Consider the following 57,671-nt stretch of genomic DNA (forward strand, 5'->3'; position numbering starts at 1 on the left):
CGCTTTACGTACCCAGTGTTTTCCGATGTTTTCATTACACTAATGTTTTAGTGTATCGCTATTTCAGGACGGGACAATTTTTAAAGTAAAAAAACCGGAGTTAATTAACTCCGGTTTTTTTGTTTCAAAAGAATCAACACATATATTTGCCGAAAATTTATTTTTTGCACAAGCTTACATCTTTATTTTTTGTTTTTTTATACATACTTGCTATGTTAAGACCTATTCAACCTTACGTTGAATATGTGCTTAATCAAGATTATATTGCTGATTTTTTATGTATTAACAAAGATAAACCTGAGCTTCAATGTAATGGAAAATGTCATTTAGTAAAAGAAATTAAAAAGCAACAAGAGAATGACTCTAATGCGTTAGCCATTTCGTTAGAGAATTACCCCATTGGTTTTGTAAACATTTATAAAGTTGAAGCTATAAACTGTTTTACATCTCTAAAAAAATATACAAGCATCCCTTACCAGATACTATATTATTATAACTACAATTATAGTGCGTTTCAGCCACCCGATTTAGTATAATTTTATTATTGCTTTTGATTTTATTACGCCTTTGCGTTAGCGATAGTAGCGGCATCCTTTTTTGTTTTTCTCAAAAAAGATATAGCGAATAGCGCGACCCTTGTGGTAACGCCCAAACAATTTACTTATAATTAATTTAAAATAAACGATGAAAAATATATTCATTGCAATATTTTGTGTTGTAACAACACTAACTTTTGCACAACACAAACATCATAACAAACACGAATCAAACCCAGAGTGGTCATCAAATAGACCAGATGGACATGCGCCAATTTCTGTAATGGGAGACCATACTCATCATAAAGGTGGAGTTATGTTCTCATACCGATACATGACTATGGATATGCGCCAATTAAGACAAAATACTGATGACGCCACTACAGCAAACGCTCATTCTGGATACATGGTAGCGCCTTTAGATATGATTATGAACATGCACATGTTAGGTGCTATGTATTCGCCTTCAGACAGAATAACCTTGATGATTATGGCTAATTATCTTGAAAACGACATGAATTTACAAATGCGAAATGGTAACCAATTTGTCACTAATACATCTGGCTTAGGCGATATTTCTCTTAATGTTTTATACAGTATTTTTAACAAAAACAGAAAGGCAATGCATGCTCAAATTGGTGTAAACATTCCAACGGGAAGTATTAAAGAGAAGAATGTACTACCTGTTTCAATGGGAAATGCTGTTCAATTACCTTACCCAATGCAACTAGGAACTGGTTCTTTTGGTACTAATTTAGCATTAACATATTTAGGGCAATGTGATACATTTTCTTGGGGACATCAATTATCTGGAATGATAAATATTAACGATAACGACCAAGATTACAAATTCGGAAATCGTTATAAATTCAATAACTGGATTGCTGGGAAAGCTGGAGATAATTTAAGTGTTTCTGTGCGTTTAGAAGGCGTATTAGTTAATGGAATTGATGGTGATAGCACATTATTAAACCCTATGATGGTTACTACTGCGGATACAGAAAACTCTGGAGGAACTTATATTAATTCAGGGTTTGGATTGAATTATTTAGTAACAAAAGGAGGGTTAAAAGGGCTGAGATTTGCTACAGAAATCGCAATGCCTCTTTACCAAGATTTAAATGGTATTCAATTAAAACAGAATTACAGTTTAACTTTTGGGTTACAGTACGCCATTCATTAACACCTTTTTGTTCCAAGACTTAAAAAGCGTTTCAAATTGAAACGCTTTTTTTGATTACATTTACTTTATGTTTTCATCCAAGAAAAGATTAGATAATGCCTATAAAACAGCTAAAATCATTGATTTTGATGATTATAGCAAGTTCATTCTATTTAGTGACTGTCATAGAGGTGACAATAGTTTTGCTGACGATTTTGCCAATAACCGAAACATATACTTTCACGCCTTAAAACATTATTATGCTGAAGGATTTCAATATTGCGAATTGGGTGATGGTGATGAACTTTGGGAAAACCTATCGTTTGAATCTATTTTGAATGCCCATAAGAACGTCTTTATGCTTATGAAATTATTTCATAAAGATGACAGATTGCATATGATATGGGGAAATCATGATATGGTTTACAGAGACGCAAACTATGTAAAGAAACATTTATCAACTTATTTTGACCCTAAAGTTGGTGAAGATGTTGAACTTTTTGGTGACATTAAATACCATGAAGGGCTTATTTTAAAACATTGTTCAACAGGACAAGAATTATTTTTAACCCACGGACATCAAGCAGATTGGTGGAATTACCTCTTTTGGAAATGGAGTAGACTTATGGTACGTTTACTTTGGAAACCACTAAATGTTATGGGAATTGCAGACCCTACAAGTCCTGCGAAAAACTACAAAGAGCTTATAAAAGTAGAACGTAGAACTAAGAAGTGGATTACCCAAAACAATAATTTAATGACTATTGTTGGGCACACTCACAGACCTCGTTTTCCTGAACCTGGAGATATTGCGTTTTTTAATGATGGTAGTTGTGTACACCCTAGAAGCATTACAGGAATGGAGATTGAAAATGGCGCTATTTCTTTAATTAAATGGCAAATTGCTACTAGAGATGATGGAACACTTCAAATTGTTAGAGTTTTACTTGAAGGCCCCGTGAAATTAGTTGACTATAAAACAAACACTTAGTATTTTAACGCAACCAAACTTAAATTCGAGCATCTTATTAAGAAATAATACTTATGAAAAAATATATTTTTCTTTTTGCTTTATCAATAGTTTTATACAGTTGTAGTTCTAATGATGGAAAACCAACAAATGAAAATGACTTTTTAATTTTTGGACATTTTTATGGTTTTTGTGCTGGTGAAGAATGCATAGAAATTTTTAAACTTACAGACACCAAACTTTATGAGGATACTGAAGATAATTACGCACTTGACACATTCAATTTTGAAGAAAAAGACAACGAAAAATTTAATCTTGTTAAAGATTTAATTGACTCTTTACCAGAAAAATTACTCACTGAAAAAGATGAAATTATAGGTTGCCCTGACTGTTCTGATGGAGGGGGTATTTTTATTGAGTATTCTAAAAATGGAGTAATCAATAGCTGGAGAATTGACCAGTTCAAAAGGAATATTCCAGAATACTTACATGACTTTACGGATAGGGTTAATGAAAAAATAAGCCTTATTAATAAGTAAATGTTCCAAAAAAGATATGAAGGTTTTTTAAAGATACCTTGTTTATGGAGAAATAATTCTGTTTTCAATATTAAGCAATTTGAAGTTTTTTCTACATCTGATAAAATAGATATTGATTTAGATGAAAATCTACGCCTTGGGAAATATGTTGAGCGATTAGTTTCTTTTGAATTAGAACAGCAAGATGATATTTCTGTTTTAGCTGAAAATATTCAAGTTCAAGATGGTAAAATTACTTTAGGTGAATTGGATTGTTTACTGCTTAGAAATGACAAACCCATACATCTTGAAATTATTTATAAGTTTTACTTGTATGATGCTTCAGTAGGTAATTCTGAAATTGACCATTTTATTGGCCCTAATAGGAAAGATTCTTTAGTTGAAAAACTAAACAAATTAAAAAACAAACAATTACCTCTGCTCTATTCTGATGTTTGTAAACCGTATTTAGATGCTCTTGATTTAAGCACTAAAAATATTGAGCAACAGGTTTACTTTAAAGCACAATTGTTTTTACCTTTTTCTAGTCAAGATATTGAACTTGAAACTTTAAATACAGATTGTATTGCTGGGTTTTATATTAATCTAAATGCATTACAACAATTTGAGGATTGTAAGTTTTACATGCCAACTAAAAAAGATTGGTTGGTGATTCCGCATGCTAATGTGAACTGGTTAAACTTTGATGCCTTTGAGTTGAAAACTAAAGATTTTCTTGAGCAAAAATTTTCTGCTTTATGCTGGATTAAGTTTAAGAACGGGGAATTAAAAAAGCTGTTTTTGGTTTGGTGGTGATTCTCTAGTTTTATTTAAAAATATGACTTTAGCAAGTATGCTTGCGTTAGGGATTGAAGTGGATAGCCCACAGCCCGACATAGGAGGTGCGAGGACTTGTAACGGAAAGCCCGACCCTTTTCGGGTAACGCCCAAATAATCAATATTATTAATTAGAATTTATGAGATTCCTTTCTTCAAAGGAATATGTTAGCTTTCTGGAGCTAGTTCTACCTCTAGTCCTTCCATTTCTGGGGTGATTTGAATCTGGCAGCCTAAACGGCTGTTATCTTGAACATCGAAAGCTTCGGATAGCATAGCTTCTTCATCGTCACTCATTTCTGGCAATTCAGTTTCGCTTTTAACATAACATTGGCACGAAGCACACATAGCCATACCGCCACAAACACCTATAGTGCCTTCTGGGGCAAGCTCGTAAGATCTCACAACTTCCATAAGATTCATAGCCATATCAGTTGGGGCAACAATATCGTGTGTTACACCGTCTCGGTCTGTGATTTTTATATTTACGTCTTCCATGTTTTAATTTTTGATTCTGCTAAATGCATGTCATAATTCGTGCCACAAATTTAATATATGCGCTTTTATTTTGACACTTTTTATTTATGAATTTAAAATGCTTTATGAAAAAATAAGGAATCCTTAAAATTATAGAATTTTAAGGATTCCTTTTGCATTGGATTGTTATTTTGATTGAAACTTTAGCAGAACCTTTTTAAATTTTCTGACTAAGCATCAATATTTACGACTTGCTCTATTTGAGGTGCGTGCTTTTTAATGGTCATTTCTACCCCAGATTTAAGTGTCATTTGATTAACACTACAACCTACGCATGCGCCTTTTAATTGCACTTTTACTAGCTTATCATCTTCAATAGATAGTAATGAAATATCTCCACCATCACTTTGCAAAAATGGACGGATTTCGTCTAGTGCTATTTCAACTTTTTCTTTTAATTCTTCTGAAGTCATACTTTATTTTTTAACTGCTGCACAGCCTGCCATAGTTGTAATTTTAATGGCTTCGGTTGGCGGTAAATCGTCGTTTCGTCTTACTACTTCTTGTACCACATTTTGAGTTAACTTCTCGAAAGCTTGCTCTAATGCTGTTGCTGTTTGTAATGCTGCTGGACGACCAACATCTCCTGCTTCTCTTATACTTTGTACCAATGGTAATTCTCCTAAAAATGGCACATCTAAATCTTCTGCTAAATGTTTTGCTCCTTCTTGTCCGAAGATGAAATATTTGTTATCTGGCAATTCAGCAGGTGTAAAATATGCCATATTTTCAATAATTCCTAATACAGGTACATTAATACTTTCTTGTTGAAACATAGCGACTCCTTTTTTAGCATCTGCTAAAGCCACATTTTGAGGTGTACTAACAATAACCGCACCTGTTATTGGTAAGGATTGCATGATGCTTAAATGAATATCTCCTGTTCCTGGCGGTAAGTCTAATAATAAGAAATCTAACTCGCCCCAATGTGCATCAAAAATCATTTGATTTAATGCTTTTGCAGCCATTGGTCCTCTCCAAACTACGGCTTGATTAGGTTGTGTGAAAAATCCAATTGATAATACTTTTACACCATAGTTTTCTATGGGTTTCATTTTTGATTTTCCGTCGATGTTTACTGCTAATGGTTTTTCATTTGCTACATCAAACATAATAGGAATAGATGGTCCGTAAATATCAGCATCTAAAACACCAACTTTAAAGCCCATTTTTGCTAAAGTAACCGCAAGATTTGCAGTGACTGTAGATTTACCTACACCGCCTTTACCTGATGCTATAGCAATTATATTTCGAAGACCAGGAACTGGCTTTCCTTTTATAACGTTTGCTTTTGGTTGTTCTGGCGCTTCCACTTTTACGTTTACTGTGATTTTTGCCTTTTCATAAACCTCTTCATGAATGGTTTTAAGGATATCCACCTCAGTACGCTTTTTGGCCTGTAAACTTGGGTTTTTTATAGTAATATCCACTATAACCTCATCACCAAATGTAATTATGTTTTTTACAGCTCCACTCTCTACCATATTTTGTCCTTCTCCAGGAACGGTAATATTTTCAAGTGCTTTTAATATGTCTTTTTTATCTAGCTTCATTTCTTTTATTAAGAATCATTCTAAAGGCAAATATAAGTAATAATGACGGAAGACAGAAGCTTGATGCTAGAAGTTTTATTGATTTGATTATTGGGTTTTGTTATGGCTGATGGATTTGTAATTATTTGTAAATTTTTGAAAAATTAGGACATAACTACAACTCCATAGAAGGATCCCAATATACTTTTTCTAAATCTTGTATTTGATTTTCAATAACTTTAACACCTTCACTTTCTAGTAGCTGTTGCATGAGATTTGTACCATCAAAATGATGCTTTCCTGTTAGTAAACCTTTTCGGTTTACAACACGATGCGCAGGAACGTCTTTTCCACTAGAACCATTCATGGCATAACCAACCATTCGTGCGCTTCTTACTGCCCCCAAATATTTAGCTATGGCACCATAACTTGTTACCCGCCCGTAAGGGATTAGTTTTGCAACTTCATAAACCTTATCAAAAAAATTAAGGGTTTCTGGCTTCATTTTAAAAGTCTCTAATAATATTAATTAAAGTTACTATTGAAATAACCCCCGTAACACCACCTATAATCCGATTCATATTTTTTTGCGACGTAAAAGACTTGCTTTTTATTTTATCAAAGAAGAAAATATACATGTAAAGAGTTACAAATGTACCTGTACCAGCCCCAATAACATAAGCCATTATACTTGTTTTTTCGAAAGTCATCCAACCGAAAGCAGACAAAGTAATAGTCATATAAGCTTGATATGGTATAGGGAACACGTTAATTGAAGATAAAAGCATACCTTGAAAAAAACGACTATGTTTACTTCTAATTTTTGGTTCTATTTGTTGTTTGCCTCCAGATTTAGCTACAAACAAAAAGTAAATGGTTACCAAAATAAAAATCACCAAAGCTACACCTCTTAAAACTCCAATAACTTCTGGGTGTTTACTTAAATAACGTGCAAAAATACTTGCTAAATAGGTTTGTATTAAAACTATAACACAAACACCCGCAGAAAATACTATACCTCGAACGTAACCTTCTTTTAAACTTATTTTAGCCGCTGTCATATTTAACAACCCTGGTGGAACAACACCAATCATTGCAAAAAACAAACCTAGAAAAAAGATAAACGTAATGTTCACTATTACTTAATTTTAAACCTAATATACGTAATTGGTTTGTTTTGTTCTAAATATTGCGATTCATAAAAGGTTTGGATGCTTGTAACTTCTTCTGGGCTACCTTCTTGTTTATAAACATTATGATTAGCATATAGAACCTCGTGTCCTGCACCATGTAAAAGACCCAACGTATAGCCATGCATAAATTCGCTATCGGTTTTTAAATTCATCACACCCTCTGGTTTTAAAATTTGTTTGTACCGCTCTAAAAACACAGCATTGGTCATTCGGTGTTTTGTCCGTTTGTATTTTATTTGTGGGTCTGGAAAGGTAATCCAAATTTCATCAACCTCGTTTTCTGCAAAAGCGTGGTCTATTAATTCAATTTGGGTGCGAAGAAAAGCAACATTAGGAATATTATCTTCTAAGGCTGTTTTGGCGCCTCTCCAAAAACGTGCGCCTTTAATATCGATGCCTATAAAGTTTTTGTTTGGATACTTTTTTGCTAAAGCGACTGAATACTCACCTTTACCACAACCTAATTCTAAAACTAACGGGTTATTATTTTCAAAAACTTTTGCTTTCCAATTACCTTTTAGTTTAAAGTTTGAGTTTACCAATTCTTCTCTTGAAGGTTGAACGACATTGGAAAATGTTTCGTTTTCTCTGAATCTTTTTAGTTTGTTTTTACTTCCCAAAATTTATTAACTATTTGTTATTATTATTTTGAATTGGTAAAATTAAGCAAATACACAAGAACCTTAATAGCTTATCTTTGAAATTAGCAAATTAGCGCTAGGGAGTGCAGAGAAAAGCTCGCCCCTTGTGGTAACGTTCAAATTATTAAGATGAAAAAACGGATTTTAGTTGCGCCTTTAAATTGGGGACTTGGACATGCTACGCGTTGTATCCCTATTATAAATGCTTTGATTGACGAAGGATTTGTACCCGTTATTGCTAGTGATGGCAATGCATTAACACTATTACGAAAAGAATTTCCTAACCTATCTTCCATTGAGTTGCCTACTTATAATATTAAGTACACAAAAAACGGAAGGCTTTTTAAACTAAAACTTTTAAAGAATTCACCTAAGCTTTTAAAGGCTATTAAGGCTGAAAAAAGAGCCGTTTCTAGCATTTTAGAAAACAATGATATTGCTGGAATAATTTCTGATAACAGATTAGGGGTGAGGAGTAAAAAAGTGCCTTCTATTTTTATAACACATCAACTAAATGTTTTGAGTGGTAATACCACTTGGCTGAGTACTAAAGCGCATCAAAAAATTATTAAAAAATTTGATGAATGTTGGGTTCCTGATTCTGATAATGCTATTAATTTAAGTGGAAAACTTGGACACATTACAGATTTTGATACACCTATAAAATATATGGGGCCGTTGAGCAGATTTACTAAAACAAACTCTAAAATTAAAAACGATTTAATGGTTTTGCTTTCGGGACCCGAACCACAACGCACATTGCTTGAAAAAAAGTTACTTATTAAATTAAAAAACTATTCTGGAAACGTGATTTTTGTAAAAGGCATTGTGGAGAAAGAGCAAACTATACAAGTTTATGGAACTATTACAATTTATAATTTTATGACTTCTGCTTTACTAGAAAAAACTATAAATGAAAGTGCTTTAATACTCTCGCGTTCTGGTTATACTACAGTTATGGATTTGGCTAAACTTAGTAAAAAAGCCTTTTTCATTCCTACACCTGGGCAATTTGAACAAGAATATTTAGCTAAACGACTTACAGAAATGAGTTTAGTACCAAGTTGCAAACAAAAAGATTTTACCCTGGAAAAATTAAACAACACCAATGCTTACAAAGGTTTAAAAGCGCTTGATTTTGAGACTGACTTTAAAGATTTATTTAGCCTTTTCTAGAGTAAAAGAAAACTCGCTACCCACACCATACTCACTCTCTACGTATATTTTTTCTTGGTGTGCTTCTATAATATGTTTTACAATAGCAAGTCCAAGACCAGAACCACCTTCTGTTCTAGACCCGCTTTTATCTACACGATAAAAACGCTCAAAAAGCCTCGGTATATGTACTCTATTAATCCCTTCTCCGTTATCAGTAACTCTTACTATAACTTTATTTTTAATGAGGTTTTCTATACTAACCTCGGTAGTTCCTTTTTCGCTTCCGTACTTAATGGAGTTTACTATTAAATTTGATATAACTTGTTGAATACGGTCTTTATCTGCTTTAACCATTATTGGGTTTGGGTAAGGTCTATCAAAAGTTAATGTTACTTGTTTTTTACTAGCCTTCATCTCAAACATTTCAAAAACATTTTCAACTAGCTCAACAATATTAAAAACTTCCATATTTAAACTTAAATCACCAACTTCTAGTTTGGTAATCATGTCTAAATCTTTAACAATATAGCCTAATCTTTCAATCCCTTTACTGGCTCTTTTTAGATATTTTTCTCTGATGTTTTCATCATCCATAGCACCATCAAGCAAGGTTAAGATATAACCTTGAACGGTAAACAAAGGCGTTTTTAACTCATGAGACACGTTACCTAAAAAATCTTTTCTATATTCTTCTCTTACTTTTAGGGTTTCAATTTCGATTTTCTTATCTCTAGCAAACTTATCTATTTCTTCTGTTAAGCTTTGCATATTTGTAGTAATAGCACCTTTTGTAAGATTAACAGATTCAAGCAAGGTTAAATCGTCATAGATTTTTTTAACGCGTTTATATATAAAACGCTCTACATTAAATTGAATAATAATAAACGAAAAGGAAAAAATGCAAATTGAAAACATTAACGGATAATACCACTTCAAAATATCATAGTAATACAAAAAAACACTCATTAAGAGTGTCGTAAATAACGTAATGTACAATGCCGTACGAAACGCAAACCGATATGATTTTTTAAATTTTGCCTGCATTAATCTACAAACTTATAGCCTACTCCTTTTATGGTTTTAAAACTCTTATCTCCTAGTTTTTCTCGAAGTTTCCTGATGTGAACATCAATAGTTCTACCACCAACAATAACCTCGTTACCCCAAACAGCATCAAGAATTTCATCTCTTTTAAAAACTTTTCCTGGTTTGGACGCTAGTAAAGATAATAATTCAAATTCTTTTCTAGGTAAAATAAGTTCTTTTCCTTTTGATACAATTTTATACTCATCTCTATTAATAACCAAGCTACCAACTTTAACGGTATCAGCGACTTCTTCTTCTTTAAAACGTCTTAAAAGTGCCTTTACTTTACTAACTAAAACCTTTGGTTTAATTGGTTTTGTAATATAATCATCAGCACCCGCATCAAAACCTGCAACTTGCGAATAATCCTCGCCTCTAGCTGTTAAAAAAGTAATTATTGTGTTTTTTAAATCTGGGTTTTTTCTAATAATTTCACAGGCCTCAATACCATCCATTTCGGGCATCATAACATCTAAAATTATCAAATGCGGCAACTCTTTTTTAGCTTTTTCAACACCTTCCTGTCCATTTTCGGCAGTAATAACTTGATAGCCTTCATTAGACAAATTATAACCTACAATCTCTAAGATATCTGGCTCATCATCAACCAATAGTATTTTAATATCTTTCTGTTTCATGCTTATATACTTGTTTCTTGAAGTAAAGATAAAACTAAAAACATAATTCCATCAACATAACAAATTTAATAACATTAAGGTAACAAACGCTTTACATCAAATTAAGATTTCGACCAATTACTGTAATCTTTAACAGTGTTTTGGCATCACTTTTGCTGTAATACATTACCTTTGTATAACCAAATCGTAGTGTATGAAAAATATTTACTTATTATTTTTATTCGCAGCTTTAGCATGTTTTACGTCACAAAATTTAGACGCTCAAAACCATGCTAAAAATCCCTCTACGCAGCCTAACATTGAAGGATTAGCCATTTACCCTAACCCTGTCAATAGTCAAAGCCCTATAATAAACATTGCCTCTAAGCAAAGTTTAGTTAAGCATATAGAAATATTTGATGTTCTAGGTAAACAAGTATTCACAACCGTGTTAACTGGTAAAGAATTAAATGTTTCTAATTTAAAAAGAGGCGTTTATATTTTAAAAATCAGCGAAAATAACATAAGCGCATCACGAAAGCTTGTAATCAGATAACATAAAAATTTAATATTACAGTAAGCGTTGTTTTTTTAGCAACGCTTTTTTTTGGCGTTACCACAAGGGTCGGGCTTTCTGTTACAAGTCCTCGCACCTCCTACGTCGGGCTGTGGGCTATCCACTTCAATCCCTAACGTACATCCTAACTCATTATCAACAGTCTAACTTATTTTGAGGTTGATTAGGTATTGTATACTTTTGTTTCTTTGCTAAAATATGATAGATACGAAATCAATATTTAATATAAAAAATCAAGCTGAATTTGAAACTTTAGCCCTAAAAGTTTTTAAATTTCAATTTGAAAACAATCGTGTCTACAGGTCTTTTTGCGATTTGCTTTATAAACACCCAAGCGAGGTTAAAACCATAAAAGACATTCCTTTTTTACCTATTCAGTTTTTTAAAACACGAGATGTTCTAAGTTCTAAAAACCTTATAAAAACAACCTTCACAAGCTCAGGCACTACAGGAAGTGAAACCAGTAAACATCATATTACAGATTTAAATATCTACACACAAAGTTTCACAAAAGGTTTTGAACAGTTTTATGGTAATATTAAAGATTATGTGGTTTTAGGGCTTCTACCATCATATTTAGAGCGAGAAGGTTCATCACTAATTTACATGGTAGATTCCATAATAAAAACCTCAAAACATCCAGAAAGCGGTTTTTATTTAAATAACTTTTCTGAATTAAAAAACACTTTAATCAAAGCTGATACTGAAGGTAAAAAGATATTACTTATAGGTGTTTCTTTTGCATTGTTAGATTTAATTGAAACCTATCAATTCAATTTAAAAAATACCATTATTATGGAAACTGGAGGAATGAAAGGTAGGCGAAAAGAACTTATCCGAACCGAACTTCATAACACCCTAAAAAAAGGTTTTGGAGTGGACTATATTCATAGTGAATATGGCATGACAGAACTCTTAAGTCAAGCTTACTCCAAAGGAAATGGTATATTTAATTGCCCACCTTGGATGCAAATTTTAACTCGCGATACCGAGGATGCTTTAACTATACAAACATCAGGAAAAGCAGGTGGTTTAAACATTATAGATTTAGCCAATGTAAACTCATGCTCTTTTATAGCAACCCAAGATTTAGGACGCGTAAATAGCAATGGTTCCTTTGAAGTTATAGGGAGGTTTGATAATTCAGACATCCGTGGATGTAATCTTATGGTGCTTTAAACTGGAGAAATATATAAAATTCAAAAAATAATATTAAACTGGTGTAAGCTTTCAAAAAATACGACGTCTAAAGTATCAGCTAAGAAAAAGAAAAATTAGTTTTTAGTAGTTGGTAATGATAAGCCTGAGCTCTCTCTCAGGCTTTTCTATTTTTTATACTATTTGCAATACAAAATAATTTTTCTTTCCACGTTGCAATAACACAAACTTATTATTTATTAAATCTTTTGAAGTAATACTGTAATCGTCTTTTACTTTCTCCTTATTAACTGAAATTGAGTTTTCTTTAAGAGCCCTTCTGGCTTCACCATTCGATTTTAAAAACCCGCCTTTTTCAGCTAAGGCAGCAATAATATCTAACCCATTATCAATTTCAGATTGTTCAATTTGAGTTTGAGGAACACCATCAAAAATATCCAAAAACGTTTTTTCATCTAAGGTTTTTAAGTCATCACTTGTAGATTTTCCGAATAGAATATTACTTGCTTTAATGGCATTATCTAAATCTTCTTGAGAGTGAACCATTACTGTAATTTCTTCAGCCAAACGTTTTTGCAAAACTCTTAAATGTGGTGCTTCTTTATGCTCAGATATCAAATTATTAATGTCATCTTCATTTAAAAAAGTAAAAATCTTAATATATTTTTCAGCATCTTCATCACTAGAGTTTAACCAATATTGGTAAAATTTATAAGGCGATGTTCTATTAGCATCTAACCAAACATTTCCACCTTCAGATTTCCCAAATTTGGATCCATCAGATTTTGTTATTAACGGACATGTAATGGCAAAACCTTTTCCGCCAGCAATTCTTCTAATAAGTTCTGTACCTGTTGTAATGTTTCCCCATTGGTCACTTCCACCCATTTGAATGGAACAATCTTTTTCTTTATAAAGATGAAGAAAATCGTAACCCTGCACCATTTGATAGGTGAATTCTGTAAAGCTCATTCCTTCTGATGATTCAGATGAAATTCTATTTTTAACAGAATCCTTAGCCATCATATAATTTACAGTGATATGCTTACCAACATCACGAATAAATTCAAGAAATGAAAAATCTTTCATCCAATCATAGTTATTCACTAATTCAGCAGCATTTGCTTCATTACTTTCAAAATCTAAAAAATGTGATAACTGTCCTTTTATAGCGTCTTGATTATGCCTCAGCGTTTTTTCATCTAACAAATTACGCTCGTTTGATTTTCCTGAAGGATCACCAATCATACCAGTTGCGCCACCAACTAAAGCTACAGGTTTATGCCCACAACGCTGATAATGTGCTAAAAGCATAATTGGAACTAAATTACCAATGTGTAAAGAATCTGCCGTTGGATCAAAACCAACATAAGCACTGCGCATGCTTTCCATTAAATGTTCTTCAGCCCCTGGCATAACAGTATGTATCATGCCTCTCCAAGTTAATTCTTCAACAAAATTCTTTATCATTTTTACAGATTTAAGTTTAAAATTGTTAAATGCCCATAATGGGCTTTTTACAAAACTATGCAAAGATAAAAATACAGGTATAATTCCTTATGAATTCTGAATAATTCTTTAATTTAGTTGCATGATTTTAGTAACAGGAGGAACGGGATTGGTTGGAGCACATTTATTGTATAGGCTTGTTTCTGAAAATAAAAAAGTAAAAGCAATTTATAGAACAGAGCATAAACTTGAAAACACTAAAAATGTATTTTCTTGTTATACAAATGATGTTGATTCTTTATTCAATAATATTGAATGGATAAAAGCTGACCTTTTAGATGTCTCTGCTCTTTCTGAAGCTTTCAAAGGTGTAACCTATGTATACCACTCTGCCGCTTTTGTCTCGTTTGAACCAGATAAATATCAAATATTAAGAAAAATAAATATTGAAGGCACGGCTAATATTGTAAACCTTTGTATTTCAAATACTATTGAAAAACTTTGTTATGTAAGCTCTATTGCTACACTTGGTAACACTCTAAATAATAAATCCATTACTGAAGAAACCAATTGGAATCCGGAAGACGACAATAGTGTTTATGCCATTACAAAATACGGTGCCGAAATGGAAGTTTGGAGGGGTACTCAAGAAGGTGTTAATGCTGTGGTTGTAAACCCTGGTGTTATTCTAGGCCCTGGTATTTGGCGCTACGGCAGTGGGAATTTATTTAAAAAAGCCAGTAAAGGTTTAAAACATTATTCTTCTGGAACGGTAGGGTTGGTTTCTATTGATGATGTTGTTTCTATTATGATTACGCTAATGCATAGTGAAATAATAAACGAACGTTTTGTATTAGTTGCAGAAAATTGGACATACAAAAATTTTCTTCAAGCCTTAGCCAAATCTGTAAACTCTAAACTCCCAAAAAAGCAAGCAAGTAAAAGTCTTTTAAACATCGCTTGGAGATTAGATTGGTTAAAACATAAATTAACGGGAAAACGGAGGCAGTTAACCAAACATATTGCTAAATCTTTAATAACCGAAACACATTACAATAGCGATAAAATAAAAACAGTGTTAAATTATAAATTTAAAACTATTGATATAACTATTAAATCTATTGGGGAACACTATCAGAAATAGGTTGAACTAAACCTTCTAATTCTTTTTTTTCTTTAAATAGCATAGTATCCTTTTGAATAGAATTATTTAGTGTCTCTTTTAACTTTAAAGAATCTTTCTTTTGTTCTTCATAAACCTTTGCTAATGAATCTGCTTCTCTTTTGGTTTTTTCTTTCCATTCCTTTCCTTCAATAACTTTGAGTTCTTTTTTTAGTTTATCTATGCTATCGGCTAATCTTGTATAAATATCTTCATAGTCTTCAACATGAAATGCATAATAATTATTACTTAAAGCAAACTGTAAACTATCTATGTTATACTTTTCATAAATATATGTATTCATATCAAGACCACTATCTCTCATGATAATCTTGTTTTTTGAACTTGCAGAAGTAATCAGCCTAGCGTCAATTAAAATATCAACCATTTTACCTTTAGAAATTAGATTCTTTGGTTTTTCTGGGCCTTCTAATTTATTACAAGCTATAGTTGTAAATATTACTATTAAAATTATTATTAATCGCTTTAATATCATCTATTAAAAGTTAATCGTTTAGCAGCCTTAACGTTACTAAATTTAGCATTGTGATATACTAAAGTACCATTTAAGAATGTATGTGTAATTCTTGATTTAAAAGTAGCACCCTCAAATGGTGACCATCCGCATTTATATAAAATATTATCTTTTGTTACTGTCCACGGGTTATTTAAATCAACAATCACTAAATCAGCAAAATACCCTTCTTTTATATATCCGCGCCTTTCTACTTGAAATAAAATTGCAGGATTATGACACATTTTTTCAACAATTTTCTCTAAAGATATTTTTTCTTTATGATACATTTCTAAAAGTGCTGGTAAGGCATGTTGTACTAACGGCCCTCCAGATGGTGCACTTGTATAAACGTTATTCTTTTCCTCCTTAGTATGTGGCGCATGGTCTGTGGCAATTACGTCTATTCTATCATCTAGTAAAGCTTCCCATAATTGATCTCTATCTTTTTTAGTTTTTACTGCAGGATTCCATTTAATATGTGTCCCCTTTTCATCATAATTTTCATCTGAAAACCAAAGGTGATGTACACAAACTTCTGCAGTAATTTTCTTTTCAACTAAAGGTATTTTATTAGTAAATAAATTGGTCTCTTTTCCTGTTGAAAGATGAAAAACATGTAATCTCGCCCCAGTCTTTTTTGCTAATTCTATAGCTTGAGAGGAAGATAAATAACATGCCTCTTCACTTCTAATGATGGGGTGATATTTAATAGGAATATCATCACCAAATTCATCTATATGCTCCTTTAAATTTTTCTTTATAGTTCCTTCATCCTCACAATGGACAGAGATAACCATATTGGTGCTTTTAAATATTTTCTCTAAAACTTTTGGATCATCCACCAACATATTACCAGTTGAAGAGCCTAAAAATAGTTTTAGTCCTGCAACCTGATTGACATCCAGTTTTAAAATTTCGTCTAAATTATCGTTTGTACCACCAAACATAAACGAATAATTTGCCGATGATGTTTTTGCTGCTATTTCAAATTTTTCTTCTAACTTCTCAATAGTCGTGGTCTGTGGATTTGTATTTGGCATTTCAATAAAAGACGTAATACCTCCAGCAATAGCTGCTTTAGACTCTGTTTCTATATTAGCCTTATGTGTTAATCCTGGTTCTCTAAAATGTACTTGATCGTCTATAGCACCGGGCAAAAGGTATTTCCCTTCGGCATCATAAACTAATACATCAGCAGATTTTGGGCTAATTGAATCTGCTATTTGTTTTATATAGTTGTCTTCAATCAATACATCGCCACTAAAAATAGCTCCTTCGTTAACAATTTTAGCATTTTTTATTAGTGTAATTTTCTTTTGCATATTTTTCATTTCATCTGTATTAATTTTATAAATATATCAGATGTAATTCGTTAATATTTATTTCGATTGGTTTTAAAACTAATTGGTATAACTCATTTCTTAAATAAACTTTTCAACTTCATTGAGATAACTCCAAAAATAGCTTCAGAAATAATTCCTGAACTTAATTTCGATTCTCCTCGCGTTCTATCAGTAAATATAACTGGGACTTCAACAATATTAAATTTCTTTAAGTAGGCTTTAAACTTCATTTCAATTTGAAACGCATAACCTATAAACTTAACAGCATCTAAATCTATAGCTTCAAGAACTTGTTTTTTATAGCATACAAATCCGGCAGTAGTGTCATGAATTTTCATACCTGTTATTAATCGCACATACTTTGATGCTAAATAAGACATCAATACCCTTGCCATTGGCCAGTTAACTACATTAACACCTGTTTTATATCTTGACCCAATTGACATATCTGCACTTTCTAAATAGCACGCATTGTAAAGCTTCAAAATATCTTTTGGATTATGTGAAAAGTCGGCATCCATTTCAAAAATATAGTCGTAACCTTTTTGCAAACTCCATTTAAAACCATGAATGTAGGCCGTACCCAATCCAGATTTCTCTTTTCGCATCTCTAAAAACAACTTATCATGAAATTCTTTTTGCAATTCCTTAACTTTTAAGGCTGTTAAATCTGGGGAATTATCATCAACAATTAGAATATGTATCGTATCCGATTGAGAAAATACAGCACGAATAATAGCCTCTATATTTTCAATCTCATTATATGTTGGAATAATTACAACAGTATTAAGCATACTTCCTATTTATTGAAATCCTTTTTAGTTTTAGCAAATGTACATTAATCAGCGTTTAATTATTTTAAATATTTCCTAATAATATACCCTAATCTTAAAAATTATAATAATTTTAGGGCATGCTTCGTCATATCATTTCAAACGAAATATTTACCATACTATTAGTTATAGGCTTAATTATTGTTGCTGCTGCAAAATTAGCAGCACCTAAACGGTTTGATGACTTTATTTTAGTTTTAGGAAACGACAAATACCTAAAAATTTATTCAAGAGATCAGAAATTTTTCGACACGTTTGATGCCTTATTATTCATTAACTTAATTTTATCAGTTTCTGTTTTCTGTTTTATTACTTATAGACAGCTTACTGAAACACAAAATATATCAGGTAACACTATGTTTAAATTAACTTTTAGCATTGGTATTTTTATCCTTATAAAAGTTCTTATTGAGCGTTTAATTGGCAGCCTTTTTGAAATCGATAAACTGATTGATCAATATATATTTCAAAAAATAAGCTTTAAGAATTATTTAGGTCTTCTATTATTGCCCGTTAACGCATTATTACTTTATAGTTTTAAACCTACATTGACTATAATTTATAGTATAGTTTCCTTATTATTGATAGTAAATATTATTGGATTAATTAGTTCATTTAAAACACATCAAACTTTAATAAAAAACAACTTATTTTATTTTATTTTGTATCTTTGCGCTCTTGAAATCACACCCTATGTTATTTTATATAAGGTGTTTATTTCAAATTAAAAGAATAAACGACTCGCGCTTATGAAAGTGAAAACCATTTTAGTATCTCAACCAGAACCTAAAATAGAGAACTCGCCCTACTTCGATTTACAAGAAAAGCAACGTGTAAAAATAGATTTCAGACCATTTATTCATGTGGAAGGTGTGTCAGCTAAAGAAATTAGGCATCAAAAAATTGATTTAAGTGATTATACTGCTATTATTTTAACAAGTAGAAATGCTGTAGATCACTTTTTTAGAATTGCTGAAGAAATGCGATTTAAAGTTCCAGATTCCATGAAATATTTCTGTCAGTCTGAAGCTGTAGCTTACTATCTTCAAAAATATGTGGTATATAGAAAACGCAAAATTTATGTTGGTAAACGTACGTTTGCAGAATTATCTCCTTTGATTAAAAAATACAAAGACGAAAAATTCTTATTGCCTAATACCGATAAAGTAAAACCTGCTGTTCCTGAAACACTTGATGCTTTAGGTGTAAACTGGAAACAAGCTACGTTTTACAAAACTGTTGTTAGCGATTTATCTGATTTAGCAAATGTATCTTATGATGTATTAGTGTTTTTCAGTCCTTCAGGAATTGAATCTTTATTTCAAAACTTTCCAGATTTTAAACAAAACGAAACTAGAATAGCCGTTTTTGGAAACACGACTATTAAAGCTGTTGAAGAAAAAGGATTGCGTGTAGATATTGCTGCACCAACTCCTGAAACACCTTCAATGACAATGGCATTACAAAAATATATTGAAAAGGCTAATAAAGGGAAATAAAACTTTATTTAGTTATAGAATAAAAAAAGGGGATGATTTTAAAATCATCCCCTTTTTCATTTTATACTTAAAACGCATAACGTTGCGGGCCACCCCGCCTTATTTCTTCAGTACAATGCGCTTCAAATTTTTTAAAATTCTCTCTAAAGGCATTGGTTAATTTAAAAGCCATTTTGTAATAAGCTTCATCGTCATTCCAGGTTTGCCTTGGACTCAAAACACTTGTTGGCACTCTAGGGCAAGTTCTAGGTTGCGCCACTCCAAACACAGAATGAATATGATAATCATCATAATTATAAAGCCCTAAATGCCCATCCAAAACCGCATTAATCATGGCTCGTGTGTATTTTAATTTCATTCTAGTACCAATACCATATGGCCCTCCTGTCCAACCTGTATTAACCAGCCAAACATTTACTCCAGCATCAATCATTTTTTTACTTAACATTTCTGCATATTTAGACGGGTGCAACGGCATAAAAGGCGCACCAAAACATGCTGAAAACGATGGCACAGGCTCTTTAATACCTGCTTCGGTACCAGCTACTTTTGCCGTATAACCAGAAATAAAATGATAAGCTGCTTGACTAGGTGTTAACTTTGATATTGGAGGAATAACCCCAAAAGCATCAGCTGTTAAAAAGAATATATTTTTTGGGTTTTTACCCATTGATGGCTTCTGAATGTTTTCAATATGATGGATAGGGTAACTTACCCGTGTGTTTTGAGTAATTGAAGTGTCTCCAAAATCAACATCACCTTTATCATTTAAAATAACATTTTCAAGAATAGCTCCTTTTTTAATGGCATCATAAATTTCAGGCTCATTATCTCTAGACAAGTTAATCACTTTAGCGTAACAACCACCTTCAAAATTAAACACTGTATTTTCATTGGTCCAACCATGCTCATCATCACCAATTAAACTTCTATTTGGGTCGGTAGACAATGTTGTTTTTCCTGTACCAGACAAACCAAAAAAGATTGCCGTATCTCCAGCAGCACCAACATTAGCACTGCAATGCATAGGCATTGTATTTTTAAATACTGGAAGAATAAAATTTAATGCAGAAAAAATACCTTTTTTAATTTCCCCAGTATAACCAGTACCTCCAATTAATGCTATTTTTTTAGTAAAATTCAAAACAGCAAAATTGTGTTGACGCGTACCATCTTCATTTGCAACAGCCATAAAACCAGGTGCATTAACAATAGTCCACTCTGGGGTAAAGTTTTCTAATTCTGCCTCAATAGGCCGTAAAAACATATTATATGAAAACTGATTACTCCAAGGGTATTCATTAATAACTCGAATATTCAGTTTATAATTTTCGTCTGCGCAAGCATAACAGTCTCTAACAAAAAGCTCTTTTTCAGATAAATAATCTACAACCTTATTATATAATTTATCGAAATCATCAGGTGCAAAAGGAATATTAATATCACCCCACCAAATACGGTCTTTAGTTACGCCATCTTTTACAATAAATCTGTCTTTTGGTGATCGTCCAGTAAACTCACCAGTATTTATAGCCAAAGCACCAGATGATGACTCAACACCTAAACCTTTTGACACTGAAATATCATGAAGTTCATCAGGAGATAATTGATAATTTACTTTTGCATTTTTAATGCCATATATTTCCAGCGAAATCGTTTTTTTAACTTGGTTATAGTCTTCCATGATTTGGTTCAAAATTATATATTATACAAAATAAAGACAATTATTTAAAGTATCCATAATTTAATTATCTTTTTTAGATGAAATATTTAAAAAACAGACAAGCATAAAAACCCAAGCCATTATCAACAACAAACCACCTAATGGCGTTATAAAACCAATTGATTTAAAGTTAAAACCAGACAACTCATTGGTTGCCAATCCATAAATAGAACCAGAAAAAAATAAAAGCCCAAAAACCACCAAAAAGTAAATTATTTTCTTAGTTTTTTGTTGAATTAATGAAGTACTTCCAACAAATAGTAACAAAAGAGCGTGGTACATTTGATACCGAACACCAGTTTCAAAAGTTTGTTGTGATTCATAGGGAATCAAATCCTTTAGCGCATGTGCACCAAAAGCTCCTAAAATAATACTTAAAACCCCTAATAGTGATGCCGTAATTAAAATTGTTTTATTCATTTTCTATAAATTATTCGCAATAAATACATTTAATATTTATTAATTTCGTAAAATTGAATGCATTTTAAGCAATTCAACAATAAAAACAAAATTACTCAACTAAACTCAATATGCGAAAGATTTTAATCATTGGTTCTGGAAAATCAACATCGTATTTATTAAAATATCTTTTAGATAAATCTATAACTGAAAATTTATTTATAACAGTAGGCGATTTAAATATTGAACACGCCAAAATATTAGTTGATAATCATCAAAATGCTAAAGCTATAACTTTAGATGTTTTTGATGAATCATCAAGAACCAAAGGTATCAAAAATGCAGACATTGTAGTATCTATGCTACCTGCACGTTTTCATATTGAAGTAGCCAAAGATTGTATTACCTATAAAAAACACATGGTTACAGCTTCTTATGTAAGTGCAGATATGCAAGATTTAGATAATGCTGCCAAAGAAAACGGACTCATTTTAATGAATGAAATTGGCGTAGACCCCGGAATAGACCACATGAGCGCTATGCAAGTTCTAAACAAAATAAGAGCTAAAGGCGGCAAAATAATTTTATTCGAGTCCTTTACAGGAGGCTTAGTAGCGCCAGAAAGCGACAATAATCTTTGGAATTACAAATTCACTTGGAACCCACGAAATGTTGTTGTTGCAGGACAAGGTGGTACTGCAAAATTTTTACAAGAAGGCGCCTATAAATACATTCCTTATAGCCGTTTATTTAGGCGTACAGAGTTTTTAGAAATCGATAATTTTGGCCGTTTTGAAGTTTATGCCAATAGAGATTCTTTAAAATACCAAAATGCTTATGGCCTAAAAAACATTAAAACACTTTATCGTGGCACTATGCGTCGAGTAGGCTTTAGTCGCGCTTGGAATATTTTTGTAAGACTTGGAATGACTGATGACAGTTACACCATGGATGATAGCGAGAACATGAGTTACCGCGATTTTATAAATGCATTTTTGCCTTATAGCCCAACCGATTCGGTAGAACTAAAACTAAGACACGAACTTAAAATTGATCAAGACAATATAGTTTGGGATAAACTTATTGAACTTGACATTTTTAACCCAAACAAACCCGTAGAACTAAAAAAAGCCACTCCAGCCCAAATTCTTCAAAAAATATTAATGGATAGTTGGACACTCTCCAAAACCGATAAAGACATGATAGTTATGTACCATAAATTTGGTTATGAATTGCATGGAAAGCAATATCAAATCGATGCCAACATGGTGGTTCTTGGGGAAGACCAAACGTACACCGCCATGGCAAAAACTGTTGGTTTACCGGTTGCTATGGCAACACTTGCCATTCTAAATGGCAAAATAAAAACACCTGGAGTTCAAATTCCTATTACCAAAGAAGTATACCAACCCATTTTAGACGAATTACAACATTACGGCATCACTTTCCAAGAAAAAGAAGTGCCCTATTTAGGTTACAATCCATTAAATAATTAGAATTTGGGCGTTACCACTCCCGATAACTATCGGGAGGTCGGGCTTTCGGCAGTCGCTCCTTCCTACGTCAGGGAGCTTCAACAAATGCCTCAATCCCTAACGCAATTTATAGTTTCAATTTAAAATCAAATACTTATTTTTATGTTTTAGATTAAAACTAGATGAAACAAAAAAATAAAATAATAACAATAGACGGTATAGATAAAAAAATACTTCGTGCCTTAACCACAGATGCCAGAACCCCAATTCTAGAAATTGCCAGAAACGTTGGCATATCAGGAGCAGCCATACACCAACGCTTACGTAAACTAGAAAAATCAAAACTTATTTCTGGCTCAAAATTTATTATAAATCCTGAGATTTTAGGTTTTACAACCTTAGCTTTTGTTGGTATTTATCTTGACAAAGCTGCCAATACAGATGATGTAGTTAGAGCATTAAAACGTATTCCTGAAGTTTTAGAGTGCCACTACACCACAGGTAATTACAGCCTATTTATTAAACTACTAAGTAAAGATAATGCCCATTTAATGCGCCTACTTCATGAAAAAATTCAAACAATTACAGGCGTTCAACGTACAGAATCGCTTATTTCTTTAGACCAACAAATAGATAGGCAAGTGCATATTTAGAACACAAAAACCCAAGCGTTGCTTGGGTTTTTGTGTTTTATTATGAGCTACTGAAACATAATTCGACTGTGCTCATCACAAGAGTTCAGCATGACAAAATTCTTTTGTTACATCTTCATCAACCAAGAACGCACATCAACTTCTTGTTTAATAATTTTACGTAAGTCTTCAATTTTTACACGTTCCTGATCCATAGAATCTCTATGACGAATGGTAACCGTGTTATTTTCTTTAGTATCATGATCTACAGTAATACAAAAAGGAGTTCCGTTAGCGTCTTGTCTTCTATAACGTCTTCCAACCGCATCCTTTTCATCGTATATTACATTAAAGTCCCATTTTAAATCCTCAACAATTTGTTTTGCAATTTCTGGCAAACCATCTTTTTTAACCAAAGGCAAAATAGCTGCTTTTGTAGGTGCTAAAACACTTGGTAATTTTAAAACAGTACGTGATTTTCCATCTCCTAAATCTTCTTCTTGTAAAGAATTCGAGAAAACAGCTAAAAACATACGGTCTAAACCTATTGATGTTTCTAAAACATACGGTGTATAACTTGCATTATCTTCATGGTCAAAATATTGTAATTTCTTTCCAGAATGTTCTTCGTGCGCCTTTAAATCAAAATCGGTACGCGAATGAATGCCTTCTAATTCTTTAAAACCAAATGGGAATTTAAATTCAATATCGGCAGCAGCATCAGCATAATGTGCTAGTTTTTCATGGTCATGAAAACGGTAATTATCAGCTCCCATCCCTAAAGATAAGTGCCATTTCATTCTATGTTCTTTCCAGTGCTCGTACCATTCTTTTTGAGTCCCTGGTTTTATAAAAAATTGCATTTCCATTTGTTCAAACTCACGCATTCTAAAAATAAATTGTCTTGCAACAATTTCATTTCTAAACGCTTTACCAGTTTGCGCAATTCCAAAAGGAATTTTTTGTCTGCTTGTTTTCTGTACGTTCAAAAAGTTAACAAAAATACCTTGCGCCGTTTCTGGTCGTAAGTATAAATCCATAGCACTTTCAGCCGAAGCACCAAGCTTAGTACCAAACATTAAATTAAACTGCTTAACATCGGTCCAGTTTTTACTTCCTGTTAATGGGTCTGCAATTTCTAATTCTTCAATAAGGGCTTTTACATCAGCTAAATCTTCATTTTCTAAAGATTTTGCCATCCGCGAAAGCGTTGCATTTATTTTCTCTTGGTAACCAACTACACGCCCGTTAGTAGCCACAAATTCTTCTTTATTAAACGCATCTCCAAAGCGTTTTGCAGCTTTTTTAACTTCCTTATCAATTTTAGCTTCAATTTTAGCACAATAATCTTCTACTAAAACATCTGCTCTATAGCGCTTTTTAGAATCTTTATTATCTATTAAAGGATCATTAAAGGCATCAACATGCCCTGAAGCTTTCCAAGTTGTTGGATGCATAAATATTGCAGCATCAATACCAACTATATTTTCATTCATTTGCACCATGGCTTTCCACCAGTAGTCGCGTATATTTTTCTTTAATTCTGCTCCGTTTTGCGCATAGTCATATACTGCACTTAAACCGTCATAAATTTCACTGCTTTGAAACACATATCCGTATTCTTTTGCATGCGAAATTACCTTCTTAAATTTATCATCTTGATTTGCCATAGGTGCAAAAATAAAAAACCGCTTAAAACAAACGTCTTTTTGTGAAAAATAATTAAGTTTACAAGACAACATTTCTACACAATGCTTAAATCTATCGTTAATTTGTTCTTTCCGAAGGTATGTTATGCTTGTAATAACTTATTAAATGACAGCACTGATACTATTTGCTTGGACTGTAGACATGACTTACCTGTTACAAATTTTCATTTTGACAATAACGATAGTTTAAAAAAAGTGCTTTATGGACGTGCCAAAATTGAACATGGAACCGCACTTTTTAGGTTTGAAAAAAAAGGCAATGTGCAACGGCTTATTCATAATCTTAAATATAAAGACCATGAACACATTGGTTTTCTTTTAGGAAATTGGTTGGGAGGTGAGTTAAAAAAACTTGATGCTTATAAAAGTATTGATGTTGTAATTCCTGTGCCACTTCATAAAAATAAGCTTAAAAAAAGAGGCTTTAATCAAGTAACAAAATTTGGTCAACAAATAGCTATTGCTTTAAAAACTGATTATTTAGATGATGTGCTTTTAAAAGTAACCAACACAAAATCGCAAGTGAATAAAAAACGTTTAGCGCGTTGGAATAATAATGAAGAATTATTCACCCTTGAAAATCAAATCAAAATTGAAAATAAGCATATTTTAATTGTTGACGACATTATTACTACTGGCGCAACACTTGAAGCTTGTATTTCGGTTTTAAACCAAGCGAATAAAATAAAAATAAGTATTGCCACTATGGCAATAGCATAAGTGTAATAACCGTTATATTTTTTAACTGAATTTATGTAGGTTTGTAGAAATTTAAAATTGTTGATGAACAAAACCCTTTCAAATTTTATTTTTGCCTTTATTATTGGTTTAGTTTTTATAAGCTGTGCTAATCGTGGAACACCAGGTGGTGGCCCAAAGGATGAAATCCCGCCAAGTATTATAAAATCGGATCCAGAAAATTATTCCACTAACTTTAATGGCAATGAAATTAGAGTCTACTTTGATGAGTATATTAAAATAAAAGACATAAGCAAACAGCTTATCATTTCGCCTCCAATGAAAACGCAACCAGATGTCAAGCCAATTAGCGGAGCTAGTAAATATATTACCATTAAAATTTACGACACGTTGCAACCAAATACCACTTATGCATTTAATTTTGGAAATAGTATAACTGACAATAACGAAGGAAACCCATATCCATACTACAGATACGTGTTTTCTACCGGAAATTATATTGATTCGCTTTCAGTAAAAGGGAACATTGTAGATGCCTTAAAAAAAGAGCCAGAAACTTTTGTAAATGTGGCACTTTACGAGGTTGATTCTACTTTTACAGATTCAATTATTTATAAAGAAAATCCTAAATACATAACGAATACGCTGGATAGTTTAACAACGTTCTCTATTGAAAATCTGAGACCTGGAAAGTATCTGTTGATGGCATTAAAAGATGGTAATGGAGATAATAAATTTCAACAAAAAACAGATCAAATAGCGTATCATAAAAGTTTTATTGAAGTACCCAACGACTCCTCATACACCTTAAGGCTTTTTAAGGAAGAGTTAGATTACAACGCTACTAGACCTAGATTAATTTCTGGCGAAAAAATAGCCTTTGGTTATGAAGGCGATAACGAAGGCATGGATATAAATATTATATCTGAGACACCTCCTGAATTTGAATACCGCATTACTAAAGACCCTAAAACAGACACCTTAAATTATTGGTATAAACCAAGATTAGAAGTAGACTCTTTACTTTTTAAGGTTACTAGAAATGATTTTGAAAAAGAGTTTACTGCTAGAATAAGTGAACAAAAAAGAGACACTTTAGTTATTGGAGCATCGCCTTCTGGTAATATTGGTTATGAAGAAGATTTTAAAATTTCTGGTACTACTCCGCTATTAAATTTTGATACATCCAAAGTTACCATGATGGATAAAGATTCAACAGCCGTAGAATTCATAACAGATTTTGATACTATAAGAAATATGTATGTATTTCAATTTGATAAAACTGAGAACAACAAATACAGCATAGAAGTCCTTCCAGAAGCTTTTGAAGATTTTTTTGGTGATAAAAACAAAGACACCTTATCATATACTTTGAGAACTCAAAAAACTTCAACTTTTGGGTATGCAAGATTAACCTTATTAAATGCAACTTATCCACTTATTGTTCAATTAACAGATAGAAATGGAGCGTTAAAATATGAACGTTATGCCAAGAAATCAAAAACCATTGATTTTTTTAACCTTACCCCGAGTATCTATTCTATAAGGATTATTCATGATTCCAATGGAAATAAAAAGTTTGATACGGGAAACTATTTAAAAAAGATTCAACCTGAAAAAGTAAGTCACTTCCAAGAAATTGAAATTAGGGCAGATTGGGGGATTGAAGAAACACTCTCTTTTAGGTAATATTAAAAGTATCTCTATCATCTAAAAACTTGAGCTTTTTTCTATAGACTTGAATATGTCGTTTCTCTAAAGTTACAATTTCCACATCTTCTTCATTGGGCTTGAAATTAGTTATAATGTCCCCTAAAACATTGTAGACTGCTGAATGACCCGAGTATTCACTTTTAACACCATCAATCCCTACTCTATTTACGCCAATACAGTAACACATATTTTCAATAGCACGAGCTTTTAATAAGGCATCCCAAGCAGAAACCCTTGGTTTTGGCCAATTAGCAATATAAAGTAAAACATCATAATCCTCGGTATTTCTTGCCCAAACAGGGAAGCGTAAATCATAACAAATAAGCGGGCAAATTTTCCATCCTTTATAATTTATAATTACTTTTTCTTTACCAGGAGTATAGATTTTATCTTCTCCTACTAAGGTAAATGCATGCCGCTTATCATAAACAATTACTTGCCCAGATGGGGCAACAAAAAGTAGTCTGTTATAAAAATTATTATTTTCTGAAATAACAATGCTCCCAACTATTGCGGTATCGGTTTTTTTAGCAGATTCTATCATCCAAGAGACAGTTGCTCCACCCATAGTTTCTGCCACTGAGGATGCATTCATGGTAAAACCTGTGTTAAACATCTCAGGAAGTACTATAATATCAACTCCCTTAGAAATAGTATCGATTTTCTTGGTGAAATTTACACGATTTAGGGTTGGGTTTTCCCAAACTAAATCAGACTGGATTAACGCTATTTTAAGTTCTTCTTGCATTTAAAACTATTTTATGCTAGACCTTAAAATAACACTTTTTGATTTTATTACAAAACAGAAAAATAATAATTCTACTTTTATATTCAAACCATATAGTCTACTAAAATAAGTTACGCTAATTTTTTCTTTGCTTTAGCAGAAGTTTGTTTATATCGCTCAATTTTTTCTAACCATTTTTCTTCATCTTCAGGAGACAATTTACCTTGCCCCTTAAGCTTCTCATATTTCTTAATGGCCTTTTTGTGCTTTTTTGTGGATTTATCAAATTTAGATTGCGCTTTCTGACGTTTCTTTAATGCTTTTTCAGCCTTTTTTTGTCTCTTTTCTGCTTTTAACTGGTCTTTTTTAGCCTTTTCTATACGCTTTTGAGCATCTTCGGCTGCTTTAATTTGAGTTGCTTTTTTATTGAAAGATGTTCGAATTCCTTGTTTATCTTCAACTGATAAATTATCTGTTATATCAACACTATCCTTAAATATTCTATCTTTTTTTATTTCATAACTCACCCCATTAAAACTTATGTTTTGGGCGTTAACTAAAAAACCAAATCCTAAAAACAATACTAGTATCAAAAATCTCATAATTCTTTTTTTAAATTTTATATCCAATATTTAGACACAAAACTTTTCAAAAAGTAACTTAAATATGGTTTAAAATTTCAGCAGCTCTTTTTAAGGTGTCATCCTTTTTGGCAAAACAAAAGCGCAACAACTTGTTATCTAGATTGTTTTCATTGAAAACAGATAACGGAATAGAGGCTAAACCAAATTCTCTAGTGAGCTTTTTTGCAAAATCAACATCGTGCTCCTGAGTAATTTTAGAATAATCTAGCACTTGAAAATAGGTGCCTTTAGAAGGCGTAAACGTGAATCTAGAATCTTTAATTAAACTTAAAAACAAATCACGTTTCTTTTGATAAAACGCAGGTAATTCCAAATAATTCTTTGGCTCTTGCATATAATCTGCAATCCCTTTTTGAGTAGGATGATGCACACAAAACACACTAAATTGATGCACTTGCATAAACAATTCCATAAGCTCTTTTGGGGCACAACAATAGCCAACGCGCCAACCTGTATTATGGAAGGTTTTACAAAATGATGCTACAACAAAACTTCTAGATTTTAAATCTGGAAACAAACTGGCACTTTGGTGTTTTTCTCCATCGTAAACCATATGCTCATAAACCTCATCGCTTAAAACAATAATATTTGTGTTTTTAGTGATGCGTTCTAAAGCCAACATATCTTCTTTTGAAAACACAGTTCCAGAAGGGTTATGCGGCGTATTTATAATAATCATTTTAGTTTTACTATTAATCTTAGAATTTACATCATCCCAATCTACACTAAAACTTGGAGCTAAAAGCTGAATTGGAATCACTTTACCTCCATTTAATTTTATTCCAGGTTCGTAACTATCATAAGCAGGTTTGAAAATAATCACCTCATCATCCTGCCTTATAAAAGCCGATAAGATGGTTGAAATAGCTTGTGTTGCACCAGCGGTAATAGTAATTTCATTTTCTATCTGATATGATACATTATATAATGAATTAATTTTTTTAGCAATGGCTTCGCGCAACTCAAGATTCCCAGTTATTGGGGCATATTGATTATAGCACGAATTCATAGCCTTACTAACCAAATCGATTAACTTTTGGTCACTGCCAAAATCTGGAAATCCTTGAGACAAGTTTATGGCATTGTGCTTTTTTGCCAAATTACTCATTATTGAAAAAATCGTAGTTCCTACTTCAGGAAGTTTAGAATCATGCTGCATGAAAGTAAAGATACTAATACCAAACAAATTTTACACTCCTAATTTACTCAGCAACTCTTGTTTGAAAGTTCTACCAATTGGAATTTTATTCTCTTTTATGTAAATAGTATTTCCAGAAATTTTATTGACAAAGGAACTATTAATAATGAAAGACTTATGTACTTGAATAAACTGATTCTTTGGAAGTTTTATATTCCAATTTTTTAAAGAGTCTATATAAGATAGTCGTTGGTTTTCAGTTACGACTGTAATATAATTTCGTTCGGATTCGATGTATAAAATTTTATTTAGAACAATTTTATGAAGTGTTTTATCTACGTTTAAAAAAATAGTTTCTTCATTGTTTTCAGAAAAAGTTTCAATAGCTCCTACTCTTTCTTTTGCTTTATTAATCGCCTTTAAAAATCTATCAAACGAAAATGGTTTTACCAAATAATCAACAATAGTGTCTAACTCAAAACTATTAACAGCATATTCAGAATATGCCGTAGTCATAATAATTGCAGGCGGGTTTTTAATTGTTTTTATAAAATCTAGCCCAGATATATCTGGTAAATTAATATCTAAAAAAACCACATCTATAGATTCTGAATTTAAAAATGAATTAGCTTCAATAGCAGCTTTAAACGTATCCATCAATTCTAAATTAGGGATTTTTGCAATAAAATTTTTTAAAATTTTTTGCGCAGGAATTTCGTCTTCTATTATAACACACTTCATTTTAAATCAAGTTTTAAAACCACTTTAAAAGTATCAGTCTTGTTAATATTAAACTTATAATCATCTTTATAAATAAGGTCTAAACGCTTTTCAAGGTTTTGCAAACCAATTTTCAAATCGGTAGTTGTTACTTTCTCAGTATCAAAAGCATTCTCACATATAAAATTTAATACACCTTGCTCAACATTAATATTCAAATTAATTTCACTATTCAAAACACTATGCTTAAATGCATTTTCAATAATAGTAATTAAAAGCAATGGTGCTATTTGGCGCTTAAAAGAATCAACCGATTTGTTATAGCTTATGCGTTTAACGCCTTCTGTTCTTATAGTCTGAAATTTAATATAGTTATCAATAAAATGAATTTCTTTTTCTAATGAAATAGTCTTCTCATTACTTTCATATAGTACATGCTTTAAATTATCAGAAAGCATCAATATTAGCTCTGGTGTTTCATTTGGTTTTTCAATTGAATACGAATAAATAGTATTCAAATTATTAAACAATACATGCGGATTTATTTGCGATTTTAGAAATTTCAACTCCATTTCAGCATGTTCATTCTTCACCTTAATCACTTCTTCTTGCTCATCAATAAATCGGTATAAAACCCATATAAATGAAAAGAATATAAGCGGTACAAGTGTTTGCCATAAATAGTCGCTTAAACATTTAGGAATACTACATCCACATTGAGCAAACGCATAACAGTACAACTGTGTGGCAAAAAATGAAATGGCAGCAAACACAAAAACATACAAAACATACAGCTTCTTTTTGACGAAAAAAGGCAGCAAAAAAAAATTATTCATATAAACAATAGCCACTAGAAGTGCTACATATTGTAAAAATGGATTTTCTTTCCAATAAAAATCTGAAAACAAAAACAAGGATACAAATACAAATAGCATCCAAAAGAGGATATGTACCAAAACTTGCGATGTGTATTTATTTATGAAAGTCATTTTTTAAAAGTAACCAGAAAAGCCAAAACCATCAAACATTATGTACAAAAGTCGGTTTTGCAGTTACCAATGTATAATAATATGCCGTTTGTAAATACAAGCTAGGCATTAGTATTATTCATATTGCTATGCATACACATTTTTAGATTTTTAAGAATTAGGATTCTATTTTTGATGAAAACAATCAAAATCATCACATGAAACGAACACTCTTATTAATCATTTTACTCAGTTTACAATTTAGTTTTTCTCAAAGCTTAAATCACATTGAATTTGATAAAAAAGGAAACGAAGTTTTGCTAGGTGTAATAAACAAAAATGGTTTAACCTCTAATACTTTTAATACTTGGTTTTCAAAAAATCATAAAAACTACTTGGTTAATAAAGGCATTACTAAACAACTTAAAGATTCTTTAAAACACTATGAAATCAAAGTATTTTTAGGCACCTGGTGTGGCGATAGCAAAAAAGAAGTTCCAAGGTTTTACAAAGTTATTGAAGCTGCAAAATTTCCTGAAAGTCAATTACAGGTTATTGCGGTTAATAGAACTAAAGAAGCCTACAAACAAAGTCCGAATCATGAAGAAAAAGGTCTAAATATTCATCGTGTACCAACATTTATTTTATACAAAAACGGGAAAGAAGTAAATAGAATTGTTGAACATCCGAAAGAAACTTTAGAACGTGATATGCTGAATATAGTTACTAACAATAAATACAGACCCAATTATTCAGTTGCAAATTATATGAATCATTTACTTGAAACAAAACCTTTAGATAGCCTTAAAATGGACGAATCTAATTTAATTTCTAGGTTTTCTGAATTCACAAAAGGAAGTCGTGAGTTAAACACATATGGTTATTCATTATTACGCTCAAACCAAATAGAAAAAGCGCTGTATGTTTTTGATTTTAATTCGAAAATATACCCATACAAAAGCAACGTTTATGATAGCTTGGGAGAAGCACAATTAGAAGCAGAAAACACCAATGAAGCATTGAAAAACTATTATAAAGTACTAAGTTTAAAACCTGATAACGAAAATGCTTTGAAGATGATTGAGAAGATTCTAGAAGTTAGAAGACTGAAGACTGAAGACTGATAATACTAAACAATCTCCATCTTTTTCAATAAAAATGACGCGTTCATATTTTGGCAAATACCAGTTTTCAATTTATAATCAAAATGGAGTTCATCATTAATTATTTCAGCATCAAAATAGTAGTTTTTTACATCATCTAATTCTTGCTCAATTTCACATAAACTTAAATCGTGGGTAGCAATAATACCTGTAGCGTTAGATGCCACTAATTTTTCAACAAATTTTCTGGAACCAATCGCTTTATCTGTACTATTGGTTCCTTTTAAAATTTCATCTAAAACAATAAAATAAGGTTCTTTTTGAATGGCATCAACAATAAACTTCAAGCGTGTTAATTCTGAAAAGAAATACGAACTATCATCTGTTAACGAATCTGTGGTACGCATACTAGTAATTAATTTTACTGGTGAATATTGCGTAGATTTTGCACAAACAGGCAAACCAACATTTGCCATAACAATATGAAGAGATACGGTTCTTAAAAACGTGCTTTTTCCAGCCATATTTGCACCAGTAACAATAAAAAACTGCTCGTTTTCAATAGTTAAATCACTATCAACACGTTTTTCCTTATTTAACAATGGATGTCCCAAATTTTCTGCTTTTATAACCGTACCATCTTTTACAATTTCTGGAAACATGAACTCGGGATGGTTGTATGCATAATTTCCAAGTGAATTATAAGCATCAAAAAAGGACACAACTTCAAACCAATCAGAAACTTTATCTGCATATTGGCTAATCCATTGTTCTATTCGGTAACTATTCTGCACATCTGTTAGAAAATAACCATTACCAAAAATAGCCCCAATAATGTTGTTTCGATTATCTAAGGCATCTAAAGACTTCGAAAAAGTCTTGAAAATATCAGATGCTTTTTTATCACCAAACTTAATTTGTTTCTGCTTTTGCTTTAAAAATTCCGAAGTAAACGATTCGTTTTCAATCAAATCTAGCAAAGTTGCATATTGGCGAAAGGTATCACGAATTTTATCAGTATTTGAAGCTAATGCGTTTATTTTTTTAAGATAACGCCCCGTTAAAGCCAAACCTAAAAACAACCAATAACCTATTAAAGCTTGATAGTTTATAACACCAAAAACGATAAGCACAAATAGAACTATTGACGCTAAACTGAATGCAGTAGGCATCCAAGACATGGCTTTTGGTAAAAATGTTTTATGATTTTTCAACCAACCAATAATCTGTTTTGCAGGCGTTTCAACATCCACCAAATTTGATGTTGCCGAATAATATTGACGCCATTTAGGTTTATAACTTAGCTCTTTAATAGCCTCTTGCCTAAATTCAATATCATCAACTTGATTTGCCATTAAAGCATTTGCTAATTGATGAGTACCTTCATTTATAGTGGTTCTATTAATGAATTGAAAAAATGAACCACGACCAAATAAATCAATATCCAAACTATAAAAATGTGTTGAATCTAGAAATACCAAGCCATCATTTCTATTATAAAAATCGCCTGATGCTATTTTAATTTCATCTTCATTAATAGTAACTAAAGCCTTATTAAAATCTCTTTGACGCTTAACATCAGTATGTTTTGAAAGTAAATAAATAAATAAAACAACACCTAGAATACCAATAGAAAGAGCAATTTGCCATTGCCCAAAAAAGAAATAAATACCAAAGCCAGTAACTAAAAACACTAACAAACGTAACGAACTAAGTCCCGTCATTTGTTTATACAAGTTTTTAACCTCGTTCTGGTAGGTTTTTAAATGTGTTTTATAATATTTTAAAGGGTTTTCCATTTTTAAATTAATGTACCGTAAAGAAACAAAAAAGCCCCGAAACATATCGAGGCTTTGCTTTTATTTTTATTCTATAATTAATCTCTTCCGCCAAAAATTTGAAGCGCCCAATACAATAGATTTGCTAAAGCACCAATAGCAGCAACTAAATATGTTCTAGCAGCCCATTTTAAAGCATCTTCAGAACCTTTATACTCTTCTGGCGTTACCATATTTTTATTCTTTAACCATGCTAATGCTCTATTACTAGCATCGTATTCAACAGGCAACGTAATAAAGCTAAACAACGTAGCAGCTCCCATAAACACAACTCCTAAAACAGCTACCCACCAGCCTAAACCTAAGCCAGCAGCACCACCTAAAACCAAACCACCTATAACTAACCATTGAGACATACCAGAAGTTACACTAACCACAGGCACCAATGTAGAACGCATTTGCAACCAACTATAAGCTTGCGCATGTTGTACAGCATGACCACATTCGTGGGCTGCCACCGCCGCTGCTGCTGCATTACGTTGGTTGTAAACAGACTCACTTAAATTAACCGTTTTGTTTTTTGGGTTGTAATGGTCTGTTAAACTTCCTGGTGTAGAAATAACCTCAACATCACTTATGCCGTGGTCTGCTAACATTTTTTGAGCAATCTCAGCACCACTCATACCATTTCTAAGCTGTACTTTAGAGTATTTTGCAAACTTTCGCTTTAAAGTATTACTAACCAACCAACTTACTAAAGCAACCGCTCCAATTAATATATAATATCCAAACATTGTTTTTTTAATTTTTAAATTCTAAATAAAGATAGCAAAAATAACGCCAAGTTTTCAAACTGAATAATTGTCAGTTACCTATTTTATTGAATAAAGAAACGTCCAATCCTTAAAAAAGGATTAGACGTTTCAAATTGAAACTAATAAAATGAAATTTTAGGCCATTGCTATATCAAAAGCCTCGGCAATTTCTTTGTATACAACATCTCCTTTTACAATATTTAAGCCTTTAGCGAAAGTTGCACTACTATTGCATGCTTTTTCCCATCCTTCGTTTGCCAATTTAATAACATAAGGCAAAGTAACATTAGTCAATGCCACAGTAGAAGTATAAGGTACTGCTCCTGGCATATTTGCAACACAATAATGTACTACATCATCTATAATATATGTAGGGTCTTCATGCGTAGTTGCTTTAGTAGTTTCAAAGCAACCGCCTTGGTCTACCGCAACATCTACAATTACGGTTCCCGGCGTCATGTCTTTAAGCATATCTTTAGTAATTAATTTAGGTGCTTTAGCGCCTTTTATTAACACACCACCAATAATTAAATCCGCCTCTTTAATACGTTTTCGTATATTGTATTCGCTAGAAAATTCGGTAACCACATGATTTGGCATTACATCATTTACATAACGTAACTGCTTCATGCTTATATCCATTACCGTAACATGTGCGCCCAATCCAGCCGCCATTTTAGCCGCTTGAACTCCAACAATACCTGCGCCTAAAACTAAAACCTTCCCTGGAGGTACTCCTGGAACTCCGCCTAACAATACACCGCGTCCTTTAATAGGTTTTTCTAAATATTTGGCACCTTGCTGAATGGACATTCTACCAGCAACTTCAGACATAGGAATTAACAATGGTAAAGAACCATTTTCATCCTCAACCGTTTCATAAGCAATACAAATGGCATTACTTTTAATCATGGCTCTGGTTAAAGTTTCACTCGATGCAAAATGAAAATATGTAAAAACAACCTGATTCGGCTTAATTAATTCGTATTCCTCTTCTATAGGTTCTTTCACTTTTACAATCATATCACTAGACCCATAAACCTCTTCTATAGAATCTAAAATAACAGCCCCTACTTCCTGATAATCCTTATCAAAAAAGCCACTACCAAAACCAGCACTGGATTGTATATAAACGATATGATTTCTTTTAGTAAGCTCAAAAACTCCAGCAGGCGTCATACCTACCCTATTTTCGTTGTTTTTAATTTCTTTCGGAACACCAATTTTCATAATCTGTTTTTTAGGGTTTTCTTTGTACAAATTACAACGAAAACCCTAAAAAACAGACTATAAAACTCAGACTGAAAGATTTTTATGAATTTTAAAAAAATGAAAAAGAAATTTTATTGATTTGGAAATTTCGACTAAAAAGCACCCCTCTAAATTATCAATTTAGCTTATTTCTTGCCGTACTTAATTTTAAAAAACAGCAATAAAAACGATGATACCACCGTAATACTATTAGCAAAAATCATGGATGGGCTGTTTTTCAGAAATCCATAAGTCAACCAAGCTATAATACCCACAAAAAATATCAATAGCATAGGCAAGGACAAACTCGACACATCTTTTGTTTTCCAAGTTTTATAAACTTGTGGTAAAAATGCCGCGGTTGTTAAAATTGCTGCCAAAAAACCAATGAGTTCTATATAATCCATTTGCTAATTTTAAATATTTGGGCGTTACCCGAAAAGGGTCGGGCTATCCGTTACAAGTCCTCGCACCTCCTGCGTCGGGCTGTGGGCTTTCCACTTCTATCTCTAACGCAGAACAGACCGAAATCATTCAACTTTTGTCATTTCGACGATAAGAGAAATCTCATAATCAAATGCGGTATAAATTATGAGATGTCTCAATCGTGCCCCACCCCGATAGCTATCGGGACGACATGACTAAAAAACAATCCTCTGTCATTCCTGCAAAGGCAGGAATCTATTTTATGTTTTCCTAATGGATTCCTGCCTTCGCAGGAATGACAAAACACGTTACCCAACAATATTAACAATCTTCCCAGGCACAACAATCACCTTTTTAGGTGTACGTCCTGCTAATTGCTCCTGTGTTTTTTCGTTTGCTAAAACGGCTTTTTCAATAGCATCTTTACTCATATCTAATGGTAATTCCATAGTAAAACGCATTTTACCATTAAATGAAATCGGGTAATTTTTGCTACTTTCCACTAAATGACTTGCATCAAACTCTGGAAAAGATGCCTTTGAAATACCTTCATAATTTTGAGGTAAATCATCAACATCTATAATTTTACCAAATTGAATACTCGCAAAAAGTTGTTCAGCAATATGAGGAGCATAAGGTGAAATTAAAACCAATAACGGTTCAAGTATTTCTTTACTTGTACACTTTTGAGCCGTTAACTCATTTGCAGCAATCATAAACGTAGACACCGATGTATTAAACGAAAAGTTCTCAATATCTTCTTGAACTTTTTTAATGGTTTTGTGTAACGTTTTTAAAGCATCTTTTGTTGGCGTTGCATCTGTAACTTTCAATCCGTTATCATCTGCATATAATTTCCAAAGTTTTTTAAGAAAACTATGTACACCTGTAATACCGGCAGTATTCCAAGGTTTGTATTGTTCTAAAGGACCTAAAAACATTTCGTATAAACGTAAACTGTCTGCACCGTAATCTTCAACAATATCATCTGGATTAACAACGTTATATTTGGATTTCGACATTTTTTCGACGTCTCTATAGGTAGTGTAATTACCATTTTCATCTGTAATAAAAATTGCGTCTTTAATAAAGGAGAATAAGGAATCTTGTTTCAAACTTTCAATATCTAGGAAATCTGACGTTCCTTTAAGATGATTTAAACTAACTCTAAAAGGCGTGAATGTTCCGCTAAATTCATCTCCAACATACTTAACATTGAAACCCTTGGATTTATATTCAGCAATTATTTCATCGATTATTTTTCGGGTAATATTATCCAATTCTCCCTTTAAACCTTTATCATAAGATTCTTTAGGAATGACATATTTTTTATTTTTTATTCCTGCTTTTGCTGCCTCAACCACATCTGTAGGTTTCTCATAAGATAAACCTGGACCAAAACCATAACAAAAAGCACTAGTCCCCAAAATCATTCCTTGGTTAATCAACTTTTTAGCATATTCATCTTTTGGCACAACACCTTTATCAAATAAGAATTTTTGCCAAAAACGCGAGTACAATAAATGTCCTGTGGCATGCTCGCTTCCGCCTATGTATAAATCAACGTCTTGCCAATAATCAAGTGCTTCTTTACTTGCAAATTCGTTTTCATTGTGAGCATCCATATAGCGGTTAAAATACCATGAACTTCCTGCCCAACCGGGCATGGTATTCAACTCTAATGGATGAATCGTTTCGTTATCAATCAAGTCATTCGAAACCACTTCATTTTTATTGGTATCCCAAGCCCAAACGGTTGCATTTCCTAATGGTGGCTCGCCGGTTTCGGTTGGTAAATATTTTTCTACTTCTGGTAACTTAATTGGCAAATGTGAAGCATCAATCATTTGCGGCATGCCTTTTACGTAATACACAGGAAATGGCTCGCCCCAATAACGTTGGCGACTAAAAACGGCATCGCGCAAACGGTAATTGGTTTTCCCTTCACCTTGACCAATTTGCTCCAACTCGTAAATAGCACGTTTGGTTGCTTTTTTATAATTGAGTCCGTTAAGGAAATCACTATTACCAATAACGGTTTTATCCTTATCTGAAAATGCAGATTCCGAAATATCTACACCTTCAAAAATATTTATAATTGGAATATTAAAATGATTAGCAAATGCATAATCTCTTTCATCACCGCAAGGCACAGACATTACTGCTCCTGTTCCGTAACCTGCTAAAACATAATCGCCAATCCAAACAGGAATAGGTTCTTTTGTAAACGGATGTTCGGCATACGCTCCTGTAAACGCTCCCGAAATGGTTTTTACATCGGCCATTCTATCGCGCTCACTACGTTTTGCTGTCGCTAAAATATAAGCATCAACAGCAGCTTTTTGCTCTGGAGTTGTTATTTGTTGTACTAATTCGTGTTCTGGTGCTAACGTCATGAAACTAACACCGAAAATGGTATCGGGTCTGGTTGTGAAAACAGAAATAGTTGTTGGTTGTTGGTTATTAGTTATTGGCAAAACGTTAAATGTCACAGACGCACCAACCGATTTTCCAATCCAGTTACGCTGACTTTCCTTTAAACTATCTGTCCAATCAATTTTATCTAAACCTTGAAGCAAACGTTCTGCATAAGCAGAAATTCGCATACTCCATTGGGTCATCTTCTTTCTAATTACAGGATGTCCGCCACGTTCTGAAACACCATTAATTATTTCATCGTTTGCCAAAACTGTTCCTAGTGCAGGACACCAGTTTACTTCAGTTTCCGCTAAATACGTTAATCTGTATTGTAATAATATTTGTTGCTGTTTTTCAGATGAAAAAGACTTCCAATCTTCAGCAGAAAATGGTTGGATATTTTCATCACAAACAGCATTTACTTTGTCATTGCCGCCCGAAGAAAAAATAGTTTCTAAAGTAGAAATATCTTCCGCTTTATCAGAATCATTATTATACCAAGAATTAAACAGTTGAATAAAAATCCACTGTGTCCATTTGTAATAATTCGGGTCTGATGTTCTCACTTCTCGAGACCAATCGAATGAAAACCCAATTTGATCTAATTGACGACGATAGGTTGCAATATTATCTTTAGTAGTAATCGCTGGATGTTGTCCTGTTTGAATAGCGTATTGTTCCGCAGGTAAACCAAAAGAATCATAGCCTTGCGGATGCAATACATTAAACCCTTGATGGCGTTTGTAACGTGCATAAATATCTGAAGCAATATACCCTAACGGATGCCCTACGTGTAAACCTGCCCCACTAGGATAGGGAAACATATCTAAAACGTAGTATTTAGGTTTATTACTATTATTTTCAGCTTTAAATGTTTGGTTTTCTGCCCAATACTTTTGCCATTTGGCCTCTATGTCGTTGAAATTGTATTTCATTTTGGTGTATTCTCTTCCGCTTTATAAGGCGCAAATTTACGTTTTATAAATAAACTTAAAAACCTTTTATTTTAATAGTTTAATAAGTAAAATAGCATGCTGTTTTAATAATATACATTTACTTTTGATGCCTTAATAACAACCTATTGAATTCAAATATTTATAAAGCGCATTTTGCGCTTCTGGGAGCCAATTTAATTTATGGTGCTAATTATATTATTGCCAAAGGTATTATGCCTGAAAAAATAAATCCAAATGCGTTTGTATTTATTCGATTAGCTTGCTGCGTAGTTTTATTCTGGACTATTAAATTTTTCTTTGTTAAAGAAAAAGTTGAACGTAAAGACTTTTTAAGATTGGTGCTTTGTGGTTTACTTGGCGCTGCAGCTAATATGCTATTTTTCTTTCATGGTATTAATTTAACATCGCCCGTAGATGCGTCAATAATCATGACGGCAACACCCGTTATTGTTTTGATTTTTAGCTTTTTGATTTTAAAAGAGCCCATTACAAAGAATAAATTAATTGGTATTTTAATTGCTGGTGTTGGCGCTATTTTTCTGATTTTGTATGGAAACAAAGCAGCTGGAACTAGCTCTTTTCTCGGGAATCTTTTTGTGTTTTTAAACGCTTCTTGTTATGGACTATACTTAGTTATTGCTAAAACATTAATGCGAAAGTATAATGCCTTAACAATAGTGAGTTGGATGTTTTTATTTGGGTTGATTTTCGTTTTACCATTTACTTTAAACGATTTCAACACTACAAATTTTGAAGCTTTTACCACCAGCACCTACTTAGTCATTGGGTTTGTAGTTTTATTTACAACATTTTTTGCTTACTTATTTAATGTATATGCACTTAACTACGTAACACCTTCTGTAACGAGTAGTTACATCTATCTACAACCCGTAATTAGTTTTATCATGGTGGGTTTATATGCTTATATTTTAATGAAAGATGAATATGCTCGAGACATTAGTTTCGTGAAAATTCTGAGTTGTTTAATGGTTATTATTGGTGTATACGTTATAAGTAAACAACCAAAGAAATTAGTCTAAATACAACAATGTTGATATGTTTTAGTTAATATAAATGCAGATTACATTTACTTTATTATTTTTACGTTTTAATCCAACTTATACATGAGTTCATCCTTTGAAAAGCATCAAAAACGAAAGCTTATTTCCTCCTACTTTTCAGTAGTACTAAGTATTGCTTTAGTATTGTTTTTATTAGGACTTTTAGGAATGCTCATATTAAACGCTAAAAAAGTTTCAGACCACTTTAAAGAGCAAGTAGTTGTTACTATTTACTTAAAAGATTCCGCCAAAGAAGTTGAAACCAAACAACTAGAAAAGAGTTTAGCGATGGCAGATTACGTAAAATCTACCGAATATGTTTCTAAAGAACAAGCTGCAGAATTTATGAAAGCTGAAAATGGTGAAGACTTTATGGACTTTGTAGGTTATAACCCGCTTCAAAACTCCATTGATGTGCATTTAAAAGCTGATTATGTTACCTCTGAACATCTTGAAAAAATTTCCGCGGAAGCGACAAGCAAAAACTTTGTTGAAGAAGTAACTTATGATAACGACCTAGTGAACTTAATGAACGACAACGTTAAAAAAATCAGTTTCTGGGTGCTAATCATCAGTGGTATTTTCACTTTAATAGCCGTTTTATTAATTAATAGCTCCATAAGACTTGCCGTATATTCTAAACGATTTACGATAAAAACCATGCAAATGGTAGGTGCCACAAAACGTTTTATAAGACGCCCTTTTGTTTGGAAAAGTGTAAGATTGGGAATGATTGGTGCCATTTTAGCACTAATAGGTATGGCAATTGTTTTGTATTATCTAAACAAAACATTCAGTGAATTAGAGTTACTAGGCAGTCCTATTTTAGTGGGATTATTATTTGTGTTTGTATTTGCTTTAGGGATTATTATCACTTGGATAAGCACACATTTTGCAACACAACGTTTCTTGAATTTAAAAACTGATGAATTGTATTATTAGTTTTTGACTATAATTTAGAAAACCATTAACACCTTAGTTTTAAATAATTCACTTAATTTGCAATAAATTATTTCTACGGTAAATAAATCATGGGAGAGAAAAAACGTAAAGAAAATTCAAAACCAGTTTTTGTATTTGGTAAAAAGAATTATAAATTCATGTTTATTGGATTAGCCATTATTTCAATTGGTTTTATTTTGATGGCAGGTGGTGGTAGTGACGACCCCAATGTTTTTAATCCTGAAATTTATAACTGGAGACGCATTCGCTTAGCTCCAACACTTATTCTTATCGGTTTTGGCATTCAGATTTATGCTATTTTATTGAATCCTGATAAGAAATAATACTCAATACAAGTATTGTAATAACGACCTGATTTTAAAAATCATAAATTTTTTTCTGTAAATTTTTTAGCTATTTCCTTTACATAAACATAGCTATTACTCATGGCATCATCAATATTATCTGAATAATTCAGTACAGTATCAGCGTAGTTAATTCCTAAATTTTTAATTGTAGTTTCATTTAAACTAATAGCTCCACAAAACACAGCTACTTTTAAATCTTTTTCTTTAGCTGAAGACAATACACCTTGAATCGTTTTTCCAGAACTAGTTTGTTCATCTAACTTTCCTTCACCAGTAATAATCCAATCAGCATTTTCAATTTTAGTATCAAAATCACTCATATCTTTAATCAATTGAATACCACTTTCTAAAGTACCATTTAAAAACACTTTTGAAGCAATACCTATACCGCCAGCAGCACCAGCACCTATTACTTCTTGTGGATTTATTTTAAAAACCTTTTCTATTAATTTTGAAAATGATTGAAGCCCTTTATCCAATATCTTAATATCATTATCTGTAGCTCCTTTTTGGAAACCGTAAACATAAGCGGCACCATTTAGTCCGTATAAAGGATTTGTAACATCACAAGCAATACTAAAATTCACTTGTTTTATCTTTTTATGAACCTTCAAAAAATCAATAGTTTTAATATCTTTTAAATTCGCTCCAACTGGATGTACTTGGTTATTGTTTTTATCTAAAAACTGATAACCCAAAGCTGTTGCCATACCAATACCACAATCGTTTGTAGCACTACCACCAATTCCCAATATAATTTTTAAAGCACCTCTATTTATGGCATCAATAATAAGTTCTCCAGTGCCAAGAGATGTGGCATTTTTACAATCAAAATGCTCAGGTTTTAAAAGTTTAACTCCAGAAGCCTCTGCCATTTCTATGAATGCAGTTTTTGAGGCTTCATCATATAAATAAGAAGCTTTAATGGGTTGAAAAAACGGATTATTAGCTTCAACATGAACAATCTCTCCTTTTAAATAGTAATTCACAACCTCAATAGTACCATCCCCACCATCAGCTAAAGGTAATTTTATGATTTCTGTATCAGGCATTGTTGCACGAATGCCTTCTTCTACAGCATTGCAAAACTCTAATCCTGTTAATGAATTTTTAAACTTGTCTGGTGCAATAACAATCTTCATTCATCTAAAATACAACTCCTGTTATTAAAGTTTAAACAATAAAAAGTTATTTATTGTAGTATTTTAATATTTTTGCCCCATGGAAATTATTGACGCAATTATTTTAGGCATTATACAGGGACTTACAGAGTTTCTTCCTGTGTCCTCTAGTGGACATTTAGAATTAGGAAAAGCTATTCTTGGAGATAATTCAGTTCCAGAAGAGAGTTTATTATTTACTGTAGTACTCCATTTTGCAACAGCTTTAAGCACCATTGTGGTTTTTAGAAAAGATATTTTAGACCTTATTAAAGGGGCGCTAAAATTTAAATGGAATGACGATTTACAATTCATTTCTAAAATTGCACTCTCTATGATTCCTGCTGTGGTAGTTGGTTTATTTTTTGAAGAACAATTAGAAGCGCTTTTTGGAGGTAATATTCTATTAGTTGGTTGTATGCTAATTGTTACAGCAGTACTTTTATTTATGGCGGATAAAGCTAAGGACACCAATAAAAAAGTATCTTTTAAAAATGCATTTGTTATTGGAATTTCGCAAGCTATAGCTATGCTACCTGGGATTTCGCGTTCTGGCGCTACCATTTCAACATCAGTTTTATTAGGAAATGATAAAACTAAAGCAGCTCGTTTCTCATTCTTAATGGTTGTGCCGCTAATTTTTGGAAAAATTGCCAAAGATGTTTTAAGTGGCGACTTAACTTATGATTCTGGAAACTTCACTGCCTTATCCATCGGTTTTGTTGCAGCCTTTGTTGCTGGATTATTTGCTTGTACTTGGATGATTGCTTTAGTTAAAAAAAGTAAACTGACTTATTTTGCTATCTACTGTGTTATAGTTGGTTTAATTGCCATTACTTTTTCATTGTTAAACTAGTAATATCATCTCTTATTTAATAATGAAAACAGCTGAATATTATCAATCTGGACAAGTGCTTCTTATAGATAAACCTCTTAATTGGACCTCATTCCAAGTGGTTAACAAATTACGCTGGGAAATCCGCCAAGCTTTCAATATAAAGAAAATAAAAGTTGGTCATGCTGGTACTTTAGACCCTTTAGCAACTGGTTTATTGGTGATTTGTACTGGAAAAATGACTAAGCAGATTGACACCTTTCAGTGTCAAATAAAAGAATACACAGGTACTTTAGTTTTAGGAAGTACAACACCTTCTTATGATTTAGAAACCGAAATCAATGAAACCTTTCCTATTGAACATATTACTGAAGATTCAATCCATAAAGCGACAACGCAATTTATTGGTGAAATTCAACAATTTCCTCCTGTATTTTCAGCATTAAAAAAAGATGGAAAACGTTTATACGAATTTGCTAGAGCTGGCGAAAAGGTTGATATTCCATCTAGAACTATTTCTATTTCAGAATTTGAAATCACTAAAATTGATGGACTTAATATTGATTTTAGAGTTGTTTGTAGTAAAGGGACATACATTCGTTCTTTAGCAAACGATTTTGGAAAAGCTTTAAACTCAGGCGCACATTTATCTGCTTTAAGGCGCACAAAAATTGGAAATTTTGATGTTAAAGACGCTTCTTCAATTGACAACTTTATTAAAAATTTACAATAGGACTAAGGTTAAATATTTTTTAAAAAAATATTCTTTTCTGGTTAAAATTCACAAGAAAACATTTCTCTTTCAGTGCTTTAAGATAACACCATTATTCTTAGAATTTAGGTTATTTAAAACTTTTTAACGTATTTTGTCGTATATATTGATACGATTCCCCATTAAAAAAACGTATTGAACCTGAACAATCAACATAAAGCCCTAATTATTACACTCCTAATTTCTGGAACTGTAGTACTCTCTGTTTTTAACTTAAGCCTTAAAAAACAGAGTGAGTTTGCGTCTGAAAGTTATTATGAAATTGAGCCAGAAAAGGAGCTTACAGAAGAGGATATTAAAGTTCTTGAAGCTTTAGAGAAACTAAACCATGCTAAAGCTGAAACTAACAAAGCCTTTAATGAAACTCAAAAATCTAAACATTTTGCACAAGCATATAAAACCATAGCGCCACCTGAAGATTATGTTCCTAAATCTATAAATACTTCGGACAATGAGACTATAGCTAGAAAAGCATATGAGGTTCCTGAAGATTCTAAATTAAACCCCGAAGAATTAGCCAAGTTCAGCAAAGTAAATGACATACTTAAAGAACAACTATCTGATAGCAGTAACTCAAAAAGTTCTATTCGATTTTCATTAACAAACAGAAAAAAGGTGCACATCCCAATTCCTGTTTATTTATGTGAAGTAGATGGTAAAATAGTTGTAAATATTACCGTAAATTCTAATGGAAATGTTATTGATGCTTATGCAAACACATCTTCAACATCAAGTAATGAATGCTTAATCGAGCATGCTATTGATTATGCAAAGCAATCACAATTTAGTGCAAATGCTTCAAAAGCAACCCAAATAGGTTCAATTACATTCTTTTTTATTGGCAAGTAATAGGTTGAAGTTCGCAAAGCATTTCAATAATATCACTAATTATATTTTGCCCTTTATCTTTATTATACCAATGCTGCAAATCTTCTTTAAATTCTGGGGTTAACTTACCATGTTTTGCCTTAAATCTATTTACATAACTTGTTGCTTCACTTGGTCTAGGCCCATAAGTATTTAAGACTTCTCCCGTTTCATTATCAATCATAATAACTTTTGCAATTGCCCTACCGCCGTTGGTTAAAAACATATCCATGAGTTCTAAATTCTCATCACGTAGCACTATTTTCAAATCAATATTCGGGTTTAATTCTGCTATTTTATGTATTGCAGGAACAACATGAGCAGCATCGCCACACCAACTTTCAGTAATAATTAACCAAGTTGTTTTTTGATTAAACTCTGATATTTTTTTTTGCAGGTCTTCAGAAATTTTTATGGTTTTATCCCAACGTCTCATGCGCCTATCATTAAGCTTAGTATAATTAGCCAAGGCTTCGGTTTTTTCTAATCCTGTGTTAGAATTAGCTTCTACTAACTGCTTTACTAAATCTCTATATTCTTGATATGAGATACTTTTATCAATACTTTGTTTTATAATTGCGTTCATAGTATTCATTTTTTTGAAACAAAACCTTCTGAAGCAAAATTAACCTCTAGAGATTTTAATTAAGATGATTTTTGTCATACTTTTACTTTAAACCTTACAGAATGGTCTTTACAAACTTTATTTAACAACTATAAAATGAAAAAACACAGATGCGGTTGGTGTGAAGGTGATGATTTATATGAAGCCTACCATGATAAAGAATGGGGCGTTCCTGTTTATGATGATGAAACGCTTTTTGAATTCTTAATTTTAGAAACGTTTCAAGCTGGTTTAAGTTGGATTACAGTATTGCGTAAACGTGAAAATTTCAGAAAAGCCTTTGACTATTTTGATTATAAAAAAATTGCCAATTACCAACAGGCTAAAATTGATAGTTTACTCAAAGACGCTGGGATTATTAGAAATAAATTAAAAGTTAATGCAACGGTTAGTAATGCTCAATCGTTTATAAAAATTCAAGAAGAGTTTGGTAGTTTTAGCAAATACATTTGGAATTTTGTGGACGGTAAACCCATAAAAAACAGTTTAAAAAATCATAAAAATGCACCAGGAAACACACCTTTAAGTGACACTATTAGTAAAGATTTAAAAAAACGAGGCTTTAAGTTTGTTGGTTCTACCGTTGTTTATGCACACATGCAAGCTACAGGTATGGTTAATGATCATGAAGTAAATTGTTTTAGATATGAAGAAGTATAAGAACCAAACAGATAGAGAAGAACAAAATTAAAATTTGAGACGTTGATTAATAGATAGCGAAAAACAGTTCTGTATTAATAGGTTTTATTCAAAGTTAAAAAAGGGTAGCATAAATTTTTCAAAAAATTAAATTTCTCATTCTTTCAAATATTCTAAAAACGCTTCCCTAGAAACCTCCTCTGCACCTAAACTTTCTAAATGATTTGTATATACTTGACAATCTATAAGTTTATAATTAGTATTTTGAATAAACGTAATAAATCCAACTTTACTCGCATTACTTTCTTTGGTAAACATACTCTCACCACAAAACACGCCATTACCAATATCTACACCATATAGTCCCGCTACCAATTTTTTGTTACGCCATACTTCAACAGATTTAGCCCATCCTAATGCATTTAAATTAACATAAGCATCTATCATATTATTAGTTATCCAAGTATCTTCTTGCCCTTTACGCTTTTTAGAACAGGCCGTTATTACATCTTTAAAAGCCTTATTTATAGTAACTGTATAATCACTATTTCGAAGTATTTGTTTCATGCTTTTTGAAACTTTCAATTTCTCAGGAAAAAGTACAAAACGAGGGTTTGGAGACCACCATAAAATAGGTTCATCTGTTTCAAACCATGGAAAAACACCTGTTTTATATGCAAGTAATAATCTTTCAGCAGACAAATCGCCTCCAATAGCCAATAACCCTTCTGGAGAAGCCTTTTTAACATCAGGAAACCAAATATCTTCATTTAAATATTGCATACGTATAAATATAAAAAAACCTCAATGTTTAAGTAAACATTGAGGTAAATATTTTGAGATACCTGCCAGGGCAAGCATAATAAATTGTATTAATTAGAAAGGTAAATCGTCATGATCTTCTTCTTTTAAATCTCCTGCAGGCTCAAAAGCATCTGCTGGTGGTACTGGCGGTATGTTTCCACCTTCAGCTTCTGCTTGTAATACTTCAATTCTCCATCCTTGAATAGAGTTAAAATATTTAGTTTCACCTTGAGGATTCACCCATTCTCTACCACGTAAATTAATATTAATTTTTACTTGCTGTCCTTCTTTATAGCTGTTTAGTAAATCTGTTTTATCTTGAACAAACTCTACCATAATATGCTGTGGGTATTGCTCTTCTGTTGTTACAACAATTTCTCTTTTTCTAAACCCATTACTTCCAAAAGTTTGAGTTTCACCAATCATTTTAATTCTTCCTTGAACTTCCATTTTTATATATAATTATTAAATATTCGTCTCATTTATAATTTTATTGTTACGATAACAATATTTTCCAAGCACTTTCAATATCTCCAAAACTTAAATAGTTGTGTGCTAATTTATGCTTCTCTCTATGTGTTGCGGTTTTTATATTAGGATAACGCTCACCAACATGCTCAACAAAATTATTAACACTAGTTTTACTTGGTAAAGCTTCAATATTACCTAACATACCCAAATCGTTTCCTGTTAAAATCATACTGTTTTTAACGTGTTCTGGAAAACTATCAACTCCTATTCCTAACTGCGAAATTGGCTTTGGTATTTCAAAAAAACCTTCTTTTGCTCGACTGTAATAACTACCTCCTGCTCTGGCAACCAAATCTAACTTTCTTTGATCTATAGCATCATTTTTATCAAGTATCTCATCATCAATATGAAGTTTAACCACTTCACAAATAATCAAATTCCCTGCTCCACCTTCAGTTCCTAATTTTATAATATCATTCACCTTACATTCAAACTGCACAGGGGCTTCAGCAACTCTAAAAGGCTTTACAATATCTGACTTTAGCATTGTTAAACCAGCCTTTTCAAATTCGTTAACATCTTCTGGATACTCTATACTACTCAAAGACATTTGGTGCACCATACCATAATTCACAACATTAATAACCACTTCTTTTGTTATTTCAGCATTCTTTAAAGTATGCTTTGTTGTGTTATCTCTTACCCGTCGTGCAGGTGAAAAAATCATGATTGGCGGATTTGCACTAAACACATTAAAAAAACTAAACGGAGACAAATTTGGCTTTCCATTAGCATCAATAGTACTTGCAAAAGCAATTGGCCTGGGCGCTACAGCACTCAACAAATAACCATGCAATTTACTGGTTGACAAGCTTTTTGGGTCCAATGAGGGCATTTGCTTTATTTAGTTTCACAAATGTAACTAATCTATAACGCATCTAAAAACCGACTTACTAACAACTTGAACAATAATATTAACAGATTTACATTATATTACGGAATGATACCAATATCCATTATAAATAATTGGCATAATACCTTTTTTAAATGATTCTTACTAAACATAGCAATATATTTCGTTGGGTTATTGTTATAGCTTCTTTTGCAATTGTATCCCTCATTTTATGGAAAACTTATGAGTTTTTCCAACATTTTAAAGAGGAGGAACGTACTAAAATGGAAAATTGGTCCTTTGCCCAAAACGAAATTATTAATACTGATACCAATACAAGTTTAGAACTTACATTACAGATTTTACATAGTAACAAAACAACACCTATGTTGGTTATAAATGAAGATGGAAGCTTGGGAATTCATAAAAATATAAATGAAAAAAAAATTACAGATTCGCTATATGTTCAGAAATTAATCCTAAAATTTAAAGAAGAAAACAAACCCATACCTGTAAAATTAGGCAATAGCATTGTAAGTACTATTTACTACGGTAACTCCCCACTATTGAATAAACTAAAATATTATCCTTTGGCATTACTCCTCATTGTTGTGTTATTTGGTGCCGTTATTTTCTTTTTTTATAGCAGTAATAAAAATGCAACCCAAAACAAATTATGGTCTGGTATGGCCAAAGAAACGGCGCATCAAATTGGCACACCTTTGTCTTCTTTAATTGGCTGGACGGAACTTTTAAAATCCGAAAATGTAAATCCTGAATATATTGCTGAAATGGAAAAGGATGTTGATAGATTAAAAACCATTACCGAGCGTTTTAGTAAAATAGGGTCGCTTCCTGTTTTAGAAAAAGCAGATATCATTAAAGAAACTATTGAATCTTACGATTACTTAAAAACACGTTCATCAAAACTAATAGATTTTGACATAAAAATCCCTGATGGGGAAATTCTCGTAAATCTAAATAAACAACTTTACAGCTGGACTATCGAGAATTTAGTAAAGAATGCTATTGATGCTATGAAGGGAAGGGGAAAACTAACTGTCGAAATATCACAACTTGAAAATAATGTGAAAATTAAAGTATCAGATACGGGAAAAGGAATACCTAAAAAACATTTTAATACCATTTTCGAACCTGGTTATACCACTAAAAAAAGAGGTTGGGGTTTAGGCTTGTCTTTAACTAAACGTATTATTGAAGATTTCCATAACGGAAAAATTAAGGTTTTACAATCTGAAAAAAATACAGGTAGTACTATACAAATAACTTTAAAACAAGCAACTTAAGACTTGGCAATATGGCGGAAAAATTAATTGATGTTAAAGACGTAGCTCTAAAAAACAATTGCCCTGAGTGTTTTAGTATGGATGGCCTGCGATTAACTTTCAGGCAAAAAATAAGAGAGACTAAATTTTATAAAACAATAACTTCTGAAATTAGCCATGAAATAACTTGTAAAACATGTGATTCAATTATTTACCCTGTGCAATGGACTGAAGATATTGATCGTGTTTTTGAATATCAGAAAAAAGCATTTACCCCTAAAAAAAAATCCATTTACATTAAAAAAACGTCTTGGATTATTGCGATTTCAAGTATTGCAATGATGGCTCTAATTCTGTTTTTAATATTTTATTTGGGTTTATAATTCAGCCTTGATAGCTTCAGCTAAGGTTTCAAATTCCTCTACTGATAATTTTACTTTTTGAATAAATCGAGCATCATCCATAGATTGTAGCGGAATTAAATGGACATGTGCATGCGGTACTTCTAAACCAATAACACTAATACCAATACGATTACATGGAACTGCTTTTTTTAAAGCCAATGCTACGGTTCGCGAAAAACTCATCAAAGCATTATAAGTTGCTTCATCTAAATCAAAAATCTTATCAACTTCCGTTTTAGGGATACATAAAGTATGACCTTTGGCATTTGGGTTCACATCAAGAAACGCCAAAAAATCTTCCGTTTCTGCTATTTTATAACAAGGTAGTTCGCCTTTTATTATTTTTGTGAATATTGAAGCCATTTTATAAATTTAATATAACTTTTTCTTTCGCGGAAATAGTAACCTTACTACTTATCTTGATATTTCAACAATATCAAATTTCATTACACCATTAGGTACTTGGATTTCTGCAACATCGCCCACAGATTTACCTAACAAACCTTTACCTATTGGTGAATTTACGGATATTTTACCCGAAGCCAAATCCGCCTCACCATCTGCCACCAATGTGTAATTCATTTCCATACCATTGGTTTGGTTTTTTATTTTCACTTTTGATAGTACCAATACTTTAGAATTATCTAATTGCGATTCATCAATTACACGTGCACCTGCTAAAGCATCTTCTAATTTAGAAATACGCATTTCCAACATCCCTTGTGCTTCTTTAGCAGCATCATATTCTGCATTTTCACTTAAATCGCCTTTATCTCTTGCCTCTGCAATAGCCCTTGAAGCCTTTACACGTTCAACATCCTTAAGTTGCCTTAACTCCTCTCGTAATTTTTTTAATCCTTCAGGTGTATAGTATGATACTTTACTCATAACTTCATCGTTTTACTTAATAAAAGATGCTGACAAACTTCAAAATAAATACTTTGAAGTATTCAGCAAATAAAAAAATCCCGCTTACACGAGATTGTATAACAAAAGTACAAAATTTTTAAATAGGCACTTTACTTTTTATTGTAAATTGCATCTCAATTTCTCAATTTATGAAATCATTTTTTAGTGCCATAGTATTTTTTCTCTTAATGTCCTGTAGCGGTAATTCTGTTGATGATAAAAACTGTAGAATTTTACTTGATATTGATTTTAATCATACGGAAAACCTTAATTTACATCCATTAAACGGACTGTTTCCTGGGAGTGCTGTTACTATAAATGTACCAAATACTAGAGGCGTAATTATAGCAAATACGGCGGGTAGATATGTTGCCTTTGATGCTGCCGACCCAAATCATACTTTTAATACATGCTCTGTGCTTACCGTAGACTACCCTATTGGAACTTGCGGTTGTGAAGATGGAAATGAATTTAGTTTATTAGATGGAGCACCTATTGGTAATGAAGACACGCTTTGTCCATTAAAAATATATCGGGTTGAAGTATCTGGTAATTTATTACAAATCTTTAATTAGAAAAGCGCAGCTAGTATTCTACCAGCCGCACTTCTCTCTAATTTATTATTTAAAATTTAATTGTAGTACCTACTAAAAAATTGGTTGTTGCTTGTGGGTAATAAAAATTTTCGGTAACAGGTGCATCACTTGACCCTTCTGGTCTGTAATAGTAACTGTAAGTGTAACCATTTGATACATATTCTGAATTAAACAAGTTATTTACCAATAGGTTTAACGCTATTTCTTTAATCCATTTTGGTTTAAATTTATACGATAGGTTTAAGTTGTTTACAAAGTAAGCATCAATACTTTTACTTTTGCTAGATGTATTATCTAAATATTGTTTTCCAACATATTTAGATAATAAAGCGATGCTTGCATTTTCTATAGGCGTAAAAGTTAAAGTACTTCCAAAAATAACATTTGGTGAAAAAGAAATATCTGTGTCTTTAAATTCTGTAACCACAGGCTGGTATGAAACGGTAGCAAAAGTATTTGGGTCGTATTGCGTATCATAAACCACATAATCAAATTCCTTGATTTTATTTTGGCTAAACGTGGCATTTGCATCAACTCTAAATTGATCGGTAATTTTATAACCTGCTTGTAATTCAATACCAGCTCTATAACTCTTGTCTACATTTTGCCTAATGGCATCGCCAACATCATCCAATTCACCTGTTAAAACCAATTGATTATTATAGTTCATGTAATACAAGTTGGCGGTGGTATAAAATCTTAACGTTCTTAGTTTATAACCAAACTCAAAATCATGTAGTTTTTCTGATTTTGGCTGTATTGGATTTTTAGTTAAATCGTCTCTATTTGGTTCTCTATTAGCAATGGCATAAGACCCATAAATACTATTATAATTATCTATTTTATAGGTTAACCCAAACTTAGGATTGAAAAAATTATAAGTTTCACTTACATTAATATCCAATAAATCTGAGCTTGTCCCCACCGACTGATAATCAACTTTTCTGTATTGTAAATCGATTAACGCAAATAAATTAGAACTAATATTATATTCAGCCTTTACATAACTATTGTAATCTTTTTTATCACCAAAACTGAAATAATAGTTACTTCTTATTGGAATTTCTGAAGGAAATGAATCCCATATAACTTCGCCAAAATGGTCTCCTTTATAAGAATTGTAACCACCTCCAAGGTAAAGATTCAAATCATTTTTTTTGTAATTAAGTGAATATACTAATGCATAAAAATCATTATCAAGCCAACGCCTTCTAATAACATCGCCTTCATCAGATGCATTAGAATTATTTGGAAAATAATCGCCTAAATCCTCACCATCTTTATATTGCTCAAAATACCCTTTGCCTCGAGTATAATTTCCAGAGATATTAGCCGAAAAATTAGTATTAAATTGATGAGAAGCATGGAACTGGTAATGTGTTTGCTGGTAGTCATCTACTTCATTATCGTAAGTATAAAAATTATATGTTCGTCCTGAATTTAATAAATTTTGAGTTTCAGCATCAGATGGAAAATTTCTATCTATAAATGCCTGTATGCCTTCTCTATCATTTTTAACAACAGCTTCTGGAGTTCCATACCAAGATTGATAAGTTTCTTCTTTTCCTCCAAAAACAATGGCTTTTAGCGATGTTTTATCATTTAAAAACCCGGCCTCAATGTAGTAAGAATTTAAATCGGCTCTTGCTCTATCTATATAACCATCACTTTGAATATTTGATAGTCTTCCTTCTGCATAAAAACTATTTTTAATTCCAGAACCAATACTAATATTGTGCTTTCTAGTCCCAAAACTCCCAAATGCATTGGTAGTGGTTGCATAACCATTAGTTGAAGGATTTAAAGTTTTTAAATTTAAACTTGCTCCAAAAGCAGCTGACCCATTAGTTGAGGTACCTACTCCACGTTGTAATTGAATATCTTCTACGGAAGACACAAAATCTGGCATGTTTACCCAAAATGTGCCTTGGCTTTCCGCATCATTATAGGGTATACCATTAATAGTTACATTTACTCTGGTGGCATCACTACCTCGAACACGAATTCCTGTGTAACCAACTCCCGCCCCAGCATCACTTGTTGTAACCACTGATGGTAATTGATCTAATAAGATTGGTAAGTCTTGACCTAAATTAATAGATTCAAGCTCTTCCTTGGTGATGTTAGTGAAAGCAACTGGTGTTTTGTCCTTCGCTCTAGTTGCCGAGAGCAAAACTTCATCTAGTTTTTCTGTTTTAGTTGAATCTTGCACTTTTTGATTTTGCTGCGCATAAGCACTGACTGATAACACTAAAAGTGTTAAAAAAAGAAATAAATTTTTCATTACGATTATATTTATAATCGAATAAAAAGAGGTAATTATTCTTTATTGTTAATAATTAAATTTTGAACGTTTAGCTTATACGAAGTCGTAGTGTTAATTTTAATATTCATTAAATCTTTAATTATAAACAAATTAAAATTTAAGAGTAAAAAACCAACATTGATGACCTTATCGCACTCGCTAAAAATGTCCACTGGACATTTTCTTTACGTTCGCTTTCCTAAACAGCATTACCTGTTCTAGGTTCAATGGGTATGATCTCAGCCGATAATAGGCACCCCTTTTTTGAGAACGATGCAAATGTAAGGACGAATTACGAAATACGAATTATAAATCTCAATTTTTTTAATCTATGTTGGGCTTTTTTCTATTTGTCTTTTTATCAGCATGTAAACGCTTATTTTTTAGTCGTTTTCTAATAACTGCTTTAGGCACTTTAGTTGGCTTTCTCTTTTTTGGAACTATTAAAGACACTTTTATCAACTCTAAGAATCTCTTAATTATAAGTTCTTTATTTTTATGTTGACTTCTGCTTTCTCCGCATTGTAAAATTAACACACCTTCTTTTGTTAATCTATTTTGAAGTTTTTTTAGAAGACGTGCTTTTTGCTCATCATTAAACACTAAAGATTCTGCTAAATTAAAAGTTAATTCAACTTTTGATGACACTTTATTTACATGTTGTCCGCCACTACCAGAACTTCTAATAGCTTTAAAACTTAACTCTTGTAATATGGCTTCTTCATCAAACATTAAGATACTTGATGCACAGGTTTAAGTAAGTCGTTTACCGTTTTAACAGGATTAAACGTTTCAAGAGGTACTTCAACAAAAATAGAGTTCCAATATGCCATACTACCATTCCATAAACCAGGAAGTTCTAGCGCTTGAATATCTACTCCATTTTGAGTTTTTTGAGTTATAAATGCTGCTTCTGGATCAACAAATTGCATTAAATCAAACTTTTTTCCTTTATAATCTTTAACACCACAAACTAAGTCTGTTGGATTAAAGTGAGTTGCTTTATAAACAATACCTTGCTGGTCTCTTTTACCAAAATTAATCTGAGCAAATTCTACAATTTGTAACGATACATTACCATCTTCATCTTTAACCCAAAACGGACCTCCTCCAGGTTCACCTTGGTTTTTAACCATCCCACAAACGCGAATAGGTCTGTTAAGTTTTTGTTTTAGGTATTCTGATTTTTCTTCATATGAAAATCTTTCAAAATCAATACTTATAGGAACATTTAATCTGTATTGTAAAAACAAAGCCATAACTTTAAAATCAGCATCTTCTAAATTTCCATCGTCTAATTTTTTCAAATAAGAGAACACCTTTTCTTGAGCTTCAATAAGAACACCTGCCAATAATTTTTTATAATTTGATACTTCAACATTTCTATCAGCAACTACAATATTATCTATGTTTTTGATAAAAATTACATCATTATCTAAATCATTTAAATTCTCTAAAAGCGCACCATGTCCAGCTGGTCTGAATAAAATGGAACCGTCTTCATTTCGAAACACCTTGTCCTTTAGTGTTAAAGCTACTGTTTCTGTAGCTTCTTTTTGATACGAATAAGATACATTAAACGTTGTATTGGTCTTACTTTCTAAATAATCTTGCACATCACTTAATTCTTTTTTAAAATATAAATGATGCTTTTCTGAAACTGTAAAATGTAAATTTGATTTACCATTAGAAGATGAATATAATGTAGACTCAAACAAGTGTTCTTCAAAAGCAGTTTTTACTTGTTCTGGGTATTTGTGAAAAGGCAACAATCCTTTTGGTAGAAAACTATAGTTTAAACCATCTGCATCAAGCATTGTTTTAACAAACAGCAATTGCTTTTCTCTTTCAGATAAATCATCAAAATCAGGATTTGTTTTTTTAATTTTTGCTATTACCGCCTTATAAAAAGGAAATGCTTCTAATTTATTAAAAAAGATTTCTATTAAATTATCATTCTTCCGTTCAGCATATTTTTTAATACTTTCTTTTGAAGGCTTAAAATTTTGTAGAAACTGAAATAAAAATTTAAACATACGAGTTGCAGCTCCAGATGCTGGAACAAACTTAACTGTAGACAATTCATTTAGTTTTGCTTCATACAATTCTATAAATT

At 32.1% G+C, this 57,671-nt stretch carries 61 protein-coding genes (1 of these 61 running past the window's edge); 26 read left to right on the plus strand and 35 right to left on the minus strand.

Going from position 1 to position 57,671, the window contains the following annotated elements:
* Positions 1–212 precede the first annotated feature (212 nt).
* From Q0870_RS14250 to Q0870_RS14270, 5 genes are all read left to right on the plus strand, one after another.
* Positions 213–536 (plus strand): hypothetical protein, encoded by a 324-nt coding sequence (locus Q0870_RS14250; RefSeq protein WP_298556447.1) that lies wholly within the window; start codon positions 213–215, stop codon positions 534–536.
* Positions 537–684: 148 nt separating this feature from the next.
* A complete protein-coding gene (locus tag Q0870_RS14255; protein WP_298556448.1) occupies positions 685–1,719 on the plus strand; it encodes a transporter in 1,035 nt (344 codons plus the stop codon).
* Positions 1,720–1,786: 67 nt separating this feature from the next.
* Positions 1,787–2,689 (plus strand): metallophosphoesterase family protein, encoded by a 903-nt coding sequence (locus tag Q0870_RS14260; protein WP_298556449.1) that lies wholly within the window; start codon positions 1,787–1,789, stop codon positions 2,687–2,689.
* Positions 2,690–2,742: 53 nt separating this feature from the next.
* Positions 2,743–3,207 (plus strand): hypothetical protein, encoded by a 465-nt coding sequence (locus tag Q0870_RS14265; RefSeq protein ID WP_298556450.1) that lies wholly within the window; start codon positions 2,743–2,745, stop codon positions 3,205–3,207.
* Positions 3,208–4,002, plus strand: coding sequence for a DUF1853 family protein (locus Q0870_RS14270; protein WP_298556451.1), 795 nt, complete (start codon positions 3,208–3,210; stop codon positions 4,000–4,002).
* A gap of 189 nt (positions 4,003–4,191) precedes the next feature.
* On the opposite strand, the gene Q0870_RS14275 is transcribed toward Q0870_RS14270, so the two are convergent.
* The 6 genes from Q0870_RS14275 to trmB all read right to left on the minus strand — a co-directional run bounded on the left by Q0870_RS14275 (position 4,192) and on the right by trmB (position 7,905).
* On the minus strand, positions 4,192–4,521 hold the full coding sequence (locus tag Q0870_RS14275) for a 2Fe-2S iron-sulfur cluster-binding protein (RefSeq protein WP_298556452.1): 330 nt from the start codon (positions 4,519–4,521) through the stop codon (positions 4,192–4,194).
* A 209-nt stretch (positions 4,522–4,730) separates the two neighbouring features.
* Positions 4,731–4,973 carry a NifU family protein gene (locus Q0870_RS14280; protein ID WP_109351593.1) on the minus strand — a complete coding sequence of 81 codons (243 nt, stop codon included), beginning with the start codon at positions 4,971–4,973 and terminating at the stop codon, positions 4,731–4,733.
* A 3-nt stretch (positions 4,974–4,976) separates the two neighbouring features.
* Positions 4,977–6,113, minus strand: a complete 1,137-nt coding sequence (locus tag Q0870_RS14285; protein ID WP_298556454.1) for an Mrp/NBP35 family ATP-binding protein — start codon at positions 6,111–6,113, stop codon at positions 4,977–4,979.
* A gap of 154 nt (positions 6,114–6,267) precedes the next feature.
* The gene (locus Q0870_RS14290; protein WP_298556455.1) at positions 6,268–6,597 is read right to left on the minus strand and encodes an MGMT family protein; all 330 of its coding nucleotides are present in this window, start codon (positions 6,595–6,597) and stop codon (positions 6,268–6,270) included.
* 1 nt (position 6,598) lies between these two features.
* On the minus strand, positions 6,599–7,228 hold the full coding sequence (locus Q0870_RS14295) for a LysE family transporter (protein WP_298556457.1): 630 nt from the start codon (positions 7,226–7,228) through the stop codon (positions 6,599–6,601).
* Positions 7,229–7,230: 2 nt separating this feature from the next.
* Positions 7,231–7,905, minus strand: coding sequence for a tRNA (guanosine(46)-N7)-methyltransferase TrmB (gene trmB, locus Q0870_RS14300; RefSeq protein ID WP_298556459.1), 675 nt, complete (start codon positions 7,903–7,905; stop codon positions 7,231–7,233).
* Positions 7,906–8,055: 150 nt separating this feature from the next.
* Between trmB and Q0870_RS14305 the strand changes: the two genes are divergently transcribed.
* A complete protein-coding gene (locus Q0870_RS14305; RefSeq protein ID WP_298556461.1) occupies positions 8,056–9,102 on the plus strand; it encodes a glycosyltransferase in 1,047 nt (348 codons plus the stop codon).
* On the opposite strand, the gene Q0870_RS14310 is transcribed toward Q0870_RS14305, so the two are convergent.
* Positions 9,085–10,128 (minus strand): ATP-binding protein, encoded by a 1,044-nt coding sequence (locus tag Q0870_RS14310; protein WP_298556463.1) that lies wholly within the window; start codon positions 10,126–10,128, stop codon positions 9,085–9,087. The genes Q0870_RS14305 and Q0870_RS14310 overlap by 18 nt on opposite strands.
* Positions 10,128–10,808: a response regulator transcription factor gene (locus tag Q0870_RS14315; protein ID WP_298556465.1), complete on the minus strand. Its 681-nt coding sequence runs from the start codon at positions 10,806–10,808 to the stop codon at positions 10,128–10,130. The genes Q0870_RS14310 and Q0870_RS14315 overlap by 1 nt, the downstream gene beginning before the upstream one ends.
* 193 nt (positions 10,809–11,001) lie before the next feature.
* Here Q0870_RS14315 and Q0870_RS14320 point away from each other — a divergent pair, with 193 nt between their 5' ends.
* Together Q0870_RS14320 and Q0870_RS14325 are read left to right on the plus strand one after the other, a co-directional pair.
* Positions 11,002–11,343 (plus strand): T9SS type A sorting domain-containing protein, encoded by a 342-nt coding sequence (locus tag Q0870_RS14320; RefSeq protein ID WP_298556467.1) that lies wholly within the window; start codon positions 11,002–11,004, stop codon positions 11,341–11,343.
* Between the two features lie 219 nt (positions 11,344–11,562).
* Positions 11,563–12,543, plus strand: a complete 981-nt coding sequence (locus Q0870_RS14325) for an acyl transferase (protein ID WP_298556469.1) — start codon at positions 11,563–11,565, stop codon at positions 12,541–12,543.
* 153 nt (positions 12,544–12,696) lie between these two features.
* Here the strand turns inward: Q0870_RS14325 and tyrS are convergent, their stop codons facing one another.
* Complete coding sequence (tyrS, locus tag Q0870_RS14330; RefSeq protein ID WP_298556471.1) at positions 12,697–13,992, minus strand: tyrosine--tRNA ligase; 1,296 nt, start codon at positions 13,990–13,992, stop codon at positions 12,697–12,699.
* Between the two features lie 121 nt (positions 13,993–14,113).
* Between tyrS and Q0870_RS14335 the strand changes: the two genes are divergently transcribed.
* Entirely contained in the window at positions 14,114–15,115 is a 1,002-nt protein-coding gene (locus tag Q0870_RS14335) for an NAD-dependent epimerase/dehydratase family protein (protein ID WP_298556472.1), read from the plus strand.
* On the opposite strand, the gene Q0870_RS14340 is transcribed toward Q0870_RS14335, so the two are convergent.
* From Q0870_RS14340 to Q0870_RS14350, 3 genes are all read right to left on the minus strand, one after another.
* Positions 15,090–15,629, minus strand: coding sequence for a DUF4296 domain-containing protein (locus Q0870_RS14340; protein ID WP_298556474.1), 540 nt, complete (start codon positions 15,627–15,629; stop codon positions 15,090–15,092). The genes Q0870_RS14335 and Q0870_RS14340 overlap by 26 nt on opposite strands.
* On the minus strand, positions 15,626–16,972 hold the full coding sequence (locus Q0870_RS14345) for a dihydroorotase (RefSeq protein WP_298556476.1): 1,347 nt from the start codon (positions 16,970–16,972) through the stop codon (positions 15,626–15,628). The genes Q0870_RS14340 and Q0870_RS14345 overlap by 4 nt, the downstream gene beginning before the upstream one ends.
* A 92-nt stretch (positions 16,973–17,064) precedes the next feature.
* Positions 17,065–17,787: a polyprenol monophosphomannose synthase gene (locus tag Q0870_RS14350; RefSeq protein WP_298556478.1), complete on the minus strand. Its 723-nt coding sequence runs from the start codon at positions 17,785–17,787 to the stop codon at positions 17,065–17,067.
* A 119-nt stretch (positions 17,788–17,906) separates the two neighbouring features.
* On the opposite strand from Q0870_RS14350, the gene Q0870_RS14355 reads away from it, so the two are divergent.
* The gene (locus tag Q0870_RS14355) at positions 17,907–18,554 is read left to right on the plus strand and encodes a DUF4271 domain-containing protein (RefSeq protein WP_298556480.1); all 648 of its coding nucleotides are present in this window, start codon (positions 17,907–17,909) and stop codon (positions 18,552–18,554) included.
* 21 nt (positions 18,555–18,575) lie between these two features.
* A complete protein-coding gene (locus Q0870_RS14360) occupies positions 18,576–19,325 on the plus strand; it encodes a uroporphyrinogen-III synthase (RefSeq protein ID WP_298556483.1) in 750 nt (249 codons plus the stop codon).
* A 67-nt stretch (positions 19,326–19,392) separates the two neighbouring features.
* On the opposite strand, the gene pckA is transcribed toward Q0870_RS14360, so the two are convergent.
* Both pckA and Q0870_RS14370 read right to left on the minus strand, forming a co-directional pair.
* On the minus strand, positions 19,393–21,009 hold the full coding sequence (gene pckA, locus Q0870_RS14365; protein ID WP_298556485.1) for a phosphoenolpyruvate carboxykinase (ATP): 1,617 nt from the start codon (positions 21,007–21,009) through the stop codon (positions 19,393–19,395).
* A gap of 60 nt (positions 21,010–21,069) precedes the next feature.
* Complete coding sequence (locus tag Q0870_RS14370) at positions 21,070–21,468, minus strand: DUF423 domain-containing protein (RefSeq protein ID WP_298556487.1); 399 nt, start codon at positions 21,466–21,468, stop codon at positions 21,070–21,072.
* Positions 21,469–21,578: 110 nt separating this feature from the next.
* Between Q0870_RS14370 and Q0870_RS14375 the strand changes: the two genes are divergently transcribed.
* Both Q0870_RS14375 and Q0870_RS14380 read left to right on the plus strand, forming a co-directional pair.
* Complete coding sequence (locus Q0870_RS14375) at positions 21,579–22,943, plus strand: saccharopine dehydrogenase C-terminal domain-containing protein (protein ID WP_298556489.1); 1,365 nt, start codon at positions 21,579–21,581, stop codon at positions 22,941–22,943.
* 161 nt (positions 22,944–23,104) lie between these two features.
* Positions 23,105–23,575, plus strand: coding sequence for an Lrp/AsnC ligand binding domain-containing protein (locus tag Q0870_RS14380; protein ID WP_298556490.1), 471 nt, complete (start codon positions 23,105–23,107; stop codon positions 23,573–23,575).
* Between the two features lie 107 nt (positions 23,576–23,682).
* Here Q0870_RS14380 and Q0870_RS14385 read toward each other — a convergent pair whose 3' ends face one another.
* Entirely contained in the window at positions 23,683–25,224 is a 1,542-nt protein-coding gene (locus Q0870_RS14385; RefSeq protein ID WP_298556492.1) for a glycine--tRNA ligase, read from the minus strand.
* Positions 25,225–25,305: 81 nt separating this feature from the next.
* Here Q0870_RS14385 and Q0870_RS14390 point away from each other — a divergent pair, with 81 nt between their 5' ends.
* Together Q0870_RS14390 and Q0870_RS14395 are read left to right on the plus strand one after the other, a co-directional pair.
* Positions 25,306–25,983 carry a phosphoribosyltransferase family protein gene (locus Q0870_RS14390; RefSeq protein ID WP_298556494.1) on the plus strand — a complete coding sequence of 226 codons (678 nt, stop codon included), beginning with the start codon at positions 25,306–25,308 and terminating at the stop codon, positions 25,981–25,983.
* Between the two features lie 63 nt (positions 25,984–26,046).
* Positions 26,047–27,651, plus strand: coding sequence for an Ig-like domain-containing protein (locus tag Q0870_RS14395; RefSeq protein WP_298556495.1), 1,605 nt, complete (start codon positions 26,047–26,049; stop codon positions 27,649–27,651).
* On the opposite strand, the gene Q0870_RS14400 is transcribed toward Q0870_RS14395, so the two are convergent.
* From Q0870_RS14400 to Q0870_RS14420, 5 genes are all read right to left on the minus strand, one after another.
* A complete protein-coding gene (locus Q0870_RS14400; protein WP_298556496.1) occupies positions 27,644–28,423 on the minus strand; it encodes an amidohydrolase in 780 nt (259 codons plus the stop codon). The two genes, Q0870_RS14395 and Q0870_RS14400, sit on opposite strands and share 8 nt — an antisense overlap.
* Positions 28,424–28,533: 110 nt before the next feature.
* Positions 28,534–29,004, minus strand: coding sequence for a hypothetical protein (locus Q0870_RS14405; RefSeq protein ID WP_298556498.1), 471 nt, complete (start codon positions 29,002–29,004; stop codon positions 28,534–28,536).
* 58 nt (positions 29,005–29,062) lie between these two features.
* Complete coding sequence (locus Q0870_RS14410) at positions 29,063–30,205, minus strand: methionine aminotransferase (protein WP_298556499.1); 1,143 nt, start codon at positions 30,203–30,205, stop codon at positions 29,063–29,065.
* 30 nt (positions 30,206–30,235) lie between these two features.
* The gene (locus tag Q0870_RS14415; protein WP_298556500.1) at positions 30,236–30,925 is read right to left on the minus strand and encodes a LytTR family DNA-binding domain-containing protein; all 690 of its coding nucleotides are present in this window, start codon (positions 30,923–30,925) and stop codon (positions 30,236–30,238) included.
* Positions 30,922–31,893: a sensor histidine kinase gene (locus tag Q0870_RS14420; RefSeq protein WP_298556501.1), complete on the minus strand. Its 972-nt coding sequence runs from the start codon at positions 31,891–31,893 to the stop codon at positions 30,922–30,924. Before Q0870_RS14420 ends, Q0870_RS14415 begins: the two co-directional genes overlap by 4 nt.
* A 197-nt stretch (positions 31,894–32,090) precedes the next feature.
* On the opposite strand from Q0870_RS14420, the gene Q0870_RS14425 reads away from it, so the two are divergent.
* Complete coding sequence (locus Q0870_RS14425; RefSeq protein WP_298556503.1) at positions 32,091–32,996, plus strand: thioredoxin domain-containing protein; 906 nt, start codon at positions 32,091–32,093, stop codon at positions 32,994–32,996.
* Between the two features lie 5 nt (positions 32,997–33,001).
* Here Q0870_RS14425 and Q0870_RS14430 read toward each other — a convergent pair whose 3' ends face one another.
* The 5 genes from Q0870_RS14430 to Q0870_RS14450 all read right to left on the minus strand — a co-directional run bounded on the left by Q0870_RS14430 (position 33,002) and on the right by Q0870_RS14450 (position 40,598).
* Positions 33,002–34,774: a DNA mismatch repair protein MutS gene (locus tag Q0870_RS14430; protein WP_298556505.1), complete on the minus strand. Its 1,773-nt coding sequence runs from the start codon at positions 34,772–34,774 to the stop codon at positions 33,002–33,004.
* Positions 34,775–34,851: 77 nt separating this feature from the next.
* A complete protein-coding gene (locus Q0870_RS14435) occupies positions 34,852–35,547 on the minus strand; it encodes a zinc metallopeptidase (protein WP_298556507.1) in 696 nt (231 codons plus the stop codon).
* A gap of 156 nt (positions 35,548–35,703) precedes the next feature.
* Positions 35,704–36,798, minus strand: a complete 1,095-nt coding sequence (ald, locus tag Q0870_RS14440) for an alanine dehydrogenase (RefSeq protein ID WP_298556508.1) — start codon at positions 36,796–36,798, stop codon at positions 35,704–35,706.
* A 167-nt stretch (positions 36,799–36,965) separates the two neighbouring features.
* The gene (locus Q0870_RS14445; RefSeq protein ID WP_298556509.1) at positions 36,966–37,226 is read right to left on the minus strand and encodes a SemiSWEET transporter; all 261 of its coding nucleotides are present in this window, start codon (positions 37,224–37,226) and stop codon (positions 36,966–36,968) included.
* A 327-nt stretch (positions 37,227–37,553) separates the two neighbouring features.
* Positions 37,554–40,598 carry a class I tRNA ligase family protein gene (locus Q0870_RS14450; protein ID WP_298556511.1) on the minus strand — a complete coding sequence of 1,015 codons (3,045 nt, stop codon included), beginning with the start codon at positions 40,596–40,598 and terminating at the stop codon, positions 37,554–37,556.
* A 146-nt stretch (positions 40,599–40,744) separates the two neighbouring features.
* Here Q0870_RS14450 and Q0870_RS14455 point away from each other — a divergent pair, with 146 nt between their 5' ends.
* The 3 genes from Q0870_RS14455 to Q0870_RS14465 all read left to right on the plus strand — a co-directional run bounded on the left by Q0870_RS14455 (position 40,745) and on the right by Q0870_RS14465 (position 42,966).
* On the plus strand, positions 40,745–41,659 hold the full coding sequence (locus tag Q0870_RS14455) for a DMT family transporter (RefSeq protein ID WP_298556513.1): 915 nt from the start codon (positions 40,745–40,747) through the stop codon (positions 41,657–41,659).
* Positions 41,660–41,743: 84 nt separating this feature from the next.
* A complete protein-coding gene (locus Q0870_RS14460) occupies positions 41,744–42,622 on the plus strand; it encodes a permease-like cell division protein FtsX (RefSeq protein WP_298556514.1) in 879 nt (292 codons plus the stop codon).
* Between the two features lie 89 nt (positions 42,623–42,711).
* Entirely contained in the window at positions 42,712–42,966 is a 255-nt protein-coding gene (locus Q0870_RS14465; RefSeq protein WP_298556515.1) for a DUF3098 domain-containing protein, read from the plus strand.
* A 41-nt stretch (positions 42,967–43,007) separates the two neighbouring features.
* Here Q0870_RS14465 and Q0870_RS14470 read toward each other — a convergent pair whose 3' ends face one another.
* Positions 43,008–44,132, minus strand: coding sequence for a glycerate kinase (locus tag Q0870_RS14470; protein WP_298556516.1), 1,125 nt, complete (start codon positions 44,130–44,132; stop codon positions 43,008–43,010).
* A gap of 79 nt (positions 44,133–44,211) precedes the next feature.
* Here Q0870_RS14470 and Q0870_RS14475 point away from each other — a divergent pair, with 79 nt between their 5' ends.
* From Q0870_RS14475 to Q0870_RS14485, 3 genes are all read left to right on the plus strand, one after another.
* The gene (locus Q0870_RS14475; RefSeq protein ID WP_298556518.1) at positions 44,212–45,006 is read left to right on the plus strand and encodes an undecaprenyl-diphosphate phosphatase; all 795 of its coding nucleotides are present in this window, start codon (positions 44,212–44,214) and stop codon (positions 45,004–45,006) included.
* A 22-nt stretch (positions 45,007–45,028) separates the two neighbouring features.
* Entirely contained in the window at positions 45,029–45,718 is a 690-nt protein-coding gene (truB, locus tag Q0870_RS14480; RefSeq protein WP_298556520.1) for a tRNA pseudouridine(55) synthase TruB, read from the plus strand.
* Positions 45,719–45,892: 174 nt separating this feature from the next.
* A complete protein-coding gene (locus Q0870_RS14485; protein ID WP_298556522.1) occupies positions 45,893–46,606 on the plus strand; it encodes a hypothetical protein in 714 nt (237 codons plus the stop codon).
* Here Q0870_RS14485 and Q0870_RS14490 read toward each other — a convergent pair.
* Positions 46,593–47,210 (minus strand): thioredoxin family protein, encoded by a 618-nt coding sequence (locus Q0870_RS14490; protein ID WP_298556524.1) that lies wholly within the window; start codon positions 47,208–47,210, stop codon positions 46,593–46,595. The two genes, Q0870_RS14485 and Q0870_RS14490, sit on opposite strands and share 14 nt — an antisense overlap.
* 135 nt (positions 47,211–47,345) lie before the next feature.
* Here Q0870_RS14490 and Q0870_RS14495 point away from each other — a divergent pair, with 135 nt between their 5' ends.
* Entirely contained in the window at positions 47,346–47,909 is a 564-nt protein-coding gene (locus Q0870_RS14495; RefSeq protein ID WP_298556526.1) for a DNA-3-methyladenine glycosylase I, read from the plus strand.
* 135 nt (positions 47,910–48,044) lie between these two features.
* On the opposite strand, the gene aat is transcribed toward Q0870_RS14495, so the two are convergent.
* From aat to Q0870_RS14510, 3 genes are all read right to left on the minus strand, one after another.
* Complete coding sequence (gene aat, locus Q0870_RS14500; protein WP_298556528.1) at positions 48,045–48,671, minus strand: leucyl/phenylalanyl-tRNA--protein transferase; 627 nt, start codon at positions 48,669–48,671, stop codon at positions 48,045–48,047.
* A 93-nt stretch (positions 48,672–48,764) separates the two neighbouring features.
* Positions 48,765–49,142, minus strand: coding sequence for a DUF3127 domain-containing protein (locus Q0870_RS14505; RefSeq protein ID WP_298556529.1), 378 nt, complete (start codon positions 49,140–49,142; stop codon positions 48,765–48,767).
* 46 nt (positions 49,143–49,188) lie between these two features.
* On the minus strand, positions 49,189–50,058 hold the full coding sequence (locus tag Q0870_RS14510; protein WP_298556531.1) for a flavin reductase family protein: 870 nt from the start codon (positions 50,056–50,058) through the stop codon (positions 49,189–49,191).
* Positions 50,059–50,210: 152 nt separating this feature from the next.
* Between Q0870_RS14510 and Q0870_RS14515 the strand changes: the two genes are divergently transcribed.
* Complete coding sequence (locus Q0870_RS14515) at positions 50,211–51,362, plus strand: HAMP domain-containing sensor histidine kinase (protein ID WP_298556533.1); 1,152 nt, start codon at positions 50,211–50,213, stop codon at positions 51,360–51,362.
* Between the two features lie 11 nt (positions 51,363–51,373).
* A complete protein-coding gene (locus Q0870_RS14520; RefSeq protein WP_298556534.1) occupies positions 51,374–51,724 on the plus strand; it encodes a hypothetical protein in 351 nt (116 codons plus the stop codon).
* Here the strand turns inward: Q0870_RS14520 and Q0870_RS14525 are convergent.
* Both Q0870_RS14525 and greA read right to left on the minus strand, forming a co-directional pair.
* On the minus strand, positions 51,719–52,108 hold the full coding sequence (locus Q0870_RS14525) for an HIT family protein (protein WP_298556535.1): 390 nt from the start codon (positions 52,106–52,108) through the stop codon (positions 51,719–51,721). The two genes, Q0870_RS14520 and Q0870_RS14525, sit on opposite strands and share 6 nt — an antisense overlap.
* A 51-nt stretch (positions 52,109–52,159) precedes the next feature.
* Positions 52,160–52,633, minus strand: a complete 474-nt coding sequence (gene greA, locus Q0870_RS14530) for a transcription elongation factor GreA (RefSeq protein ID WP_298556536.1) — start codon at positions 52,631–52,633, stop codon at positions 52,160–52,162.
* A 170-nt stretch (positions 52,634–52,803) separates the two neighbouring features.
* On the opposite strand from greA, the gene Q0870_RS14535 reads away from it, so the two are divergent.
* Complete coding sequence (locus Q0870_RS14535; protein ID WP_298556537.1) at positions 52,804–53,229, plus strand: hypothetical protein; 426 nt, start codon at positions 52,804–52,806, stop codon at positions 53,227–53,229.
* 49 nt (positions 53,230–53,278) lie between these two features.
* Here Q0870_RS14535 and Q0870_RS14540 read toward each other — a convergent pair whose 3' ends face one another.
* The 3 genes from Q0870_RS14540 to Q0870_RS14550 all read right to left on the minus strand — a co-directional run.
* Complete coding sequence (locus Q0870_RS14540; RefSeq protein WP_298556538.1) at positions 53,279–55,534, minus strand: TonB-dependent receptor; 2,256 nt, start codon at positions 55,532–55,534, stop codon at positions 53,279–53,281.
* A 345-nt stretch (positions 55,535–55,879) separates the two neighbouring features.
* Complete coding sequence (gene arfB, locus Q0870_RS14545; RefSeq protein ID WP_298556539.1) at positions 55,880–56,287, minus strand: alternative ribosome rescue aminoacyl-tRNA hydrolase ArfB; 408 nt, start codon at positions 56,285–56,287, stop codon at positions 55,880–55,882.
* Positions 56,287–57,671: the 3' portion of a DUF4301 family protein gene (locus Q0870_RS14550; RefSeq protein ID WP_298556540.1), read on the minus strand. Its footprint extends 166 nt past the window's final position; 1,385 of the gene's 1,551 nt are visible here — the last part of the coding sequence; the start codon falls outside the window, past its right edge — the gene reads right to left on this strand; it ends in the stop codon at positions 56,287–56,289. Before Q0870_RS14550 ends, arfB begins: the two co-directional genes overlap by 1 nt.

The organism is uncultured Algibacter sp. (assembly GCF_947487575.1).
Lineage (GTDB): Bacteria > Bacteroidota > Bacteroidia > Flavobacteriales > Flavobacteriaceae > Algibacter_B.

What these genes read in the sequence shown, in the direction of transcription:
- Q0870_RS14470 (WP_298556516.1), bottom strand. Translation starts at nt 44,132, where the DNA reads ATGAAGATTGTTATTGCACCAGACAAGTTTAAAAATTCATTAACAGGA.
- Q0870_RS14305 (WP_298556461.1), top strand. Translation starts at nt 8,056, where the DNA reads ATGAAAAAACGGATTTTAGTTGCGCCTTTAAATTGGGGACTTGGACAT.
- Q0870_RS14410 (WP_298556499.1), bottom strand. Translation starts at nt 30,205, where the DNA reads ATGCAGCATGATTCTAAACTTCCTGAAGTAGGAACTACGATTTTTTCA.
- Q0870_RS14340 (WP_298556474.1), bottom strand. Translation starts at nt 15,629, where the DNA reads ATGATATTAAAGCGATTAATAATAATTTTAATAGTAATATTTACAACT.
- Q0870_RS14535 (WP_298556537.1), top strand. Translation starts at nt 52,804, where the DNA reads ATGAAATCATTTTTTAGTGCCATAGTATTTTTTCTCTTAATGTCCTGT.
- Q0870_RS14395 (WP_298556495.1), top strand. Translation starts at nt 26,047, where the DNA reads ATGAACAAAACCCTTTCAAATTTTATTTTTGCCTTTATTATTGGTTTA.
- Q0870_RS14390 (WP_298556494.1), top strand. Translation starts at nt 25,306, where the DNA reads ATGCTTAAATCTATCGTTAATTTGTTCTTTCCGAAGGTATGTTATGCT.
- arfB (WP_298556539.1), bottom strand. Translation starts at nt 56,287, where the DNA reads ATGTTTGATGAAGAAGCCATATTACAAGAGTTAAGTTTTAAAGCTATT.
- Q0870_RS14400 (WP_298556496.1), bottom strand. Translation starts at nt 28,423, where the DNA reads ATGCAAGAAGAACTTAAAATAGCGTTAATCCAGTCTGATTTAGTTTGG.
- Q0870_RS14310 (WP_298556463.1), bottom strand. Translation starts at nt 10,128, where the DNA reads ATGCAGGCAAAATTTAAAAAATCATATCGGTTTGCGTTTCGTACGGCA.
- Q0870_RS14540 (WP_298556538.1), bottom strand. Translation starts at nt 55,534, where the DNA reads ATGAAAAATTTATTTCTTTTTTTAACACTTTTAGTGTTATCAGTCAGT.
- greA (WP_298556536.1), bottom strand. Translation starts at nt 52,633, where the DNA reads ATGAGTAAAGTATCATACTATACACCTGAAGGATTAAAAAAATTACGA.
- Q0870_RS14370 (WP_298556487.1), bottom strand. Translation starts at nt 21,468, where the DNA reads ATGAATAAAACAATTTTAATTACGGCATCACTATTAGGGGTTTTAAGT.
- Q0870_RS14505 (WP_298556529.1), bottom strand. Translation starts at nt 49,142, where the DNA reads ATGGAAGTTCAAGGAAGAATTAAAATGATTGGTGAAACTCAAACTTTT.
- Q0870_RS14380 (WP_298556490.1), top strand. Translation starts at nt 23,105, where the DNA reads ATGAAACAAAAAAATAAAATAATAACAATAGACGGTATAGATAAAAAA.
- Q0870_RS14290 (WP_298556455.1), bottom strand. Translation starts at nt 6,597, where the DNA reads ATGAAGCCAGAAACCCTTAATTTTTTTGATAAGGTTTATGAAGTTGCA.
- Q0870_RS14465 (WP_298556515.1), top strand. Translation starts at nt 42,712, where the DNA reads ATGGGAGAGAAAAAACGTAAAGAAAATTCAAAACCAGTTTTTGTATTT.
- Q0870_RS14350 (WP_298556478.1), bottom strand. Translation starts at nt 17,787, where the DNA reads ATGCTTAATACTGTTGTAATTATTCCAACATATAATGAGATTGAAAAT.
- Q0870_RS14335 (WP_298556472.1), top strand. Translation starts at nt 14,114, where the DNA reads ATGATTTTAGTAACAGGAGGAACGGGATTGGTTGGAGCACATTTATTG.
- Q0870_RS14250 (WP_298556447.1), top strand. Translation starts at nt 213, where the DNA reads ATGTTAAGACCTATTCAACCTTACGTTGAATATGTGCTTAATCAAGAT.
- Q0870_RS14420 (WP_298556501.1), bottom strand. Translation starts at nt 31,893, where the DNA reads ATGACTTTCATAAATAAATACACATCGCAAGTTTTGGTACATATCCTC.
- Q0870_RS14425 (WP_298556503.1), top strand. Translation starts at nt 32,091, where the DNA reads ATGAAACGAACACTCTTATTAATCATTTTACTCAGTTTACAATTTAGT.
- ald (WP_298556508.1), bottom strand. Translation starts at nt 36,798, where the DNA reads ATGAAAATTGGTGTTCCGAAAGAAATTAAAAACAACGAAAATAGGGTA.
- Q0870_RS14385 (WP_298556492.1), bottom strand. Translation starts at nt 25,224, where the DNA reads ATGGCAAATCAAGATGATAAATTTAAGAAGGTAATTTCGCATGCAAAA.
- pckA (WP_298556485.1), bottom strand. Translation starts at nt 21,009, where the DNA reads ATGGAAGACTATAACCAAGTTAAAAAAACGATTTCGCTGGAAATATAT.
- Q0870_RS14375 (WP_298556489.1), top strand. Translation starts at nt 21,579, where the DNA reads ATGCGAAAGATTTTAATCATTGGTTCTGGAAAATCAACATCGTATTTA.
- Q0870_RS14275 (WP_298556452.1), bottom strand. Translation starts at nt 4,521, where the DNA reads ATGGAAGACGTAAATATAAAAATCACAGACCGAGACGGTGTAACACAC.
- Q0870_RS14475 (WP_298556518.1), top strand. Translation starts at nt 44,212, where the DNA reads ATGGAAATTATTGACGCAATTATTTTAGGCATTATACAGGGACTTACA.
- Q0870_RS14260 (WP_298556449.1), top strand. Translation starts at nt 1,787, where the DNA reads ATGTTTTCATCCAAGAAAAGATTAGATAATGCCTATAAAACAGCTAAA.
- Q0870_RS14320 (WP_298556467.1), top strand. Translation starts at nt 11,002, where the DNA reads ATGAAAAATATTTACTTATTATTTTTATTCGCAGCTTTAGCATGTTTT.
- truB (WP_298556520.1), top strand. Translation starts at nt 45,029, where the DNA reads ATGAAAACAGCTGAATATTATCAATCTGGACAAGTGCTTCTTATAGAT.
- Q0870_RS14460 (WP_298556514.1), top strand. Translation starts at nt 41,744, where the DNA reads ATGAGTTCATCCTTTGAAAAGCATCAAAAACGAAAGCTTATTTCCTCC.
- Q0870_RS14450 (WP_298556511.1), bottom strand. Translation starts at nt 40,598, where the DNA reads ATGAAATACAATTTCAACGACATAGAGGCCAAATGGCAAAAGTATTGG.
- Q0870_RS14265 (WP_298556450.1), top strand. Translation starts at nt 2,743, where the DNA reads ATGAAAAAATATATTTTTCTTTTTGCTTTATCAATAGTTTTATACAGT.
- Q0870_RS14360 (WP_298556483.1), top strand. Translation starts at nt 18,576, where the DNA reads ATGAAAGTGAAAACCATTTTAGTATCTCAACCAGAACCTAAAATAGAG.
- Q0870_RS14270 (WP_298556451.1), top strand. Translation starts at nt 3,208, where the DNA reads ATGTTCCAAAAAAGATATGAAGGTTTTTTAAAGATACCTTGTTTATGG.
- Q0870_RS14430 (WP_298556505.1), bottom strand. Translation starts at nt 34,774, where the DNA reads ATGGAAAACCCTTTAAAATATTATAAAACACATTTAAAAACCTACCAG.
- Q0870_RS14345 (WP_298556476.1), bottom strand. Translation starts at nt 16,972, where the DNA reads ATGCAAAAGAAAATTACACTAATAAAAAATGCTAAAATTGTTAACGAA.
- Q0870_RS14285 (WP_298556454.1), bottom strand. Translation starts at nt 6,113, where the DNA reads ATGAAGCTAGATAAAAAAGACATATTAAAAGCACTTGAAAATATTACC.
- Q0870_RS14280 (WP_109351593.1), bottom strand. Translation starts at nt 4,973, where the DNA reads ATGACTTCAGAAGAATTAAAAGAAAAAGTTGAAATAGCACTAGACGAA.
- Q0870_RS14405 (WP_298556498.1), bottom strand. Translation starts at nt 29,004, where the DNA reads ATGAGATTTTTGATACTAGTATTGTTTTTAGGATTTGGTTTTTTAGTT.
- Q0870_RS14525 (WP_298556535.1), bottom strand. Translation starts at nt 52,108, where the DNA reads ATGGCTTCAATATTCACAAAAATAATAAAAGGCGAACTACCTTGTTAT.
- Q0870_RS14325 (WP_298556469.1), top strand. Translation starts at nt 11,563, where the DNA reads ATGATAGATACGAAATCAATATTTAATATAAAAAATCAAGCTGAATTT.
- Q0870_RS14445 (WP_298556509.1), bottom strand. Translation starts at nt 37,226, where the DNA reads ATGGATTATATAGAACTCATTGGTTTTTTGGCAGCAATTTTAACAACC.
- aat (WP_298556528.1), bottom strand. Translation starts at nt 48,671, where the DNA reads ATGCAATATTTAAATGAAGATATTTGGTTTCCTGATGTTAAAAAGGCT.
- Q0870_RS14490 (WP_298556524.1), bottom strand. Translation starts at nt 47,210, where the DNA reads ATGAACGCAATTATAAAACAAAGTATTGATAAAAGTATCTCATATCAA.
- Q0870_RS14515 (WP_298556533.1), top strand. Translation starts at nt 50,211, where the DNA reads ATGATTCTTACTAAACATAGCAATATATTTCGTTGGGTTATTGTTATA.
- Q0870_RS14255 (WP_298556448.1), top strand. Translation starts at nt 685, where the DNA reads ATGAAAAATATATTCATTGCAATATTTTGTGTTGTAACAACACTAACT.
- Q0870_RS14435 (WP_298556507.1), bottom strand. Translation starts at nt 35,547, where the DNA reads ATGTTTGGATATTATATATTAATTGGAGCGGTTGCTTTAGTAAGTTGG.
- Q0870_RS14315 (WP_298556465.1), bottom strand. Translation starts at nt 10,808, where the DNA reads ATGAAACAGAAAGATATTAAAATACTATTGGTTGATGATGAGCCAGAT.
- Q0870_RS14415 (WP_298556500.1), bottom strand. Translation starts at nt 30,925, where the DNA reads ATGAAGTGTGTTATAATAGAAGACGAAATTCCTGCGCAAAAAATTTTA.
- Q0870_RS14495 (WP_298556526.1), top strand. Translation starts at nt 47,346, where the DNA reads ATGAAAAAACACAGATGCGGTTGGTGTGAAGGTGATGATTTATATGAA.
- tyrS (WP_298556471.1), bottom strand. Translation starts at nt 13,992, where the DNA reads ATGATAAAGAATTTTGTTGAAGAATTAACTTGGAGAGGCATGATACAT.
- Q0870_RS14520 (WP_298556534.1), top strand. Translation starts at nt 51,374, where the DNA reads ATGGCGGAAAAATTAATTGATGTTAAAGACGTAGCTCTAAAAAACAAT.
- Q0870_RS14355 (WP_298556480.1), top strand. Translation starts at nt 17,907, where the DNA reads ATGCTTCGTCATATCATTTCAAACGAAATATTTACCATACTATTAGTT.
- Q0870_RS14510 (WP_298556531.1), bottom strand. Translation starts at nt 50,058, where the DNA reads ATGCCCTCATTGGACCCAAAAAGCTTGTCAACCAGTAAATTGCATGGT.